The sequence below is a fragment of the Streptomyces geranii genome, assembly GCF_002954775.1.
Classification (GTDB): Bacteria; Actinomycetota; Actinomycetes; order Streptomycetales; family Streptomycetaceae; genus Streptomyces; species Streptomyces geranii.
Window position 1 is genome coordinate 115,344 of record NZ_PJME01000003.1, and the last position, 57,671, is coordinate 173,014.

Sequence of the window (57,671 nt, forward strand, 5' to 3'; positions counted from 1 at the left end):
GTTGATCCGTATGACGCGCTCCCACTCCGCGTCGCTCACGTCGCCTGCGGCCGACATGCTGTCCATGATCCCCGCGTTGTTCACCAGCACGTCCACCCCGCCGAAACGTTCCTGCGCGGTGGTGACCACCTGGTCGACGACGGCCTGCTCGCTCAGGTCGCCGACGACGGCCACGGCCGCGCCGCCCGCCGCCCCGATCTCCTTGACGGTCGTGGCGGCGCCGTCGGCGTTGAGATCGGCGACCACGACACGGGCGCCCTCCGTCGCGAAGGCCAGCGCGGCGGCCTTGCCGATGCCTGAGCCGGCGCCGGTGACGATGACGGTGCGGCCGTTGAGTCCAGTGGTCATGACGTGCTCCAGGGGTGGTCGTACGTGGTCGTACGTGGTCGTACGTGGTGGGACGGGCTGTTGCGAGGTGTAACCAGGTGCGACGAGGTGTCGCGTGCCCACGGTACGACTTAATGTCACTGAAAGACACAAAGTCCAGGCGTCTTCTTGGGCGCCTTCTCGCGATCACTAGACTGGACCGGGCCTTCACCGACGACCGCAACCAAGGAGTCGCTCGTGCCGGACGGCAGGGAACCCGAAGCCCCCGGCGGTGGGACCGGCCGGACGGGCCGGCCGCGACTGACCGAGCGGCGCAAGGCGGAGATCCGGCTGGAGATCGCCCGCGCCGCGGTGGAACTGTTCGCCGCACAGGGCGTGACGGCCACGACGGGGGAGCAGATCGGGCGGGCGGTGGGCGTCTCCTCGCGGACGGTGTGGCGGTACTTCCCCAGCAAGGAGAGCTGCGTCACCCCGCTCCTCACGGCAGGCATCGACAAGATCGCCGCCTGCCTACGGGACTGGCCCCCGGGCACATCCCTGGCGGAGGCCCTGTCACCGGCCCTGTCACCGGCCCTGTCGCCGGCCCTGGAATCCGACGGCCGCTCAGACCTGCCCGGCATCCCGGAGTCCCGCGAACTGGTGCGCCTGACCCGCACCGAACCGGGCCTGCGAGCAGTCTGGCTCCAGTCCCACGACCAGGCAGAACCGGCCTTCGCCACGGCCCTGGCGACCAGGGCGGGCCTCCCGCCGGACGACCTGCGCCCGGCGATCCAGGCAGCGATGCTGAACGCGGCGCTTCGGGCGGCGGCGGAGCGGGACGCTTGGCAGGGGGATGCGGGGGCGGGATCGGGGGCCGGGTGCGGGTTGTCGGCGAGTCTCCGGTCGGCGCTCGCTGTGGTGGAGGAGGGGTTGGCGTAGGGCTTGGCGTTGCGCTTTCGCCGTCCGCACCGGCTCCTCGCCCCTCACTCCCTACCCCGCACCCGCCCCACAAGCTCCACCGCTGCCCCCGTCCACTCCCCGTGCTCGAAAGCGAAGCCCGCGTCGAGGAGGCGTCCAGGGACCACCCGGCGGCTCTTCAGCAGGAGTTCCGTGTCCGAGCGGAGTGCGAAGGCGCCCAGTTCCGCCATCCAGCGTGTCGCGGGGAGGCCCAGCGGGACGCCCCACGCCCCTCGTAGTGCTCGCATGAACTCGCGCTGCGGGACCGGGTCCGGAGACGCCAGGTTCACCGGGCCGGTCAGGTTCTCCCGGGTGGTCAGGAAGTCGATCGCGCGTACGAAGTCCTGGTCGTGGATCCAGGACACGTACTGCGCGCCGCCCGCGACCGGGCCGCCCAGGCCCAGGCGGGCCAGGCGCAGCAGGACGTCCAGGACTCCGCCGCGGTCCGGGCTCATCACCATCGCGGTTCGCAGGGCCACCTTGCGGGTCGCGGGCGTCGAGGCCTGCTCCTGGGCCCGTTCCCAGGCCTTGGCGATCTCCACGCTGTACGCCCAGTAGTCCGGTACGCCCGGCTCGGCGCCGCCGACGACGCCGGTCGCCTCGTCGTTGGGGGCGTCGAAGCGGTGGGCGTAGACGGTCGCCGTGCTCATCTGCAGCCAGAGGCGCGGAGGCCGCGCGGCGCCCGCGATCGCCTCGCCGACGACCCTGGCGGAGTGCACCCGCGAGTCCATCATCGCCCGCAGGTTGGCCGGGGTGTAGCGGCAGCTGACGCTGCGGCCCGCCAGGTTGATCACGACGTCGCTGCCGTCGATCTCCTTCACCCAGTCGCCCAGGGTCTCGCCGTCCCAGCCGACCTCGCCCGCGCGCGCGGGGCGCCGGGTCAGGACGGTGACCTCGTGACCGGCGCCGGTCAGCGCGCGGTTCAGGATCGCGCCCACCTGGCCGGTTCCGCCGGGTATGACTACCTTCATGGCTCCCCCCTGGGGTTCGGGACGCGGGTCCCCTCCGGGTCCGTACCGTGAGCCTAGCGCAAGTATTTGAACGCGTTCAAAATGCTCGGGCTACTTCAGCCGCCCGGCGATCCTCGTCGCGTCCCCCATCAGCCGCTCCAGCGGGCCCCGCCCGAAGAACCGCGACCAGACCACGGCGAAGACCGTCACCGCCGCGATGAAGGCGAACAGCACGGGCAGCGGGGAGCCGGGGAGTTCCTCGATGCCGAGGGCCCGGACGCCGGCCACGTGGAGGACGTACGCCGTCAGGGACATCGTGCCGACCGCGACCACCGGACCCGCCAGGCGCCGGAAGCGGGGCAGCGTGTCGACGGCGATCATGCAGGCGGCGAGCACCGCCATCGCGACCCCGGTGCTGCCCACGACGGACAGCGTCGTCTCGCTGTGCGGCGAGGCCACCCACAGCCAGGCCGCCGAGTCCCCGGTCGGGTAGCCGGCGGTGTCCGACCACCAGGCCGACATGACCGAACCTGAGCCGTACTCCTCGCCGCCCGCCGCGAGGGCACCGGCGACCCCGGGGACGAAGTGCAGGGCCAGCCAGGAGCCGCCGTAACCGAGCACGGCGAGCGCGCAGCCGGTGGCGGCGAGGCGGCGGCGTACGGCCGGTGCGGCGAGGTCCAGGCGGGCCACCGCCATGCCCGCCAGGACGAACGGGACCCAGGTCAGGGCCGGGTAGCTGCCGGTGAACAGCAGTTCCAGGAAGCCGCCGCCGTCGCTGATCCGCGCGAGCGGGTCGTGGCGCGTGAACGTCTCCGCCCAGCCGCCGCCGTTGCCGCCGTCGCCGTCGTCGATCGACCGCTGGATCACGTAGAGGAGTTGGGGCAGGAGCAGTGCCGTACCGGCCGCCACGGCTGCCAGTCGGCCGGCGCGCAGGCGGTGGAAGGGCAGGACCAGGACGAAGCAGAGGCCGTAGAAGGCGAGGATGACCTCCACCGGGGTGCCGGTCGACGTCAGCCAGGTGCCCAGGGCGAGCAGCAGTACCGCCCGGATCAGGACCTTGGCCACCGCCTGACGGCCCTCGCGGCCCGTCTTCGGGGTCCGGCGGCCGGTCATCAGGATGATCGAGAAGCCCGCGAGGAAGGCGAAGAGCGCGGAGGAACGGCCGTGGAAGAGTTCCATGACATGGCCGGTCGGACCGCCCGCGGCGGGGTCCGGGCCGACGTGCGCGGCGTACATCCCGAAGACGGCCAGGCCGCGTGCGAGGTCCACGCCGACCAGCCGGACGGCCGGTGCGGGGCCCGTACCGGCGGGGCTGACAGGAACTGTGGGTTCGATCTGAGTACTGGGGGCGAAATCCGGCGGAGAAGCGTTCTGCGACATGCCTCCAGCCTGGAAACCCGCTGGTCGGCGAGGTATCCGCCGAACGTCCCGCGGACCCCCGCCGAATGGCCGGGGCTACCCCGCCGAACGGTTGATCAGTAATTTACGTACCCACCACTGACGGGCGAGTGCCGGATGGGAGGATGAGCGCCGTCATGACTGCCGACTTGGGTGTACGCACGCTGCGGGCCGCGGTGTTCGCGGCCGTGTGCGTGCTGCTCGCCGCCCTCGGTCACGTGCTCATGTCCGGCTCCTCCGTCGACTGGCGGACACTGCTCGCGGGGACCGTGGTCACGGGCGGCGCGGGCTGGTGCCTGGCCGGTCGCGAACGCGGACTCCCGCTCGTCGTGGGCGTCGTGGTCGTCACCCAGGGCGCGCTCCACTCGGCGTTCTCGCTGACGCGCGGCGCCACCGGTTCGGCCGGCACGGCGACGGACTCCATGGACATGGCCCACGCCGGCACGGACACCGGCATGAGCATGGCCGCGACCATGGGGCACATGGCCCACGGCGGCCACGACACGGAGTTCCTGTCCTCCTCGTTCCTGTCCACCTCGTACGGCATGCTCGCCGCCCACACGCTCGCCGCACTGCTGTGCGGACTGTGGCTGGCGTACGGCGAACGGGCCGCGTTCCGCATCCTGCGGTCGGTGGCCGGCCGACTGGTCGCGCCACTGCGCCTCGCACTCGCCCGCCCCGCGACCCCGGACCGGCCCCGCCTCCGACCCCGACGCGGCCACTCTGACCGGGCACCGCGCCTTCTCCCGCTCGTCCACGTCATCACCTCCCGGGGCCCGCCGACTCGGATCGCTGTCGCCTGAGACAGCTGGTTCCCCGAGCCGCCCCCGGTAGCGCCGACGCACTGCATGTCGGCCCCGCGCGCGGGTGCTTCGGGCCCCGGTCGTACCCGTTCACGCGTACGGCCGTCCTCCCTCTGCCGGTACCGGCGTGCCCGCACGTCCCGCGTACCGCACGGCTTCCCGTGCGATGGCGCGGTTCGCGGGGGCGTCGCCCTGCCGGACTCCGGATGATCCGAGAAGGACACCAGGTGATCACTCCTGTACTGCCCGCCCCCACCCTCCCGACCGCGTCGGCCCGTCCGCTGGACGAGTCGATAACCGCCTGGGCGCTGGACGCCCGTGGCGGCGACCCGGTGGCCGTCGAGCGTTTCGTCGGCGCCCTGCACCGCGACGTGGTGCGGTACGTCGCCCATCTCTCCGCCGATCCGCAGGCCGCCGACGACCTCGCCCAGGACACCTTCCTGCGGGCGCTCGGCAGTCTGCACCGCTTCGAGGGGCGCTCCTCGGCCCGCTCCTGGCTGATGGCCATCGCGCGCCGCGCGGTGATCGACAGCTTCCGGCACGCCGCCGCCCGGCCCCGGCTGAGCGACACCGAGGACTGGCGGCTCACCGCCGAACTGGCCCAGCCGCGCGGGCTGCCCGGCTTCGACGACGGGGTCGCGCTCCTCGACCTGCTGGCCGCGCTGCCCGACGAGCGGCGCGAGGCGTTCGTCCTCACCCAGCTGATGGGGCTGCCCTACGCGGAGGCCGCCGAGGTCAGCGACTGCCCCATCGGGACCGTGCGTTCGCGCGTGGCCCGGGCCAGGGCGACCCTCGTCGACCTGCTCAACGAGGCCGAGACCGGGGCCGATGCCGGTCCCCGTGCCGATGCGGAAGCGGAAGTGGAAGCGGCAATGGCGGCGGTGCTGAAGCCGGGCGCGGTGTCGCGGGCCGGGTCGGACCCCGAGCCGGCGGTTCTCGCCGCCTGACGGTGCGGGCGCGGCGGGCGGCTCACGCCTTCTCCTCGCCCGCCACCTCCGGCAGCAGCCCGCACATCACCTCGCGCTCCTCGGGGCGGATCCCCGCGAGCCCCGAGGTCACCGACTCGACCAGGGCCGGCGAGGCCTCCACGAACGCCCGGCGGCCCTTCTCGGTGAGGGCCACCTCCACCCCCCGCTTGTCGCCGCAGACCGCGCGCCGGGTGACGAGCCCGGCGTGCTGGAGACAGGCGATCTGGTACGTGAGCCTGGTCTTGGGGCGGCCCAGCAGCTCCGCGATCCTCGTCATCCGCAGCCCGCCGTCGGGCCGGTTGGCCAGCAGGCTCAGGACGAGGAACTCGTCGTGCGAGACCCCGAGCGTCTCCTTGAGGACGGGCCCGAGCCGCTGCTCGATGCCCCCGGTGGTGGCCAGCAGGACCATCCAGGCGCGTAGCTCGGCCGGGAGCAGCCCGTTCTCGCTCGCGGCGGGACATTGGGGCAGGTCGGGGGCGTGCTCAGCGGGGTCGGCCATGGTCTCGATCCTACCGGTTGTCCAATTTTGCACGAGGGGTTGTTCAGATTTGGATTACGGGCTAGCGTGACATCACACGTCATCCAAATTTGGATGACCGGCCGTCGGCCACCAGCACGCCCTCTCACCCCCTTCGCACGTGGAGACACTCATGACCGTTGCCGTGGAAACCGGCCTGTGGCAGCTCGACAAGACCGCGACCAGCGTCGCCGTCAGTCACAAGACGATGTGGGGCCTGGTCACCGTGAAGGGCACCTTCGCCGTCACCGACGGCGGTGGCGAGGTCCTGCCCGACGGCTCCGCCACCGGCACTGTGAGCCTGGACGCCGCCTCCCTGGACACCAAGCACGCCAAGCGGGACAAGCACCTGCACGGCGCCGACTTCTTCGACGCCGAGAACCACCCCGAGATCACCTTCGCGGTGCGCGGCGCCGAACTCCGCGACGGCGAGACCGTCCACGTCAACGGCCAGCTGACCGTGCGCGGCATCAGCCGCCCGGTCACCCTCACGGCCCGCCTCACCAAGGCGAACGCCGACGCCGTCGCCCTGGACACGGAGTTCACCGTGGACCGCGAGCAGTTCGGCATGGGCTGGAACCAGCTGGGCATGATGAAGGGCCTCGCGACGGTCAGCGCGACACTCGCGTTCGTCCGTACGAAGACGGCCTGAGTGTCGACCTGACCGTACGGGGACGGCTTGAGCGCTAACCCGACGCCCGCTCGCCCGGCAGCCGGACGTCCATGCTCGACAGGGTGTCCGGCGCCGCCGTGAAGACCCGCAGCCGGATCCGGGTCCCCGGGCGGCCCGGCACATGGAACACCGGCCCCGGCGGCCGGAGCCGGTAGACGACGGTCGTGTGTCCGGCGACCGTGGCGGGCCCCCGGACCACCTTCCACCAGCGGCTCATGCCCTGCCCGGTGGTGAGCGTGAAGTGGGGCGAGAGGGCACCGCCGTCCGAGTTCGTCACCCTGACGTCCAGCTCCGACACGGCGGCCGGCCCGGCCGTACGCACCCCCGTCACCCGCATCCGCAACGGCGCCGACCCCGTCGCCGCCACGGCCGCACTGGCCAGCGCCGGTACGAGGAGCAGCGCGGCCGTCGCGACCAGCGCGGGGCGCCTGCGCGGGCCCGACAGGAAGCGCGGCCGGGGCTGCCAGGCCCCGGCGAAGGACGCGGCGGGCGTCGTGATCGCCGCCGCCAGCCACAACGGCGTCATCAGCAGGTAGTAGCCGTCCTGCGAACGCGTCGCCAGGAAGAAGGCGCACCACGGCAGCACCGTCGCCGCCGGACCCAGCCGCCGCACGAACAGGACGAGCAGCCCCAGCAGCGCCCCGGTCAGCAGCACGCTCGCGTGCGAGTACCAGGCCAGCCGGTCACTGCCGTCGGTGTAGTAGAGGGCCAGCCCCACCAGCCCCTGCCCGTGGATCGTCGCGTTCTGCGTCAGCGGCAGCGCGACCCCGGCCGCCCAGGTGCGCGGCTCGCTCACCGCGAAGTACGTGTTGATCAGCAGCCATACGGTGACCGCTGTGCCCGCGACGCGCAGCACCACCCCGGCGGCGGCCCTGCCGCCCAGCTCGCCCCGGCGCACGGCGTAGATCCCGGCCAGCAGGAACGGCACCAGGAACCACGGCAGTTGCTGCGCCGCGCAGGCCGCGCCCAGACAGGCCGCCCGCGCGAGCCCGCCCCACCCGAGCCGTCCGCCCGCGCCGATCCGGGGCCAGTTCACCACCACCGGGACGAGCAGCACGAGCCCGAGGATCGCCGGGTAGCCGAGCCGCGCGTAGCTCGGCAGGAAGCCGAAGCCCAGGCACGCCATGGTCGCCGCCGACCGCCACGGCACCGGCAGCAGCCGCCACAGGGTCACCGCGCCGACCAGCAGTGCCCCGGTCGTCACCGCCGTCGCGGCCAGCGCGCCGTGCCCGAGCCACAGCAGCGGCGCGGTCAGCAGCAGGGCGAGGGGCGGGTAGCCGTACGTGAGGTCGTAGCCGCCGTTCATCGTGGGGGTGAGGGCGACGTCGGGGTTGTGCTGGAAGAGCCACGGCCAGGGCTGCCCGTACACCGGGTGCCCGGCGACCAGTTCCCGGGCGGCCTGCGCGGTGAGGACGCCCTCGTCGCCGCCTGCGTGGTTCAGGGCGAAGGTGCACAGGGTCAGCGTCATGGCCGTGACCAGGACGCACAGGTCGAGCCGGGCGAGCGAACGCGTCCTGCGCACGGTCAGCGCCAGCACCCCGCTGACCAGGATCGACAGATAGCAGAGCGAGATGACGGCGGCGACGGGCAGCCGGTGACTGGCGGCCTGCGTCCACACCGCGCGCGTACCGATGAACAGACTGACGGCCGCGAGCAGCGTCAGCACACGATGCCACTGCGCCGGGACGTCGGCCTCCGGCACGGCCACCCAGGACGGGCGGGGGACGCTCTTCGCCGTGTTCTTCGCCGTGGTGTCAGGCGCTGTTTCTGCCAAGTGCACGACAGTGGAACGTAATCGTGCCCGGTGTGCCGCGTGCGGGTGGAGGTGAAGGGTCCGGTGTGAGGCCGGTAAGAATGTCTGACAGCGGCCAATTATGGTGATTGGTCGCCTATCGGTACGGCTCGCGGCTCGGGTGGTTCAGTAGACATCGCGTACGTAGCGCTTCGCCGCCGCCAGCTGCTTCACGTACACCCCCGCCTCGTCCTCGCCCAGCCCGCCGTGCGCCACCGCGATGTCCCGCAGCGCCCGGTCCACGTCCTTGGCCATCCGGGAGGCGTCGCCGCAGACGTAGAAGTGGGCGCCCTCCTGGAGCCAGTGCCACAGCTCGGGCCCGTGCTCGCGCATCCGGTCCTGGACGTACACCTTGTTGCGCTGGTCGCGGGAGAACGCGGTGTCCAGACGGGAGAGCGTGCCCTCGGCCACCAACTCGGCCAGCTCGTCGGCGTAGTAGAAGTCGGTGGCGCGGTGCTGCTCGCCGAAGAACAGCCAGTTCGGCGCCGGGTGCCCGAGCGCCCGCCGCTCCTCCAGGAACCCGACGAACGGCGCCACCCCGGTCCCCGGTCCGATCATCACCATCGGCGTCGAGGCGTCCGCCGGGGGCCGGAAGTGCGGGGAGCGCTGCACGAAGACGGGCACCGCCGTGTCCGGCCCGGCGTCGGCGAGGAAGGGCGAGCAGACTCCGCCGCGCGGTACGCCGTGCAGATTCTCGTACCGCACCACGGACACCGTCAGCGAGACCCGCGCCGGGTCGACGAGCGGGCTCGACGATATGGAGTACAGGCGTGGCTGGAGCCGCCGCAGCACACTCACCCACTCCTGCGCGGACGCCCGCACCCCGTACTCGGCGACCACGTCGACGGCCTGCCGACCCCAGGACCAGCGGGCCAGCCCGTCCTTGTTGTCGGACCGCATCAGCTTCTTCAACTCCCGGTTGTCCCGGGCCCGTTCGGAGACGAAGCGGAGCAGGTCGGGGGTGATGCGGGTGATGTCGAGCTGCCCGTGCAGCGCGTCGGAGAGCGGGAAGTCGCCGACTCCGTCCACGGTCACGCCGGTTGACGCATCCAGTCCGGTCACGGCGAGCCATTCGTCAACCAGGGAAGCGGAGTTGACCGGCCGCACCCCGAGCGCGTCACCGGCTTCGTACGCCAGTCCCGTACCGCTCGTGTCGAAGGTGAACCGGCGGACCTCCTTGGTCGCACCGGCGAGACTGAGCAGCCGGTTGCCGACGAGCCGGGCGGGGGAGGGGGCGGGCTTGGCGGACCGGATGACGGGAGCCGGAGCCGGAGCGGGGGCGGGCGCTGGGGCGGGCGCTTGGGTCGCCGTGCCGCCCGTACCGTCCGTCTTCGTGTCCTGTGTGCCCCGCGTGCCCTCGGGGTCCCCGTTGTCAACGGCGTCCTCGCTGTCCAGCCCGTCGAGCACCTGGTCGAGCCAGGCGTCGGCCGACGGCTCGAAGTCGGGCTCGCAGTCGGTGCGGGGCGCGATCCGTACCGCCCCCAACTCGTCGAGCCGCGCGTCCAGTCGGCGTCCGTGCCCGCAGAAGTCGTCGTACGAGGAGTCGCCCAGGGCGAGGACGGCGTACCGCACGCCGTCCAGCCGTGGCGCCTGCTCGCCGGAGAGCGTGTCCCAGAGGCCGGAGCCGTTGTCGGGGGCGTCGCCGTCGCCGAACGTGCTGGTGATGAAGAGGAGATCGGCGTCGCGCGCGAGGGCGGCCACGTCGGCCTCGTCCATCCCGACGAGCCTCGCCCGGTGGCCGCCGGCGTTGAGCCGCTCGGCGGTCGCGCCCGCCAGTTCCTCGGCGTTGCCGGTCTGGGAGGCCCACAGCACGACGACCTCGCGCCCTGCCAACTCGACGGCGACACCCGTCTGTTGCTGTGGAGGCGCTTCCACGGCCCGGGAGTACATGCCGGCGAGCATCCCGTTCACCCAGTCGGCGTGCTCGGCGCTGAAGGGAGCGGAGGCGGGCAGCACCGGAATGCCCACGGCGCCGGAGGGCAGCCCGGCCAGGAAGCCCGACAGATACTGGCGTTCCTGGGCGCTGAGGACGGGCGGGGGAGCGGGTGTGAACGCCAACTCCGGTACCGTGACCGGAACTTGGACGTGCACTTGGGGTTGGTCGTGCGGTTGGGAACGGGCTTGCGGGCTTACCGGCTCGGGGACTTCGGGGTGGCGTACCCCGGCCTCGGGGCGGTGCACCTTGACCAGGGACACCGCGCAGACCTTGAACTCCGGCTGCAGGGACAGCGGATCGACGGCGTCGCTCGTCACCGCGTTGATGCTCAGGTACTCACCGAAGAGGTCGTTCCAGTGGAAGGGCGCGAACACGCAGCCCGGCCGCACCCGGTCCGTGACGACCGCGGGCAGCACGGCCCGTCCGCGCCGCGAGGCGACCTCGACCGAGTCGCCGTCCACGACCCCCAACTCCCGCGCGTCGTCGGGGTGGACCTCGACGAACGGCCCGGAGTTCAGCTTGTTGAGCTTGGCGACCCGGCCCGTCTTGGTCAGGGTGTGCCACTGGTGCTGCACACGCCCGGTGTTGAGGACGAACGGGAAGTCGTCGTCGGGGAGTTCGGCGGCGGGCAGATGCGGCCGGGGATAGAAGATCCCGCGTCCACTGGCGGTGGGGAACCGCAGCTCGCCGTCGCCGGCTCCCTTGTAGCGGATGGGATTACGGGCGGGCCCGTCCACCGAGGCGGCCGGCCACTGCACGGGAGTCTCCCGCAACCGCTCGTAGGTGACCCCCCGGAGATCCCACCCCGTCTTCGGGTTCCAGGCCCGCTTCAGCTCCTCGAAGACGTCCTCGGCGCTCTCGTAGTCGAACCCCTCGAACCCCATCGCGCGGGCGACGGCCGCGATGATCCGCCAGTCGGCCATGGCGTCGCCGGGCGGGTCGACGGCGGCCTGGGCGAGGGTGAGGCTGCGCTCGCTGTTGACGAGGACGCCCTCGGCCTCGGTCCACATCGCGCCGGGCAGGACGACATCGGCGTACGCGTTGGTCTCGGTCTCGGCGAACACGTCCTGGGTGACGACGAACTCGGCGGCCTCCAGGCCCTCGATGACGGTACGGCGGTTGGCGACCGAGGCGACCGGGTTGGTGCAGATGATCCAGCAGGCCTTGATGTGGCCGTCGGCCATCCGCCGGAACATCTCGATCGTGCCGTGCCCGGCGCCGTCCTTGCGGAGCGTGCCGGCGGGCAGCTCCCACAGCTCCTCGACGAACGCCCGCTCCTCGTCCACCAGCACCGACCGCTGCCCCGGCAGCCCCGGCCCCATGTACCCCATCTCACGCCCGCCCATGGCGTTGGGCTGCCCGGTGAGGGAGAAGGGCCCGCTGCCGGGCCGGCAGATCGCGCCGGTGGCGAGATGCAGGTTGACCAGGGCGTTCGTGTTCCAGGTGCCGTGGGTGGACTGGTTGAGCCCCATGGTCCAGCAGCTCATCCACTCGCCGGACGCACTGGCTTCCCCGAGGATGCGGGCCGCCTCCCGGATGTCGTCCTCGGGAATGCCGGTGATGGCGGAGACGGCGTCCGGCGGATAGTCGGCGAGGAAGCCGGGCATGGCCTCCCAGCCCTCGGTGTGGGCGTCGATGAACTCCTGGTCGGTGTGCCCGCTCGCGTGCAGCAGGTGGAGCAGACCGTTGAGGAAGGCGAGATCGGTCCCGGGCTTGATCTGCAGGAAGAGATCGGCCTTCGCGGCGGTGGCGGTGCGCCGCGGATCGACGACGATGAGCTTGGCCCCCGCCTTCACCCGGTCCATCATCCGCAGATACAGGATCGGATGGCAGTCGGCCATGTTCGACCCGATGACGAGGAAGGCGTCGGCGCGGTCGAAGTCGTCGTACGAACCGGGCGGCCCGTCGGCGCCGAGCGACAGCTTGTAGCCGGTGCCCGCGCTGGCCATGCACAGCCGCGAGTTGGACTCGATCTGGTTGGTCCCCACGAAGCCCTTGGCGAGTTTGTTCGCCAGGTACTGGGCCTCAAGCCCCATCTGTCCGGAGACATAGAAGGCGACGGCGTCCGGCCCGTGCTCGTCGACGATCGCGCGCAGCCGCCGCGCGGTCTCCGCGATGGCGTCCGCGACGGGCGCGGGCACCAGCTCCTCGCCCCGGTCGTCGGAGCCGTCCCGGACCAGCGCGGTGGTCAGCCGGCCGGGCGCGCTGAGCATGTCGGCGGTGGTGGCGCCCTTGGTGCACAGCCGCCCGCCGTTCGCGGGGTGCGCCTTGTCGCCGGACGCCTTGAAGACCGTACGCCGGCCGTCGGGCCCGAGCCCGACGTCCAGCACGATTCCGCAGCCCACCCCGCAGTACGAGCACACGGTCCGCACCTGCGTCGTCGTGGGGGTCGTGGTCACGTGCTGCCTTTCGCCGCCTTGCGGTGTTCCCTCGCCATGCCGGGCCTGTCACTCAGGAGCGTACGAATTGCCCGTTACGTCGATGTCACACGATCCGATCATGAGCGGTTACGCCCGCTGCACAGCCGGACTGTCAGTGCTGTGAGGTACGTATGGGTGTTCGGATTCTTCTCACTAAGGGGGTCGCTGAGTGTGTCGTATTGGGCCGATCGGGTGACCATGCGTAAGAATTGGCTGATGCAGACAGCCAGTGCGAGCCAGGGCGGAGTGGATCGATGAACGGCCACGATGTCACCGACGAACAGTGGGAGGGGCTCGCCCAGGTCGTACCGCTGAGAGGCCGGGACGCCTGGCCGTCCGCGGTCGGCCACCGGTCGATACCCGAGGCGGAGACCGAGGCCAGGCGCCGTTTCGTCGTCCTGCGAGTGAACGTCTTCGCGGACGCGAGAGAAGTGGCGGAGACCCTGATGGCCGGCATCCCGGTCCTCCTGGACCTGACCGGCGCGGAGACGGACACCGCCAAACGGGTCCTCGATTTCAGCACGGGCGTCGTCTTCGGCCTGGCGAGCGGAATGCACCGCGTCGACCGGAACGTGTTCCTTCTCACGCCGCCCGGCACGGAGGTCGGGGGGCTCATGGGGGGTGCGGGGGTGCCCGGACACTGAGACGGGTCTCACGTCGGGTCCGGCCGGTACCCCGTTCGTGGGAAGGCGCGCCGGGCGGAACGGTTCGTCCGCCAGGCGGAGCCCTACGGTCCGGATATGAGACTGCGACTGGATCAACTGGATCGACTGGATCGACTGGATCGACTGGACCAAACGGGCTCGGCGGGGATGGGGCCTGCGGGCGACTCGGGTGCCGGGCTTGTTGCCGGCGCTGGGCCTGGCGGGGGCTCGCCGGGTGCAGAGGGCTCTGCAGGCTCACTGGCCTCCGCGGGCTCCGGGCCCTCCGTGCCTTCTGCGGGCTCCGAGGGCACTGCGGGCTCCGAGGGCTCCGGTGGCTTCACGGACGCTCCGGCCTCCGTGCCCTCCCAGGCCACCGTGCCCTCCCAGGGCTCTCGGGGCTCCGTGCCTTCATCGGCTTCCGAGACTTCCGCAGGCTCCCCGGACTCCGTGCCTTCCCCGCGCTCCGCGCCCTCCACGGGCGCCAGGGGCTCCGTGTCGGCTGCGCGCTCCGCAGGCTCCCCGGTTGCTCCGGCGCAGGCGGCGGTGCGTCCTCGGCGGGCGAGTCTTGTCGAGTTGCGGTTGTCGGCCTATGCCGGGCATCGGCGGGTCGCGTTACCCCTTGGGCGGTTCACGCTTCTGGCCGGGCCCAGTGGTAGCGGCAAGACGAGCGTGCTTCGGGCGTACGAGTCGCTCGCCCGGCTCGGCTCCGGCGTCCCCGTCGGTGAGGCGTTTCCGGATCCGGGTGCCTGTGTTCCGGAACGTGCCCGGCCCGATGCCCAGCGGCGGCGCGGGTTTCGAATCGGTTGTACGGCGGACGGTCCCGAGGGGCCCGTGCGGCTCGACGTCGCCGTTCAGGCCGAGCCCGAACTGTGCGTCGTGGGCGAGCGGTTGAGTGCCGGCGGGCAGGTTCTGCTGGAGACGGCGTTGCGTGATCCCCGTCGCCCCTTCGTCCAGGCCGCCTGGTACACCGGCGGAACGGAGTCGGTCACCCGTGCCTCGATGCCGCACGACCGGCTCGGTACGGCGCTGCTGCCGCTGCGCGTGGCAGGCCGGACGGACGGAGAGCGGCGGGTCATCGCCGCCGCCGAGCAGATGGTCGTCGCGCTGCGGTCGGTGTTCGCCTGCGACCCGCGGCCCGACCGGATGCGCGCCGCCGTGCCGGTGAACAGCGGGCGTCTGCTGCCCGGTTGCGACAACCTCGCCGAGGTCCTCTGGCGCACCGGCGCCGAATGCGCCATCCGCCACGGGCTGTTGACCGCCGCCGTCCGCGAGGGCTGCGCGGGCCCGGTCACGGACGTACGCGCCGATCGGATCGCCGACGGCCGCCTCAGGGCCGTACTCGACCGGGGTGACGGCCTGCTCACCCACTTCGGCAGGCTGGGCGACGGCGAGTTGAGGTATGCGGGCCTGGCGCTGGTGCTGCTGACCGGTCCCGGGGTCCTGACCGTCGACCGGCCCGGCGAGGTGCCCGACGCCCTCCAGACGCTCACGGTCCTGGCCGACGGTTTCGACCGCGCCCTGGACCCCGCACAGCGCGCGCGGCTCCTGGAGTTGGCGGTACGCATGTGCGAGCGCGGGCACATCCGGCTGCTCGGGGCGGTGAGCGACGCGTCCTGGGCGGAAGGGGCGGCCGGGGTGACGGTGGTACACCTGAAGCCGTGACTGATCAGGAACAACCCGAGCGGCAGCAGCAGCGGGATCTGGACGTGGCGCAACTCCAGCACAGGCTGGCCGAGTTCGCGGCGGCACGGAACTGGCAGCCCTTCCACACCCCCAAGAACCTCGCCACCGCGCTCAGCGTGGAGGCGTCCGAACTGGTCGAGATCTTCCAGTGGTTGACGCCCGAGCAGTCGGCGCGCGTGATGGACGACCCGGACACCGCCCACCGCGTGACGGACGAGGTCGCCGACGTATTCGCCTACCTTCTCCAGCTGTGTGAGGTGCTCGGCATCGACCCGCTCACCGCCCTCGACGCGAAGATCGATCGCAACGAACGGAGGTTCCCGGCAAAATAGTTACTCTCCGCAGTCAAAATATGCTCTGTTCTCAATTTGTTGTCCGCAGATTTCCGCCTTCCTCTGGCTTTTCGTCCCACGGCACTTCACTCTGGGTAGTGGCTGATGGTGGTGTTTCGGGAAGACGGGGGCAGCGCATGGACGCGGTGCGGCTCATCCTGACGAGCAGACGTGCCCTCGCGGGCAGCGAGGGTGTGCCGGAGACCCTGACGGAGGTGTGGCAGGCCCAGGCCCTCGCCCAGGCGATAGGCAGCCGCCTCGCGGTCACCGGACCACCCGAACTGCGGGGCGAGGCGCTGGGGTTGACGGAACTGGCGGGCCGGGGCTGCGGCGTACTGGACGAACCACGCCTGGCCGACGGCGAGTTGCGCGCGGCCCAGCTGACCGAACTGGGCGACGCCCGCCAGGCACTCCTCTGCCTCGGCAACCTCCTCGGCGAGGCGGGCATAGCCCTCGTCGGCATCGCGAGCGCGGCCCGCGAGGAGACGACGTACTGGCAGTGCATGGAGTCGATCGACGCGGCCGACGAGTCCCGGGACAGGGTGCTGGAGATGCTCCGGAAGCTGGCCGCGCGGGAGGCGGCGGGGGGAGGGGCGGAGCGGGTCGCCGGGTAGGGGCGGGGAGGGCGACGTACGAGGCCGGAGGCCGGGCAAGGGGGCCGAGCCTTTCAGCTCGGCCCGGGCGTCTCAGGCCGTCCGGCGGTCGAGGACGAGGCCGTTCGGACCGAAGCGGAGGTCCAGGGGCGGCAGCCCCCGGCAGAGGCCCGCCTCAGCCGACCTCAGCCGGCTTCACCCTCCTCGGCAGGCGCCGTAGAAGCCCCCGCCGACTGAAGATCGGCGTCCAGCGCGGACAAGTCCGCGTTCAACGCCGCCATCAGCTCCTCCATCTGCTGCAGCAGCCCCTTCGGCTGTGCGGGCCCCGCCTGCTGCGGCACGACTTCTTCGGACAATGACGGCCTCCTCGGCCCCTGGCCCCCGAAGGGGCCGACGCGGGTGCGCCCCGGAAACGGGCGAGCCGACAATCGAACCGGCTGCCCGGCAGCTACCGGCGCGGGCGCCGGTCGGGCCGGCACCGACCGAGCCAACGATCATCGCCGGAGCGGGTCACTGGTACGGAGCCGCACCTCACACACGGTTGACGGTTTTTCACCCGACCGGGGAGGTGTGGGGCGGGGCACACCGGTGAGGTTGACCGGTGGGGTTGACCGGTGTTCGACCGTGCAGGATGGAACCATGGATCTTCGCATCTTCACCGAACCCCAGCAGGGCGCGACCTACGACACCCTCCTCGCCGTGGCGAAGGCCACCGAGGATCTCGGCTTCGACGCCTTCTTCCGCTCGGACCACTACCTCCACATGGGCGACGTGGACGGCCTCCCCGGCCCCACCGACGCCTGGATCACGCTGGCCGGGCTCGCCCGTGAGACCAAGCGCATCCGCCTCGGCACCCTGATGACCGCCGCCACCTTCCGCCTCCCCGGCGTCCTCGCGATCCAGGTCGCGCAGGTCGACCAGATGTCCGGCGGCCGGGTCGAACTCGGCCTGGGCGCGGGCTGGTTCGAGCAGGAGCACAAGGCGTACGGCATCCCCTTCCCGAAGGAGAAGTTCGGCCGCCTCGAAGAGCAGCTGGCGATCGTCACCGGCCTGTGGGGCACCAAGCCAGGCGAGACCTTCAGCCACCACGGCACGCACTACGACCTCACCGACTCGCCGGCCCTCCCCAAGCCCGCGCAGGACAAGATCCCTGTACTCATCGGCGGCCACGGCGCGACCCGTACCCCGCGGCTGACCGCGCAGTACGCCGACGAGTTCAACATGCCGTTCGCCTCGATCGAGGACAGCGAGCGCCAGTTCGGCCGGGTGCGCGCGGCGGCCGAGCAGGCGGGCCGCAAGGCCGACGACCTCACGTACTCGAACGCGCTCGTGGCCTGCGTCGGCAAGGACGACCAGGAACTGGCCCGCCGCGCCGCAGCGATCGGCCGCGAGGTCGACGAACTGAAGGCCAACGGCCTGGCGGGCTCCCCGGCCGAGGTCGTCGACCGGATCGGCCGTTTCGCGGAGATCGGCTCCCAGCGGATCTACCTCCAGATCCTCGACCTCGACGACCTGGACCACCTGGAGCTGATCTCCTCCCAGGTGCAGACACAGCTGACCTGACCTGACCTGACCTGACCTGGCTGGGCTGGGCCGAGCCGGGCTGGCCTGGCTGGACCGGACGGGGGACCGGTACTCCCGTACACCTGCGGACCCGTACACCTGTACGCCCGCACATCCGCGGGTGTCGGCGGCGGATGCCCGGTGCGCCGGTGTCGGGCTACGGACCGGTCACCACCGGCAGCCCCGGCCCCGCGCACCGCACATCCGTCGCCGGCACCCGCCCGTCGACCAGGTAGGCGGCGGCCGTCGAGTCCACGCACGCGTTGCCCCGGCTCGCGAACACGCCGTGGGAGTAGTCGTCGTCGAGGGTGACCAGGCGGGAGCCGGGCAGCAGTCGGCGCAGCTCGCGGGCGCCCTCGATCGGGGTCACCGGGTCGTGGGCCGAGGCGATCAGCAGGACGGGCGGGGCGGCGGGGCTGCCCAGGGGCGTGCGACGGGCGGGCCGGTGGTGCCAGAAGGCGCACGCCGACGCCTCCATGCCGGTCAGCACCGGCTGGGGGTCCAGGCGGCGCGTGCGGCGGAGGTCGGCCAGGACTCGTGCGGGCGTCGGGCCGGGCCCGTCGGCGCACTTCACGGTGCGGTTCGCGGCCTCGAAGGTGCGTGAGTCCGGCGCGTCGAGGGGAGTCGCGGGGCGCAGCGTGCCCGGCGTGCCGTCCCGCAGATACGTACGCAGTCCGTCGGCCAGGCCCGCCCAGCGTTCGGTGCGGCCGAGGGCGCGGTAGACGGCCCGGTCGAAGCCCGCCGCGCCGAACCCGTCCACGGGCCGCTCGCGAAGCCCGTCCCGCACCCGCAGATACGCCTCGCGTACGGCCGCTGCGTCGCCGCCGAGGCCGAAGCGGTCCGGGTGCCGTGCCGTCCAGTCGAAGAAGGTGTCGCGCTGGCGCAGCAGCGCCCGGCTCTGGACGACGTCGAAGTCGTACCAGTCCCACGGCCCGACGACACTGTCCAGCACCATCTTCCCTACCCGGTGAGGGAATTGGGCCGCGTAGGCGGCGCCCAGATAACTCCCGTACGAGACACCGAGAAAGCTCGTCCGGCGCTCGCCGAGGGCGGCACGGATCGCGTCCATGTCCCGCGCCGTCTGCTCCGTCGACATGTACGGCAGCGCCTCGCCGCCGACGCCCGCCGCGCAGTCGTCGGCGAGGGCGCGCAGCGAGCGGAGGTACGTCAACTCGGCCCGGGGGCCCGCCGGTACGGGGTCCGCGCCCGGCCGGTCACCGTCGAACAGGCCGCCCATAGGACCGCAGCCGACGGGTGAACTCAGGCCGGTGCCACGGGGATCGAAGCCGATCACGTCGTACGCCCGCCGCACGCTCTCGGGCAGCTTGGCCCGCTTAGTGACGGCGTACGGCAGCCCGGAGCCGCCCGGCCCGCCCGGGTTCACCAGCAGGATGCCGCGCCGCTCGGCGGCCGTTCCGGAGGCCCGGACCCGGGAGACGGCCAGCCGCAGGCGTGGGCTGTCCGCCGCCGGATCGTCCCAGTTCAGCGGTACGTCGAGCCGGCCGCACTCGACTGTCTCTGGCGCCGTCGGTCTCGGTACGGAGTCGGGGCAGGCGCCGAAGCGGATGGTGGTGGGAGTGGCCGTCGCCTGGGCTGTGGGGGTGGGGAGGAAGGTCGCGGCGCTGGTCAGGAGGGCGCACAGCAGGGCCGTACGGCGTGTGCGTCGTGGGGGATGGGTCACGGGTCTCGCAATCTCAGCAGCGGCAGCGGCAGCGGCAGCGGCAGAAGCGGTAGCTCGGCAACGGCAACGATCGGGTCATCGGATGACAATGAAAACGATTATCGATAACGTGTCCACGGTCAAGTCCGGAGCCCTCCCCGACGGGGGTGCCTTCGCGCTGCCCCGACGGCCTCAACCGCCGGGTTGGAAAGGGGAGTTGTGGCTCATTTGCTGGTGGTCGAGAGCTGGGTCGGATCGATGAGCAGGCTGCTGCCACGGGCGATCCGGGAGAGCGGGCACGAGTTCACCTTCCTCACCCGAGACCTGCACCACTACCTGCGCGGCGCACCCGAGGGAGCCGCGCACCCACTGCTCGGCGCCCGCAACGTGCTCACCGCCGACACCAACGACCTCGACGAACTCCTGCCGTACGTCGAGCGGTTGCACGGCGTGCTCGGCTTCGACGGGGTCGTCACCTCATGCGACTACTACCTCCCCACGGTCGCCCGCATCGCCGGGCACCTCGGGCTGCCGGGCTCCGGCCCCGAGGCCGTGGAGAACGCCTGCCGCAAGGACGCCACCCGGCGCGTACTGGCGGACGCCGGAGTCCCCGGGCCGCGCTTCGCCGTGTGCGAGGAGTGGGCCGACATCGTGCGCGAGGCGGCGGACATCGGCTATCCGCTTGTCGTCAAGCCGGTCGACCTGTGCGCCGGGATGTACGTCCGCCGCGTCGACGACGAGACCCAACTCGCCGAGGCCTGCCGGGCGTTGAACGCGTTCCCGGTGAACGCGCGCGGACAGCGGCGGCCACCCGTCGTACTCCTCGAAGAGCTGCTAGACGGGCCCGAGGTGAGCGTCGAGACGGTGTCGTACGCGGGTGCGGTCCAGGTGGTCGGGGTGACCGACAAGAGCATCGGCGGAGCGCCCGCCTTCATCGAGACCGGCCACATGTTCCCGGCGGCCCTCTCCGCCGCCGACACCGAGGCCGCCGAACAGACCGCGCTGGCCGCCCTGAAGGCCCTCGGCCTGGTGGACGGAGTCGTGGCGCACACGGAGATCAAGCTGACCTCCGCCGGGCCGCGGGTCGTCGAGGTGAACCCCCGTCCGGCCGGCAACCGCATCACCGAACTCGTCCGCCATGTCACCGGAATCGACCTCGCCGCCGCCTTCGTGGACGTCTCCCTCGGCAACGCACCCGACCTGCGGCGCACGGACACCGGTCTGCGCAGCGCGGCCATCGGCTTCCTCGTCCCGGAGGCCGAAGGCACCTTGGAGACACTGGAGTCGCTGCCCGACACCGACCAACTCCGCTCGCAGGAAGGCGTGTTGGAGGTGCAGCTCGCCGAGCCGGGAACCACCGTCAAGGCGGCGGGCAGCAACAACGAATATCTGGGCCATGTCATGGCGGCCGACCCGGACGGCCTCGGCGCGCGCGACCGCACGGCCGCTCTGCTGGACGAGCTGCGGGCCGGACTGGTGATCCGGTGATGAAGGCAGGACTGCGTACGCCCGCGCCGACCCACGAGTCGGCCCACGAGTCGGCCCACGAGGCGGCCCACGAGTCGGCCCGCGAGGTGGACTACGAGGAACTCGCCGCCCGCGCCCTCGCTGGTGAACTCGGCCCCGATCCACGCACGGAACGCATCGCCGTGGCCTTCTCGACCCGGCAGGCGGTCCGGCACGACGGGCGGGGCAGCGGCTACCGCAACGAGGTGCTCAGCCTGCGACTGGGCGCGGCCGTCGGGTCGTGCGCCGTTGAACCCGGGGAGCTGCCGGACGGCGCCATCGACGACTGCGTCGGGGCCGGCATCGCCGACCTCCTCCAACACCCCCTGCTCGCCGTGCGCGTGGCCGCCCTCGACGCCTACCTCATGCACCTCACCCCGCACACCCCGGAGCACGGCGCCCGGACGGTACGGCTCCCGGCGGGCTCCTCGCTGGCGAAGTCACAGGCCCGGGCGAGGACCGTCGTGGAACTGCTCGACCTGCCGGCCGGGGCCACGGTACTGGTCGTCGGAGTCGTCAACTCCCTCCTGGAGGCGCTGCGTTCACGCGGACTCCGATACGTGCCGTGCGATCTCAAGGGCGGTACGACGGAGTGGGGCGAGCCGGTGGCGACGGACGCCCTCGCCGAGGTGGAGAGCGGACGCTGCGACGCCGTACTCGCCTCCGGGATGACCCTCGGCAACGGGACCTTCGAGCCGCTGCGACGCCATGCGCTCACGCACGAACGGCAGTTGGTGATGTTCGCCCAGACCGGCAGCGCCATCCTGCCCCGCTTCCTCGGGCACGGCGTGAGCGCGGTCTGCGCCGAGCCGTACCCCTTCTTCTGGCTCGACGGCGGTCCCGGCGCCATCCACTGCTACGGCGGCGCGCACGAGGGCGGCGCCCGATGACCGCGATCACCACCACGCCGACGGCACCCGCCGTACGGTCCGCCCCCACCGCCCGGCACGAGTTGCTGGCGCTGCTCGGCCGCACCCCGCTGGCCCGGATCACCGCCGAACTCCCGGGCCCGCACCCGGGGTTCTGGGCCAAGCTCGAAGGGCTCGGCGCGGGCGGCATGAAGGCACGTGCCGCCGTCTCCATGCTGCTCGGCGCCCGCGAACGGAACGAACTGCACCCGGGCGCACCGGTGGTGGAGTCCACCTCCGGCACCCTCGGCGTCGGCCTCGCCTTCGCCGGGCAGGCCCTCGGGCACCCTGTCGTCCTGGTTGGCGACAGCGAACTGGAGCCGTCCATGCGGCAGTTGCTGCGCTCGCACGGAGTACGGCTGGAGATAGTCGACCGGCCCGCAGCCCAGGGCGGCTGGCAGGCGGCCCGTCTCACCCGTCTCCGCGAACTCCTCGCAGCGCTGCCCGGCGCCTACTGGCCCGACCAGTACAACAACCCCGACAACATCGCCGGCTACGCCTCCCTGGCCGCCGAACTGACCGCACAGCTCGACCACTTGGACGTGCTCGTGTGCAGCGTCGGCACCGGCGGACACAGCGCCGGGATCACCGGACCCCTGCGCCGACGCTGGCCCGCCCTGCGGCTCATCGGGGTCGACGCGACCGGCTCCACCATCTTCGGTCAGCCCGCCCGGCCCCGGCTGATGCGCGGCCTCGGCAGCAGCATCCACCCGCGCAACGTCGCCTACTCCGCCTTCGACGAGGTCCACTGGGTCGGCCCCGCCGAGGCCGTGGACAGCTGCCGCAGGCTCGCCCGCGAGAGCTTCGTCAGCGGCGGCTGGAGCACCGGCGCCGTCGCCCGCGTCGCCGCCTGGGCGGCCCGCGTCCACCCCGGAGCCGTCGTCGCCACCGTCTTCCCCGACGGCCCGCACCGCTATCTCGGCACCGTCTACGACGACGACTTCGCCCTCGCCCACGGCCTCGACCCCGGCGCGGCGGCGACCCGCCCGGTCGAGATACCGCACCCCCGTGCCGCCGAGGCCACCGGCTGGGTGCGCTGCGCCCGCGTCACCGACCCGCTAGCCCCGCAGGAAAGGAACCAGTGAAGGCCAGCCTGCGCACCGTCCGCCTCGAACTCACCGAGCCATTGCGCATCTCCCGCTCCACCATGGCCGCCCGCGACGCCGTATGGCTCACCGTCGAGCACGAGGGCCTGCGCGGCCACGGCGAGGCGGTGACCAGCGTGTACTACGGCCTCGACGCCGCCACCCTCCAACGGCACTTCGGCGAGGTGCGGTTGAGCCGGTTCACCACCCCCGAACAGGCCCTGGAGGCCCTACGGGAAGGGAAGTCGGCGCCCGGCGACGACACGCCCGCCGCCGTCACCGCCGCCGTCGAGTCCGCGCTGCTCGACCTCGTGGGCAAGCGCGCCGGGGTGCCCGTGCACCGGCTGCTGGGGACGTCGGCCACGCCCGTCGCCGCGACCGCCCGGACGATCGGCATCACGTCGGCACACCAAGCCGCCGCCGAGGCCCGGCGGTTGGCGGCGCGCGGCTTCCGGATCGTCAAGGTCAAGGCGGGCACCCCGGACCCGGAGGACGACATCGAACGCGTGCGCGCCATCCGCGCCGCCGCTCCCGCCGTACGGCTGCTCCTCGACCCCAACGGGGCCTGGAGCACCGCCCAGGCAAGGGAGTTGCTGCCCCGGTTCGCCGAACTCGGCGTCGAGGCGGTGGAACAGCCCGTCGCCCCCGGCGATCCGGAGGCCTTCGGGAACCTGGCCGAGTGGTCGCCGGTGCCCCTCATCGCCGACGAGGACGCGGTCGATCTGGCGGACGCGCGCCGCCTCGCCGGACGCGTGCACGGCATCAACGTCAAGCTCGCCAAGTGCGGCGGCGTGCACGCGGCCCTGCGTATCGCCGGGCTACTCGCGGGCAGCGGCACGGAGTTGATGCTCGGCTGCCTCACCGCCAGCACCCTCGGCATCGCCCCCGCCGTCCACCTCGCGGACCGCGCCCGCTGGACCGACCTCGACGGCCACCTGCTGCTGGCCAGGGACCCGTGGTCCGGAATCGGCGGCGCGGACGGCGTCGTACGCACAAGTGGCAGGCCCGGTCTAGGCGTTGAGGAGCGGCGACGGCGATCGGAGGAGGTCGGGCATGAAGACGTGGCGTGAGATGCGACGCTTCCCGGTCGCCGTCCAACTGCTCCTCGTCAACCAACTCGGCGTCAACACCGGCTTCTACCTCCTCATCCCCTACCTCGCGACCCACCTCGGCGAGGACCTGGGCATGTCGGCGGCCGTCGTAGGCATCGTCCTGGGCGTGCGGAACCTCAGCCAGCAGGGCCTGTTCATCATCGGCGGCTCCGCCGCCGACCGGCTCGGCGCACGCGGGGTGATCATCGCCGGATGCGCGCTGCGGACGGTCGGGTTCGGCCTGTTCGCGCTCGGCGACGGACTGCCGGTACTGCTGGCCGCGTCGGTGTTGAGCGGGCTGGCCGGGGCGCTGTTCAACCCCGCCGTGCGCGCCTACCTCTCACAGGAGTCCGGGGACCGCAAGGCGGAGGCGTTCGCACTGTTCAACGTGTTCGCCACGACAGGGGCGTTGATCGGCCCGCTGCTCGGCAGCGCACTCCTCCTGGTCGACTTCCGGGCATCGGCGCTCACCGCCGCCGGCATCTTCGCGGTCCTCACGGTCGCCCAGGCCCTGGTCCTGCCGGCGCGCGAGGTCGAACCCGCGAAGAGCGGCGTCCTCGCGGACTGGCGTGAGGTGGTGGGCAACCGTGCCTTCGTGGCGTTCGCGCTGGCCATGGTCGGCATGTTCACCCTGGAGAACCAGCTCTACCTCCTCCTCCCCGACGGAGCCCGCCGCGCCACCGGCTGGGACGGAGCGGCCGGCCTCGTCTTCGTCGTCGGCACCCTGGCCAACCTCGCCCTCCAGCTCCGGATCACCCACTCCCTCAAGTCCCGTGGAGTGAGGGCACGTTGGATCTCGGCGGGACTGGCACTGATGGGCCTGGCATTCGTCCCACCGATGCTGGTGGCGGGGGCGGGCGGCACCTCGTGGCCGGCGGTCGTGCCCGTCCTGCTGGGCGCGCTGATCCTCTACCTCGGCGTGATGATCGCCTCGCCGTTCGTGATGGAACTGATCCCCGGCTTCGGCCGCCCCGAACTGACGGGCACCTACTTCGGCATCTTCTACGTCGTCTCCGGCATCGCCGCCGCCGTCGGCAACACGGTCGTCGGCTGGGCCATGGACACCGGCGATCGGTCCGGCACCGAGTGGCTCCCGTGGGCATGCTGCGCGGTCTTCGGCCTCGCATCGGCGGCCGGAGTCGCCTGGCTGCACCGGCTGGGGGCGCTGCCGGGGAGCGCGGTCCCGGTGGGGGAGAGGAGCGCGGTGTGAACACCCGTCCCGGGGAAGCCCCTGTGAACCCTCGTCCCGGGGAAGCCCCTGTGAACCCCCGTCCCGAGGAAACCTCTGTGAACAGCCAAGCCGGAATCGTGCCTGTGAACAGCCGCAACCTGCTCACCGACAACCCCGAGCTGTACGAGGCCCGCTTCCCCGACCCCGATCGGCTCGCCGGGCGCTGGGCCGAGGACTGTCTGCGCCGGTACGGCAGCGGGCCGCGGGTGCTCGACATCGGGTGCGGTACTGGGCGTGACGCCGAGTTTCTGCAGCGGTCCGGGCGGGTCGTCACCGGGGCCGATCTCTCCGAGGCGATGCTCGGGTACGCCCGCGTGACGCATCCGGGGCCCGAGTACGTGGGTGCCGATCTCACCGGGTTCGAGCTGGGCGCCGGTGTCTTCGATGCCGTCGTCTGTCTCGACAGCGCGCTGCTCTACTGCCACACCAACGACCAGCTCGACGGGTTCCTCGGCTCCTGCCGACGCGCCCTCGCCCCCGGTGGGCTCCTCGTCGCCGAGATGCGCAACGGGGGCTACTTCCTCGGCCGTACCGATCTGCTCGACACCCCGGTCGTCGGAGGGTTCACCTGGCAGGGCACCGCCTATCGGTCCGTCACCACCCTCACCGTCGACCGGACCGCCCAACTCCTGCGCCGGGTAAGGAACTGGACCGCCGACGACGGCTCCCCGCCCCTCCAACAGCGTTCCGCCTGGCGGCTGTTGTTCCCGCAGGAGCTTCGGTACCTCCTCGCCGCGCACGGCTTCGAAGTACTCGAACTGCACGACGGTCCGGGACCGCGTACCGAACCCCCCTGGCGGGAGGGCGAGTTGCCCGGCGCTGGCGCGGGCGCCGACGCGGATCGGCTGCACCTCGTCGCCCGCCGACGGAACTGACACCCACCACTGCTTCTCTCCTCACACCCCGAAGGACTCCCATGTACGACTTCCCTGCCCTGCGCCGACGCGGCTTCCTCACCGCCGTCGGTGGTGCCGCCGCCCTCGGTGTGCTCGGTCTCGCGGGCTGCGGTGACGGCTCCACGGACGACAGCTCCGACGACAGCGGCTCCGGCGGCGGTACGCCCAGACGGGGTGGGCGGCTGCGGGCCGCCTTCGCCGGTGGGGGCGCCAGTGAGACCCTCGACCCGCATCTGGCCAGCCTGTTCGCCGACGCGGCCCGTGCCAAGGCGCTCTACGACAAGCTCGCCGACTACGGCCCCGACCTCTCCGCGCAGCCCCGGCTCGCCGAGAAGTGGGAGGCCAACAAGAGCCTGGACCGTTGGCAGGTCACCCTTCGCTCGGCCACCTTCCATGACGGCAAGGCGGTCACCGCCGCCGACGTGCTGTACAGCTACCGGCGCATCGCCGACCCCGACCAGGCGTTCCGGGCGAAGGCATCACTGGAGCCCATCGACCTCGACGCCAGCCGGGCCACCGGCACGCACGGGATCGAGTTCGTGCTGAAGCGGCCGACGGCCGAATTCCCCAACATCCTGGCCGCGTTCGGCGCGTACATCGTGCCCGACGGCGCTACCGGAACCGACTTCGACACCAAGCCTGTCGGCTCCGGGCCCTTCCGGTTCGTGTCGTTCGCGCCCGGCCGTTCCGCCCTCTTCCGCCGCTACGACGACTACTGGGAGGGCGCCCCACACCTCGACGAGATCGAGTTCGTCGTCGCCAACGAGGAGTCCGCGCGCGTCAACGCACTGCTCGGCGGGCAGGTCGAGTACGCCCACGAACTCAATCCGACCACCGCTCGGGCCCACGAGGGCAAGGGGCAGATCGAGATCGTGCGGCTGCGCAACAGCGCCATGCAGGGCTTCGCGATGAAGACCGACCGTGCGCCCTTCGACGACAAGCGCGTCCGCGAGGCCTTCTTCCTCATCGCCGACCGGCAGGAACTCGTCGACGGCGCGCTGTCCGGCGCGGGCGTCGTCGGGAACGACCTGTTCGGGAAGGGATACGAGTACTACGCCGCCGACCTCCCGCAGCGCAGCCAGGATCTCGACCGGGCCAAGGCCCTGCTGAAGCAGGCCGGAGCCGAGAACCTCAAGGTCACGCTCGACACCTCCGCCGTCGCCGCCGGTTTCACCGAGGCCGCCGGGATCTTCCGCGACCAGGCGGCGAAGGCGGGCGTCACGATCGACGTCAGGATGGGCAGCAAGGACTCGTACTGGAGCGACATCCTCGACTCCGGCACGATCTGCTGCTACCGCTCCGGCGCCATGCCCATCGAGGCCCACATCTCGCAGCGGCTGCTCACCGACTCCACCACCAACGCCACCAAATGGCACCACAAGGACTTCGACGCGCTGTACCAGCAGGCCCAGTCGACGAAGGACAAGACCGAACGGACCGCCGTGTACGAGCGGATGCAGCGCAGGCTGTACGCCGAGGGCGGGTTCCTGGTGTGGGGGTTCGCCGACTGGATTCTCGGAACCGCCAAGAACGTGAAGGGGGTTGAGGCCAAGGCGCCCGCCAACTCGCTCGACTGGGCGCGGTTCGACAAGGTCTGGCTGGCGTGAGCGGACCGCTCTCCTTCGTCGCCCGGCGGCTGCTCCTCGGCGGCGCGCAGACCGTGGCCGTCGTGCTGCTGGTCTTCGCGCTCACCGAGGCGCTGCCGGGCGACGCGGCCGTCGCACTCGCCGGGGACCAGCCCGACCCGGCGCGCATCGCGGCCATCCGCGAGGCCATGCACCTCGACCGGCCGGCGTACGAACGGCTGTTGGACTGGGCGGCGGGCCTCGCACACGGGGACTTCGGGACCTCGCTGACCTCTGGGCGGCCGGTCAGTACGTACATCGAGGACGGGTTCGGGCCCACCCTGCTGCTCGCGATGATCACAGTAACGCTCCTGGTTCCCCTGGGAGTTGGGCTCGGCGTGCTCGCCGCCCGGCACGAGGGGCGGCCCGTGGACCGGATCGTCAGCTCCGTCACCCTCGGCGTGTACGCCGTACCGGAGTTCGCCCTCGGGGTGCTGCTGGTGACCGTGTTCGCCCTGCGGCTGGGCTGGTTGCCGCCCACCGCCGTCGGCTACGGCACCGATCTGCTCGGGCACCCCGCCGCACTGGTCCTGCCCGTCCTGGTCCTGCTGTCCCGGCCGGTGTGCTCCCTCGCCCGGCTCGTCCGCGCGGGCATGGTCGACGCGCTCGACTCGCCGTACGTCGCCCAGGCCCGCCGGTACGGCATCCCGGGCGCCCGCGTCCGGTACGCCCACGCCCTGCCCAACGCCGTCGCCCCGGCGGCGCAGCAACTCGCCCGTACCGTCGACTGGTTGCTGTGCGGGGTCATCGTCGTGGAGGCGCTCTTCGTGATCCCGGGACTGGGCACCGTGCTGTTGAACGCCGTCGCCGAACGCGATGTGCCGGTCGTGCAGGGGCTGGCGGTGGTGTTCGGCGTGCTCACCGTCCTCCTCAACCTGGGCGCCGACCTCGTCGCCCACCGGTTCGCGCCGAGGGCGGGGGTGGCCGCGTGAAGGGCCGCTCGCGGTTCGCCCTCGGGGCCGCCGTCATCGGCGTACCCCTTGTACTCGCCCTGCTGGGACCGCTGTTCGCGGGTGAACCCGGGCCACGGGCCGTCTCGTTCACGCTCGGGGACGGGCACTGGCTCGGCACCGACTTCGTGGGCCGGGACGTGTGGCAGCAGGTGCTGCACGGTGGCCGACCGGTGGTGCTGACCGCCCTTGCCGCGACCGTCCTCGCCTACCTCGTGGCGCTGCCGCTCGGCCTCATCAGCGCGCTCACGCACCGGAGTTGGCTGGAGGAGCTGCTGATGCGGCCCTTGGACGTCCTGCTCGCCGTGCCCTCGCTCCTCCTCATCCTGCTCGTGGCCTCGGTGTTCGAGCCGGGCGCGGTCGGGCTCGCGCTGCTCGTCGCGCTGGCCAACATCCCCGACGCGGCCCGGATCGTCCGCGCGGCGGCAGCGGAGGCCGCCGCCCGTCCGGCCGTCGAGGCGCTACGGATGCAGGGCGAGACCTGGTGGCGCATGGCCGTCGGCTATGTCGGCCGCGCCATGCTCCGCACCCTCGCCGCCGACGCGGGCATCCGGCTCACCGGCGTGCTGTACCTGGTGGCCACGGCCGCCTTCCTCGGCGTCGGGGTCGCACCCGACGCCGCCGACTGGGCCGTCATGGTCGACCGCAACCGCACCGGACTGTTCGTCCAGCCCTGGGCCGTGGTCGTGCCCGCGCTGCTGATCGTCGCGCTGACGACGGGCAGCAACCTGCTCTTCGACGCGGCACTGGACCGGCGTACCGCTGAGAAGGGACGGCAGCCGTGAACACCCCCCTCAACACTCCCCGCGACGCCTCCGTCGACGTTCCCGACGGGGCTGCCGTCGCCGAGATCTCGAACCTCCGCGTCGAGATCGACGGGCGGCCCCTCGTCGACGGAGTCGACCTCCGGCTCCTCCCCGGCCGGGTGACCGCCCTCGTCGGCGCGTCCGGCAGCGGCAAGACCACCACCGGCCTGGCTCTCCTCGGCGAACACCCGCCCGGCGCAAGGGTGTCGGGTGAGGTGCGCGTGCCCGGCGGTGGGCCGGTCGGATACGTTCCCCAGCACCCCGCCGCCGTCCTCAACCCCGCCCGCCGCGTGGGCGCTCTCCTCTACGACATCGCCCGCGAACGGGTACGGGACCTGCCCCGGGCGGCACGCCGAACCGAGGCCCGTGCGCGTGTGCTGTGCGCCCTGGCGGACGCCCAACTACCGCAGGGGCAAGCCCTGTTGCGCCGCTACCCCCACCAGCTCTCCGGCGGTCAGCAGCAGCGGGTGGTCCTGGCCCAGGCACTCCTGCTGGGCGCCCGGGTCGTCGTCGCGGACGAACCCACCACGGGACAGGACGCGTTGACCAAGAGCCGCATCGTCGAGGAGTTGACGGCGGTCGCCGCGCAGGGCATCGCCGTGCTCCTGCTCAGCCACGACCTCGACGTCGTCCGTGCCCTGGCCGACGAGGTGCTGGTGATGAAGGAGGGCCGGGTCGTCGAGTCGGGCCCGACCGAACGCGTGTGGCTCACGCCCCGCCATGAGTGGACACGTGAACTCCTGTCCCGGCAGCCACAGTTCAGTGGCGGGGAGGAGCCTGGTGGCGCCCCGACCGGTGCCCCCGTCCTGCACCTCCAAGACCTCACCGCCCGCCACCACCGAACCCAGGTCCTCCACATCCGCCAACTCGCCCTGCACGCGGGTGAATGCCTGGCCGTCGTCGGCCGCTCGGGCAGCGGCAAGACCACCCTCGCCCGCTGCCTGGCCGGACTGCACCGGAACCACGACGGCCGGGTGACTCTCGACGGCAGCTCCGCCCTTCCGCGCAGCCTGCGCGACCGGGACCGGGGGCAACTGGCCGCCGTGCAGTACGTGTTCCAGGACGCGAGGGCGGCCTTCGACGAGTACCGGCCCGTCGTCGAGCAGGTCGCGCGTACGGCCGTACGGCTGCGCGGTGCCGAAGCTCCGGCGGCCACGGCGGAGGCGCTCGCGGTCCTTGCCGAGCTGGGGCTCACCGAGGAGCAGGCCCACCGCCTCCCGGGGCGGCTCTCCGGCGGCGAACTCCAACGCGCCGCACTCGCCAGGGCGTTGCTGGCCCGGCCCCGCGTTCTCATCTGCGACGAGATCACCTCGGGGCTGGACACGGTCACCCGGCGTGCTCTCCTCGACGTCCTCGCCGGGCTCCGGCGTGAGCGCGGCGAGCTGGCCGTCGTACTCATCACGCACGACCTGGACACGGCGTCGCTCGCCGACCGGATCGCCGTGCTCGACGCGGGCGAGATGGTCGAACAGGGCACGGCGGCAAGGGTGTTGAGCGCGCCCTCGCACCCGTTCACGAGGCGGCTGCTGGCGGCGACGACGAGATAGGGACGGGGACAGGGAGGTGAGGTGCGCGGTCGGCCGTCCTGGCCTCAGCGGATGCGGTGCCGCTTCCAGAAGGGGGTCAGGTCCTTGGCCGTCACGGACTGGGCGGCCTTCTTGAAGTCGGCGGTGGTGGAGACGCCGTACCAGTGGTCGTGGGCGTACCGCTTGAGGAGCCGTGCCATGGTGCCGGCTCCGAGGGTGCGTTCCAGGTCCGCCAGGGCGCAGGGGCCGGCCGTGTACACGAGGTGGTACTCGCCGGGGTGGGCGGCCCAGTAGGCCATCGAGTTGGTGAGCGCGGCTCGGTCGCTGGGCCAGTCGTCCTCCGACCAGCAGTCGCGGGTGTCCCAGCCGTAGAAGCGCGCGTTGGCGTACTGCGCGAAGCTCTCGTCCAGCCACGGTGAGGCGTACTCGTCGTTGCCCACGATGCCGTACCACCACTGGTGGGCGATCTCGTGGACGACCGCGCTGCCCTCCTCGGTGGTGCCGAGGAACACCAGGCCCGGGTACTCCCTGCCGCCGCCGAACCCGCTGGTCATCACGAGGTCGATCTCGCCGTACGGATAGCGGCCGAACTCCTTGCCGAACCGGTCGACGGCGGCGACCCCGTCCCGGCGGTTGAGGCGCACGCCCCCGGCCGAAGTGCCCGGCGACCAGTACGACTTGACGCGCACGCCTCCGGGTGAGGTCTCCGTCGCGGTGCGGAACGGGCCCGCCGCCCACGCGAAGTCCCGTACCCGGTGGGCGACACTGCGGGTGATCGTGCGGCCATGCCCGCCCGGGCGGGTCCAAGTGCGGCCGGTGGCGGGGACCTTGAGGGCCGACGGGTGGTCGAGGCGCACCCGGAACTCGCTCGCCAGGGAGTAGAAGCTCTCGCCGGTCGAGACGTACGGGTCGAGATGCCAGCCCTTGGCGTCGTGCACGGCGAGGACCGGCAGCGCGTTGCCGAGGAAGCGGAACGCGCCCTCGCGGCCGAAGCGGTTGTTCCGTGCGGGCACGGTGACGGACACGTCGAAGGCGACGGCCGTCCGCGCACCGCGTGCGAGCGGCTTGGGCAGACCGATGCGCAGCGCCGTGCAGTTGACGGTGAGGCCGCCCGCGGTGCCGCCGCCGACCTTGGACACCCTGATCGGGGACGGCTTGCCGGGCGTGCCGCAGCCGTCCTCGCCGTTGCCCCACAGGCGCACGTACACCTCGCGCAGGGGCCGGTCGGAGGCGTTGCGGAAGGACACCCGCTGCCTGCCCGTCCAGCGGGAGCCGTCGGCGTCGGCGCGCAGACTCACGTCGTAGCGGAGCCGGTCGGGTGTCGCGACGGGGGCACTCGCCTTCGCGCCGGGCACGGTGGCGGCCTCGGCCGCGGTGGAACTCGCGCCGAGGAGCAGTGCGAGCAGGAGCGCCGGCAGACGGCGACCGGTTCTTGACGACCACGCGGGCAGCGACGACATGGCAGCGGATCCTGTCACATCGGACGCACAGAGAAAATGCCCGAGTGCGCCGGGGGCGTTCCCTGTACGTTGACGCACAGAACGTATCCGCAGCTCACACCCTTCGCTAAGGCCTACCCACCGTGTTCCTGACGATCAGCACCACCGGCACCGCCGAACGCCCCGCGACCGACCTCGGCTACCTGCTGCACAAGCATCCCGACAACGCGCAGACGTTCTCCACGTCCTACGGCACCGCGCACGTCCTCTACCCCGAGGCGTCCGCCGAGCGCTGCACGGCCGCGCTGCTGCTGGAGGTCGACGCGGTGGCGCTGGTCCGGCGCGGCAAGGGCAAGGGGCGCGGCGGGGCACCGGACGCGGCACTCGCGCAGTACGTCAACGACCGCCCGTACGCGGCCTCTTCGCTGCTCGCCGTCGCGCTGAGCGCCGTCTTCAGCACCGCGATGAAGGGCCAGTGCCGGGCGAAGCCCGAACTCCCGGGCGAGACCCGCCCGTTGCGCGTCGAGGTACCCGCAGTACCGGCCCGGGGCGGCGCGGACCTCGTACGACAGCTCTTCGCGCCGCTCGGCTGGACGGTGACCGCCGAACCGGTCGTGCTGGACCCGGAGTTCCCGGAGTGGGGCGACTCGCGGTATGTGCGTCTCGTCCTCGAATCGGAGTCGCTGACCCTCGCCGAGGCGCTGCGCCATCTGTACGTCCTGCTGCCCGTCCTCGACGACGCCAAGCACTACTGGGTCGCGCCCGACGAGGTCGACAAGCTGCTGCGGGCCGGTGAGGGCTGGCTGGCCGAGCACCCCGAGCAGAAACTGATCACCAGCCGCTATCTGTCCCGCCGTTGGTCGCTGACCCGCGAGGCGATGGAACGGCTGGAACTGGTCCGGCTCGCCGAGACCGACGACAGCGAGGTCGAGGAGATCGACAACGCCGTCGAGGAGGAGACGGAGACGGAGGAGCGGCCCACCCCGCTCGCCGTGCAGCGCCGGGACGCGATCCTCGCCGCGCTGCGCGCGTCCGGTGCCGCCCGTGTCCTCGATCTCGGCTGCGGACAGGGCCAGTTGGTGCAGGCGCTGCTCAAGGACCCGGCGTTCACCGAGATCGTCGGCGTCGATGTGTCGATGCGCGCGCTCACCATCGCCTCGCGGCGGCTGAAGCTGGACCGGATGGGGGAGCGGCAGGCGGCGCGAGTCCAACTGCTGCAGGGCTCGCTCGCCTACACCGACAAGCGGCTCAAGGGGTACGACGCCGCCGTGCTGTGCGAGGTCGTCGAGCACCTCGACCTCCCGCGGCTGCCCGCCCTGGAGTACGCGGTGTTCGGCGCCGCCCGCCCCCGCACGGTCCTCGTGACGACACCGAACGTCGAGTACAACGTCCGCTGGGAGACCCTCCCGGCCGGGCACAGCCGGCACAGCGACCACCGGTTCGAGTGGACGCGGGAGGAGTTCCGCGCCTGGGCGACCACGGTGGCCGAACGGCACGGCTACGAGGCGGAGTTCGTGCCGGTCGGCCCGGACGACCCCGAGGTCGGCCCGCCGACCCAGATGGCCGTTTTCACGCTGAGGACCGGATCCGAGACCGTCACCGGGACCACGACCGAGAAGAAGGAGGCGAAGGCCGCATGAGCGACGTCGAGAACACCGAGACCACCGAGAGCGCTGAGGGTATGGAGAGCAAGGGACGCGTCCTGCCCGTCACCGACCTCTCCCTCGTCGTCCTGATCGGGGCGTCCGGCTCGGGCAAGTCCACTTTCGCCCGGCGGCACTTCAAGCCCACCGAGGTCATCTCTTCCGACTTCTGCCGGGGCCTGGTCGCCGACGACGAGAACGACCAGAGCGCCAGCGGGGACGCCTTCGACGTCCTGCACTACATCGCGGGCAAGCGACTCGCCTCCGGCCGCCGTACGGTCGTCGACGCGACCAACGTGCAGGAGGGCAGCCGCAAGCCACTGATCGAACTGGCCCGGCAGTACGACGTCCTGCCGATCGCCGTCGTCCTCGACGTGCCCGACGACGTCTGCGCCGAACGCAACGCCTCCCGCACCGACCGGGCCGACATGCCCCGCCGGGTCATCCACCGCCACATCCGCGAACTCCGCCGCTCCCTGCGCCACTTGGAGCGCGAGGGCTTCCGCAAGGTGCACGTCCTGCGGGGCGTGGCGGAGATCGAGGCGGCCGAGGTCCGCACCGAGAAGCGCTTCAACGACCTGACCCACCTCACCGGCCCCTTCGACATCATCGGCGACATCCACGGCTGCGCCTCCGAACTGGACACCCTGCTCGGCAAGTTGGGCTACGAGGACGGCGTGCACCCGGCCGGCCGTACGGCGGTCTTCGTCGGCGACCTCGTCGACCGGGGCCCGGACAGCCCGGGCGTACTGCGCCGCGTGATGTCCATGGTCGGGTCGGGCAACGCGCTGTGCGTGCCCGGCAACCACGAGAACAAGTACGGCCGCCACCTCAAGGGCCGCAAGGTCCAGCACACCCACGGCCTCGCCGAGACCATCGGGCAGATGGAGGGGGAGAGCGACGAATTCCGTGCCCAGGTCCGGGAGTTCATCGACGGACTGGTCAGCCACTACGTCCTGGACGGCGGACGCCTTGTGGTCTGCCACGCCGGTCTGCCCGAGAAGTACCACGGCCGCACGTCCGGCCGGGTGCGCTCGCACGCGCTGTACGGCGAGACGACCGGGGAGACCGACGAGTTCGGCCTGCCGGTGCGCTACCCGTGGGCGGAGGACTACCGGGGCCGGGCGGCCGTGGTCTACGGCCACACGCCCGTCCCCGAGGCGAGCTGGCTCAACAACACCATCTGCCTGGACACCGGTGCGGTCTTCGGCGGCAAGCTGACCGCGCTGCGCTGGCCGGAGCGGGAGCTGGTCGACGTACCCGCCGAGCGGGTCTGGTACGAGCCGGTCAGGCCGCTGCGTTCGGAGGCACCGGGCGGGCACGACGGCCGGCCGCTGGACCTGGCGGACGTCCACGGCCGCCGGGTGGTGGAGACGCGGTACGCGGGCCGGATCACGGTCCGCGAGGAGAACGCGGCGGCTGCACTGGAGGTCATGAGCCGTTTCGCGGTGGACCCGCGCCTGCTGCCGTACCTCCCGCCGACGATGGCACCGACGGCGACCTCGCAGGTGGAGGGGTATCTGGAGCACCCGGCGGAGGCGTTCGAGCAGTACCGGACCGACGGGGTCGAGCGGGTCGTGTGCGAGGAGAAGCACATGGGGTCGCGGGCGGTCGTGCTGGTGTGCCGTGACGCGGAGGTGGCCGGGAAGCGGTTCGGTGTGGACCCCGACGGTGGTGTGAGCGGGGCGCTGTACACGCGTACCGGGCGGCCGTTCCTCGACGACCCGGCCGTGACCGAGGAGATCCTCGGCCGGGTGCGGGCGGCGGCGGACGGGGCCGGTCTGTGGGACGAGCTGGGCACCGACTGGCTGCTCCTGGACGCCGAGTTGATGCCGTGGTCGCTGAAGGCGTCCGGGCTGCTCCGGTCCCAGTACGCCGCGGTGGGCGCCGCGTCCGGGGCGGTGTTCCCGGGGGCGCTGGCCGCGCTGGAGGGCGCTGCGGCGCGGGGCGTCGAGGTGGGCGACCTGCTGGCCCGCCAGCGTGAACGGGCCTCCGACGCCTCGGCGTTCACGGAGGCGTACCGGCGCTACTGCTGGCCGACGGAGGGTCTGGACGGGGTCCGGCTGGCCCCCTTCCAGCTCCTGGCGACCGAGGGACGCAGCCTGGCCGGGTTGCCGCACGACGAGCAACTGGCCCTGCTGGACCGGCTGGTGGAGCACGACGGCTCCGGGTTGCTGCAGACGACTCGACGCCTGTACGTCGACACGGGTGACGTCGAGTCGGTGCGGGCGGGCGTGGAGTGGTGGCTGGAGATGACCGGGCGGGGTGGTGAGGGCATGGTCGTGAAGCCGCTCGGGGGTGTGGTGCGGGACGACAAGGGGCGGCTCGTGCAGCCCGGCATCAAGTGCCGGGGGCGGGAGTATCTGCGGATCATCTACGGGCCGGAGTACACGCGCCCGGAGAACCTCGCCCGGCTGCGGGGGCGGTTCCTGAACCACAAGCGGTCGCTTGCGGTCAGGGAGTACGCGTTGGGGTTGGAGGGGCTGGACCGGCTGGCGGAGGGGGAGCCGTTGTGGCGGGTGCATGAGGCTGTGTTCGGGGTGCTGGCGCTGGAGTCGGAGCCGGTGGACCCACGGTTGTAGGGGTCTTTCCTCGCCCCCGCCGCCTCTACCCGTTCCCATCCCTGGGGGCTGCGCCCCCAGACCCCCCTCTTGTCCTCAAACGCCGGACGGGCTGAATACCTAGGGGCGGCGGGGGCGACGGAAAATCAGTCGACCAACCGCAGCCTCTCCCCACCCACCCCCACCCGAACCCGCTGCCCCCAGGTCAACTCCACCGCATCGCTCTCGATCCCGTCCCCGAAAGCGATCAACCGCTCGGACTCCACCGTGAGAGTCAGCCCACCCCCTGCCCCCAACTCCCCCGCGACCAACGACGTCCCGGTCGCCGGGGACGGCCAGGCCTCGCGGACGAACCACACCAGGCGGTTCTCCGTCGGGGCCGGCAGGCGTGGGCCCGTGCCGCCGCGGTCCTGCCAGACCGAGCGGAGCCAGCCGCTCGCCCCGGTCCCTGTCCCCACCAGCACCCCGGACGATGCCTGGGCCTCGACGGCACCCCTGTCGTCGTCGAGGCTCAGGCGGTATCGGGCGGTCTGGTGACCGGCGGCGCCGAGGTAGATCTCGTTGAGGGCCAGCAGGCGTTGGGTGTCGTCGGCTACCGCCTCGACCATGGTGAGTTCGGTGACGCCCGTCGCCGTCGCGAGTACCGACGGGAGGAGCGTCCGCGCGTCCGCCGGGCGGTGGCGTACCAGGACGCCCGGATTGCGGCCGGGGTCCGTGTCGATGCCCACCACCGGCTGCCCGGACAGGTACTTGGCGACGTTCGCCACCAGCCCGTCCTGCCCGACCACGACGACCACGTCCTCGGGTGCGAAGAGGAAACGGTCCAAGTCCGTTCGCTCCAGCCGGGTCTGACGCCAGGTCAGCGGGATCGCCGCCGTCACCTCCGTCAGCGCTCGGCGCGTGCGGTGGTGGCGTTCCGCCACCTCCTCGATGTCCCGGCCGCGGGAGCGGAGGAAGAAGGCGGCCTGGCCGTGCGTGCCGTGCCGGGCCACCAACTCCTCGTACTCCGTGGTGCGATGGACCAGTACGGCCCGTGGCGCGAGGCTCACTCCCGCGCTCCGCCGCCCAGCCTGGCGAGCAGGCCGGTCAGGACGTCCGGCGACACCGTCACGCTGTCGATCCGGGGCAGGTTCTCGGCGAGCCGGGTGCCCGTCAGGGCGTGCAGCAGTGCCACGTCCGCGTCGGCGTGGGCGCGCAGCCACGCCGCCTGGGCCTCGGCCCGCGCCTCGCCCACGCCCCGCACGCTCTCGGCCTCCGCCTCCGCGAGCCGCACCACGCGCGCCGCCTCCGCCTCGGCCCGTACCGCGTCGGCAGCCGCGTACTCCTCGGCCTCGCGGCGGGCGTTCGTACCCCGCTGGTCGACCAACTGCTCCTCGCGCCGGGCGAGTTCGATCTGGCTGGCCAGCTCGTTCTCGGCGATGGCCCGCTCGCGTTCCACGGCCACCGCACGGCGTTCGTACGTCGCCCGGTCGGCCTCCTGCTGGATCTGCTCGCGGGCGGGGGTGCGCAGCGCCCGCTCGACCTCGGGTTCCGGCCGCAGGGCCACCACGCGTACGGCGACGACCTCGATGCCCGTGGCCGGCAGGCGCGGCTCGGCGGCCAGTCCCGCCGCGACCCGCTCCCGTACCGACGCCACCCCGTCGACCAGCGCGGACGACAGGGGCGTACGGGCGAGGACGTCCAGGGCGTGCTGCTGGGCCGTCTCCGTCAGCAGCGTCGCCAGCTGCTCCAGGGGTGCGCCGCGCCAGACGCCGGTGTCCGGGTCGACGGAGAAGTCGAGGCGGGCGGCGGCGAGGGCGGGGTCGCTGACGCGGTAGGTGACGGTCGCCTGGACCGCGACGTCCTGGAAGTCGGACGTACGGGCATGGAAGGTCATCGCCAACTCGCGGTCGTCGACCGGGACTTCGGAGAGCGTTGCGGTCAGCGCGCGGAACCAGAAGCTGAGTCCGGGGCCGTCGTGCGTCAACTGGCCCGAGCGGTGGTGGCGGATGTGGGCCGTGGGCGTGCCCCGCAGATGGCGCCAGCCGAGGCGCCGGGTGATGTCGGCCATGTGTCTGTCGTCCCTCCGCAGCACTTTTCGTCAAGTGGACGATATTCGGTCCATCCGCTTATCGTCAAGGGGACGAGATGCGGGAGTGGCGGGGGAGCGGTGTGGTGAGGGTTATCCCCCACATCCGCCGGCCGGCGGGTGAACGCGGTGCGGAGTGGTCAGGATGGAGGTATGGGATTCCATGTCGACTCCGAGGCCGGGCGGCTGCGCCGCGTCATCCTGCACCGGCCGGACCTAGAGCTCAAAAGGCTCACCCCCAGCAACAAGGACGCCCTCCTCTTCGACGACCTGCTGTGGGTACGCCGGGCGCGCGCCGAGCACGACGGTTTCGCCGACGTGCTGCGCGACCGGGGCGTCGCCGTCCACCTCTTCGGCGACCTGCTCACCGAGGCCCTGGCGATCCCGGTGGCCCGGACCCTCGTACTGGACCGGGTCTTCGACGAGAAGGAGTACGGTCCGCTCGCCACCGACCACCTCAGAGCCGCCTTCGAGAACCTGCCCGCCGCCGAACTGGCCGAACTGCTCATCGGCGGCATCACCAAGCGCGAGTTCCTCGCCGCGCACGCCGAACCGACCTCGGTCCGCTTCCACGTCATGGAGCTGGACGACTTCCTCCTCGGCCCCCTCCCCAACCACCTCTTCACCCGCGACACCTCCGCCTGGATCTACGACGGCGTCTCCATCAACGCGATGCGCTGGCCGGCCAGGCAGCGGGAGACCGTGCACTTCGAGGCGATCTACCGGCACCACCCCCTCTTCAGCGAGGCGTTCCATGACGAAACCTTCCGCCTCTGGTCGCAGGGGCAGGCGGACTACCCCTCCACCATCGAGGGTGGCGACGTCCTCGTCATCGGCAACGGCGCCGTACTCATCGGCATGAGCGAGCGCACCACGCCCCAGGCGGTCGAGATGCTCGCGCACAAGCTGTTCGCCGCCGGGTCGGCCGAGACGATCGTGGCGCTCGACATGCCCAAACGGCGCGCGTTCATGCACCTCGACACGGTGATGACGATGGTCGACGGGGACACCTTCACCCAGTACGCCGGACTCGGCATGCTCCGCTCGTACACCATCGAACCGGGCGTCGGTGACAAGGAGTTGAAGGTCACCGACCATCCGCCGGAGCACATGCACCGGGCGATCGCCGCCGCGCTGGGCCTCAGCGAGATCCGCGTCCTCACGGCCACCCAGGACGTGCACGCGGCCGAGCGCGAGCAGTGGGACGACGGCTGCAACGTCCTCGCGGTCGAGCCGGGTGTGGTCGTCGCGTACGAGCGCAACGCGACCACGAACACGCATCTGCGCAAGCAGGGCATCGAGGTGATCGAGATCCCGGGGAGCGAGCTGGGGCGGGGGCGGGGCGGGCCGCGGTGCATGAGCTGTCCGGTGGAGCGGGACGCGGTGACCTAGACGACCTGGATGACTTGGACGATCTGGATGACCTGGAAGACCTAGGAAACCTAGGAGAAATCCGGCCGTATATAAATGTGAGGAGTCGTATAGACTTCCACGCGTCTGTGTCATGTACGTACTGCCGGATCACTTGGAGCGCCCCCATGGCGACTGTCCCGACCGCCCTCGCCGGCCGCCACTTCCTCAAGGAGCTGGACTTCACCGAGGAGGAGTTCCGCGGGCTGCTCGATCTCGCCGCGGAGCTGAAGGCGGCGAAGAAGGCCGGGACCGAGACGCGGTATCTGGTGGGCAGGAACATCGCGCTGATCTTCGAGAAGACCTCGACGCGTACGCGCTGCGCGTTCGAGGTCGCGGCGGCGGACCAGGGGGCCTCGACGACGTACCTCGATCCGTCGGGTTCGCAGATGGGGCACAAGGAGTCGGTCAAGGACACCGCGCGGGTGCTCGGACGGATGTACGACGGGATCGAGTTCCGGGGTGACAGCCAGGAGGCGGTCGAGGAGCTGGCGGCGCACGCGGGCGTGCCCGTCTTCAACGGCCTGACCGACGCCTGGCACCCGACCCAGATGCTGGCCGACGTACTGACGATGGTCGAGCACGGCGGCGGCAGGCCGCTGCGGGAGATCGCCTTCGCCTACCTCGGCGACGCGCGCTTCAACATGGGGAACTCGTATCTGGTCACCGGCGCGCTGCTCGGCATGGACGTACGGATCGTCGCGCCGAGGGCGTACTGGCCCGCCGAGGCGGTCGTCGCCGACGCGCGGAAGCTGGCGGAGGCGAGCGGGGCGCGGGTGACGCTGACGGAGTCGGTGGCGGAGGGGGTGCTGGGGGTCGACTTCGTCGCCACCGACGTGTGGGTGTCGATGGGGGAGCCGAAGGAGATCTGGGCGGAGCGGATCGCTGCGCTGGCCGGGTATGCGGTGACGATGGATGTGCTGCGGGCGACGGGGAACTCGGGGGTGAAGTTCCTGCACTGTCTGCCGGCGTTCCATGATCTGGGGACGAAGGTCGGGCGGGAGATATACGAGACGTACGGGCTGGAGTCGCTGGAGGTGACGGACGAGGTGTTCGAGTCGGGGCACTCGGTCGTGTTCGACGAGGCGGAGAATCGGTTGCATACGATCAAGGCTGTGCTGGTCGCTGCGCTGGGCTGAGGCGACTTTTTCCTCGCCCCCGCCGCCCCTACCCGTTCCCATCCCTGGGGGCTGCGCCCCCAGACCCCCCTTTGTCCTCAAACGCCGGACGGGCTGACATACCCAGCCCCTCCGGCGTTTGAGGAGCGGGGGTTCGGGGGCGGAGCCCCCGAAGGATGGGACGGGTAGGGGCGGCGGGGGCGAGGAAAAGCCCTACGCCCGACGCCACTGTGCCGGCACCACGGGCACCCTGAACCACACCGCCTTGCCCGACGCAGTCGTCCGGTGGCCGCAGGACGAGCTGAGGGTGCGGATCAGGAGCAGGCCCCGTCCGTGCTCCTGCCAGGGATCCGGCTCCTCCGACACCGGTCGCGTCAGATTCCCCGGCGGTGCCGGGTCCGGATCGTGGACCTCGACCTGGCAGCTGGTCGGCAGCAGCTCCACCACCAGCTCTATCGGCGCGTCCCCGGCCGTGTGCTCCACGGCGTTCGCCACCAGCTCCGCAGTGAGCAGCTCCGCGGTGTCGCAGTCCGCCGCCGCATGCTCCAGCTCGGCCAAGGCGGTACGGACCAGCGCACGGGCGACGGGCACCGCCGCGGCGGTGTGCGGCAGGGCGATACGCCAGGAGGCGGGGGCGGAGGCGGGGGGTTCTTGCAAGGCGGTTCCGTTCATGGAGCAGGCTGTCCTGCTTTCAACAATAGGAATGGTACGGCGAGGCCCGGCAGAGGCATTTGTCGGGCGCCGCACGGGACCTTCGGCAGTCCCGCTCACCGTTCGGCTTACCCAGACCAACGGCCCGTCTCCCGCAACCCCTCCCACTGTTACCGCGTTATTGACACCTCGTGACGCGACCGCATCACCGAAACAGACCGCGTGAGCGCCCCCTCCTCCCCATTCCTCTATCGCGCTCTCATGACGACAGTCACATATCGGTGATAATTTTGAACCATGAGTCCCTTCACCGGCTCGACCCCCCGCACCTCCACCTGGCACCACCTCCGCCTGGACCTCACTCCCACCGGCGTCGCCACCGTCACCCTCGCCCGCCCGGAGAAGCTCAACGCCCTCACCTTCGGCGCCTACGCCGACCTGCGCGACCTCCTCGCCGAGCTGTCCCGGGAACGGTCCGTACGGGCGCTGGTGCTGGCCGGCGAAGGCCGCGGCTTCTGCTCCGGCGGCGACGTCGACGAGATCATCGGCGCCACCCTGGGCATGGACACGGCCCAGCTGCTCGACTTCAACCGGATGACCGGGCAGGTCGTGCGGGCGGTACGGGAGTGCCCGTTCCCGGTGATCGCGGCGGTGCACGGAGTGGCGGCGGGCGCCGGGGCCGTCCTCGCGCTGGCCGCCGACTTCCGCGTCGCCGACCCCTCCGCCCGCTTCGCGTTCCTGTTCACCCGGGTCGGCCTCTCGGGCGGCGACATGGGCGCCGCCTACCTGCTGCCCCGCGTCGTCGGCCTCGGCCACGCCACCCGCCTCCTGATGCTCGGCGAGCCGGTACGCGCCCCCGAGGCCGAGCGCATCGGCCTGATCAGCGAACTGACCGACGAAGGCCGAGCCGACGAGGCCGCCCAGACCCTCGCCCACCGCCTCGCCGAGGGCCCGGCCCTGGCATACGCCCAGACCAAGGCCCTCCTCACCGCCGAACTGGACATGCCCCTGGCGGCGGCCGTGGAACTCGACGCCGCCACCCAGGCTCTGCTGATGACGGGCGAGGACTACAAGGAATTCCACGAGGCGTTCACGCAAAAACGCCCCCCGAAGTGGCGCGGCAAATGAAGCGGACTCCAGGGGCAGCCCCCTCAGGGGCGCGGGGAACTGCGCGCCCAGCCACAGCGGCGCCGCACCCGCCAACGACGACCAGCAACCCCCAACGCATCGCGATAATCGGCGGCGGCCCCGCAGGCCTATACGCCGCAGCCCTGCTGAAACGCCTCCGCCCCGACCGCGAAATCACCCTCTGGGAACGCAACGCCCCAAACGACACCTTCGGCTTCGGAGTCGTCCTCTCCGACGAAACCCTCGGCGGCATAGAACACGCCGACCCCGCCGTCTACGAAGCCCTGCAACACCACTTCACCCGCTGGGACGACATAGACATCGTCCACCGCAACACCCGCCACACCTCCGGAGGCCACGGCTTCGCGGCCCTCGGCAGACAGCAACTCCTCGAAATCCTGCACACCCGCTGCCGCGAACTCGGCGTAGAGCTGCGCTTCCGTACGGAGGCGCCGTACCCGGCCTGGCTGGCGGAGACGCACGACCTGGTCATCGCGGCCGACGGAGTCCACAGCACCACCCGCGAGGCCTACGCCCAGGAGTTCCGCCCCCGACTGACCACCCACCGCTGCCGCTACCTCTGGCTCGCCGCCGACTTCGCCTTCGACGCCTTCCGCTTCGAGATCGCGGAGACGGAACACGGCGTGATGCAGCTGCACGGCTACCCGTACGCCCCCGACGCCTCAACCGTGATCGTCGAGATGCGCGAGGAGGTATGGCGGGCGGCGGGCTTCAACGAAAACGAACCGGACACAGCCTCTTCCGTTTCCGTCGACCGCTGCGCGAAAATCTTCGCCGACGCCCTCGGCGGACGCCCCCTGCGCGCCAACAACTCCACCTGGACCACCTTCCGTACGGTCGTCAACGACCGCTGGTCCCACGGCAACGTCGTCCTCCTGGGCGACGCCGCCCACACCGCCCACTTCTCCATCGGCTCCGGCACCAAGCTCGCCGTCGAGGACGCCCTCGCGCTCGCCGCCTGTCTGGAGGAGCGGCCGACGCTCGCCGAGGCGCTGACGGCGTACGAGGAGGAGCGGCGGCCTGTTGTCGAGTCCACACAACGGGCGGCCCGCGCCAGCCTGGAGTGGTTCGAGAACCTGCCGCTCTATCTCGACCAGCAGCCCCGCCAGTTCGCGTTCAACCTCCTCACCCGCAGCCGCCGCGTCACCCACGACAACCTGCGCCTGCGCGACCCGCACTTCACGGCCGCCGTGGAACGGGAGTTCGGCTGCCCGCCCGCCACCCCGCCCATGTTCACGCCCTTCCGACTGCGCGAACTGACCCTCCGCAACCGCGTCGTCGTGTCCCCCATGGACATGTACTCGGCCACCGACGGCGTCCCCGGTGACTTCCACCTCGTCCACCTGGGCGCCCGCGCGCTGGGCGGCGCCGGGCTGGTGATGACCGAGATGGTGTGCGTGAGCCCCGAGGGCCGCATCACCCCGGGCTGCGCCGGCCTCTACACCGACCAACAGGCCGAGGCCTGGCAGCGCATCGCCGCCTTCGTGCACGCGCATGCCCCCGGTACCGCACTCGGCCTCCAGCTCGGCCACTCAGGCCGCAAGGGTTCGACGAAGCTGATGTGGGAGGGCATGGACGAGCCCCTGGCCGACGGCGACAGCAACTGGCCCCTGCTGGCCGCCTCCCCGCTCCCGTACCGCCCCGGCAGCCAGACCCCGCACGAACTCACCCACACTCAACTTGCCACCATTCGCGAGCAGTTCACCGCAGCCGCCCGCCGGGCCGCCGACGCGTCCTTCGATCTCCTCGAACTCCACTGCGCCCACGGCTACTTGCTCTCCGGCTTCCTCTCCCCGCTCACCAACCACCGCACGGACGCGTACGGCGGCCCGCTCACCGCGCGGCTCCGCTTCCCCCTCGAAGTCTTTGACGCCGTACGGGAGGTGTGGCCGGGGGAGCGGCCCATGACCGTCCGTATCTCGGCCACCGACTGGGCCGACGGCGGTACGACGGCCGAGGACGCCGTCGCCATCGCACGCGCCTTCGTCGCCCACGGCGCCGACGCGATCGACGTCTCGACCGGGCAGGTCGTGGCCGACGAGCGCCCGGAGTACGGCCGTTCGTACCAGACCCCGTTCGCCGACCGCATCCGCCACGAGACCGGCGCCCCGGTGATCGCCGTCGGCGCGATCTCCTCCTGGGACGACGTCAACTCCCTGATCCTGGCGGGCCGTACAGACCTCTGCGCGCTCGCCCGCCCCCACCTCTACGACCCGAACTGGACCCTGCACGCGGCGGCCGAGCAGGGGTACGAGGGTCCGGGCGCCGTCTGGCCGACGCCGTACCGCGCGGGCAGCCGACGCCCCCGCAGCGGACGCACGGACGCCCCCAAACCCCGGCTCACACTGGGGAGTTGACCTCGGCCATGCCCGCCGTCAGCGTCGAGCCGTCCGCCGGGTCGACCAGCAGGAACGCGCCCGTGCGGCGGGACACCGCGTAGTCGTCGAGGGCGAGTGGCTCGGCGGTGCGCAGGGTGATGCGGCCCAGGTCGTTCGCCGCCAACTCGGCAGCCCCGCCGAGGTCCTTGACCACGGCCTTGACCGTACGGGTCGTGTGCTTCACCAGGACCCGGTCGCCGACGCGCAACGGGCGGTCGGTGAGATGGCAGACGGAGGCGTGGACGTCCTGCGTGAGCGCGGGCGCGTCCGCACCGGCGGTGAGCATGTCCCCGCGTGAGAAGTCCCGTTGGTCGGCCAGACTGACGCTGATCGACTGCGGCGCGTACGCGACCCGGGCCGCCGTGCCCAGCACATCGATACCGGTGATCTCGGAGGTCTCCCCGGACGGCTGAACGGTCACCCGGTCGCCCACCCGCAGCGAGCCCGACACCAACTGCCCGGCGTAGTGCCGGACTTCGCCGTGCCGGATCACGTACTGCACGGGGAAGCGGGCGGGCGCGTCGGCGGAGTCGCCGCCCACCGCCACCGACACGTTCTCCAGGTGATCGAGGAGCACCGGCCCGCCGTACCAGTCCATGTGCGTGGACGGGTCTACGACGTTGTCCCCGACGAGCGCCGAGACAGGGACCGGCGTGAAGCCGGCCACCCCGGACCCACCATCCACCCCACCGCCCGACCCGCCACTCGACCCACTACCCAAGCCACAGCCCAACCCGCCGCCCAACTCCTCGGCGTACGCGGCGAATTCGGCGACGATCCGGTCGAACCGCTCCTCCTCGTACCCGACCAGGTCCATCTTGTTGACCGCGAGCACGACGTGCGGCACCCGCAGCAGCGCCGCGACAGCCGCGTGCCGTCGGGTCTGCTCGACCACGCCGTTGCGGGCGTCCACGAGGACGATCGCCAGGTCGGCCGTGGAGGCACCCGTCACCATGTTGCGGGTGTACTGCACGTGACCTGGTGTGTCGGCGAGGATGAACCGGCGCTTGGGGGTGGCGAAGTAGCGGTATGCCACGTCGATCGTGATGCCCTGCTCGCGCTCGGCCCGCAGCCCGTCCGTCAGCAGTGCCAGGTCGGGAGTGTCCTGGCCCCGGCTCGCCGAAACCCGTTCCACGGCCTCCAGTTGGTCGGTGAGGATCGACTTGGAGTCGTGCAGCAGCCGCCCCACGAGGGTGGACTTGCCGTCGTCGACCGAACCGGCCGTCGCGAACCGCAGGGTGTCGATGGTGACGGCCGTGTCGATGGTGCTGGTCATGGCTAGAAGTACCCCTCGCGCTTACGGTCTTCCATCGCGGCCTCGGACATCCTGTCGTCGGCACGGGTGGCCCCCCGCTCGGTGAGCCGGGACGCGGCGATCTGCGCGATCACGGCGTCGAGCGTGCCCGCGTCCGAGTCGACGGCACCCGTGCAGGACATGTCGCCGACGGTCCGGTACCGCACCCGGCGCTTCTCGACGGCCTCGTCCGCCCGCGGCCCGCCCCACTCACCGGCGGTCAACCACATTCCGCCCCGCCGGAACACCTCGCGGTAGTGCGCGAAGTAGATCTCGGGCAACTCGATGCCCTCGCGGGAGATGTACTGCCAGACGTCCAGCTCCGTCCAGTTGGAGAGCGGGAACACGCGGACGTGCTCGCCGGGCGCGTGCCGCCCGTTGTACAGATTCCACAACTCCGGCCGCTGCCTGCGCGGATCCCACTGCGAGAACTCGTCCCGCAGACTGAACACCCGCTCCTTCGCCCGCGCCTTCTCCTCGTCCCGCCGCCCGCCCCCGAACACGGCGTCGAACCGTTCCGCCTGGATCCGCTCCGTCAACGGCACGGTCTGGAGCGGATTCCGCGTCCCGTCCGGCCGCTCCCGCAGCGCACCCCGGTCGATGTACTCCTGCACGGAGGCCACATGCAGCCGCAGCCCATGGGCAGCCACCACCCGGTCCCGGTACTCAAGGACCTCGGGGAAGTTGTGCCCGGTGTCAACATGCAGGAGGGAGAAGGGAATCGCGGTCGGCGTGAACGCCTTGAGCGCCAGATGCAGCATGACGATCGAGTCCTTGCCGCCGGAGAAGAGAATCACCGGCCGCTCGAACTCCCCCGCCACCTCACGGAAGATGTGAACCGCCTCGGACTCCAGGGCATCCAGATGCGACAGCACGAAGCCACTCGCCTGAGCCCTACTCACCTGGGCCCCACTCACACGAGCCCCCGCTCCGCCAGCAACGCGTACACCGCGTCCGCCGACTCCGCAGGCGTCTGCTCCTGCGTCCGCAGGGTCAACGCCGGGTCCACCGGCGGCTCGTACGGGTCGTCGACGCCGGTCAGGCCGGTCAGTCGGCCCGCCGCCTGCCGGGCGTACAGGCCCTTCACGTCCCGTTCGCTGCACACCTCGACCGGGGTCGCGACATGCACCTCGATGTACGGGGTCCCGCTCGCGTCGTGCCGTTTGTGAACGGCCTCGCGGCTGTCGGCGTAGGGGGCGATCACCGGGACGACGGACAGGACGCCGTTGCGGGCGAGCACCTCGGAGACGAGGCCGATGCGCTGGACGTTGGTGTTGCGGTCCTCGCGGGAGAAGCCGAGGCCGGCGGAGAGGAAGCGGCGGATCTCGTCGCCGTCGAGGACCTCCACCCGGCGTCCCTCGGTGCGCAGCCGGTCGCCGAGCAGTTGGGCGATCGTCGTCTTACCCGCGCTCGGCAGCCCGGTGAGCCAGACAGTGGCTCCCCGAGCCCTGGTCCCGGTCGGTCCCGTGGGCCTGGCCGTGGTGGTCATACGCAACAGTCCTCGTCTCTCTCCCGGCGTGCGGCCCCACGGACGCTAGGTAAGAAACTTGAGAAGAGGCGAAGAGGAACCTGAGGGTTGCGTTAGTGACAGCTGATGTGGCTGAGGTCACACGCGAGTGCACGTGTCACCGGCGTCTCACCCGCGTCTCACCGGAATCGGACACGTGTCACAGCCCCACGAACCCCGCCCCCGCGTCCCGCAGCCGCCCGTGCAGCCCCTGGAACACCGCCGCCGAGCGGACGCCCGGCCAGTCCGCCGGGAGGAGGTGCGCGGGCAGGCCGGGGTCGGCGTACGGCAGATGGCGCCAGGAGTCCAGGGCCAGCAGATAGTCGCGGTACGCCTCCTCGGGCGGGGTGTCCGCGCGTTTCTCCCAGTCGTGCAGCACGCGCGCGTGCCGGTCGAGGAAGGCCTCGTGCTCCTTGGCGATCGCGGCCAGGTCCCACCAGCGGGACACCGCCTCGACCGTCGCCGCGAAGCCCAGGTGCTCACCTCGGAAGAAGTCGACGTACGGGTCCAGGCGCAGCCGTTCCAGGGTGTGCCGGGTCTCCTCGTAGAGGCGCGCGGGGGCGATCCAGACGCCCGGGGTCGCCGTGCCGAAGCCGAGTCCGGCCAGGCGGGAGCGGAGGACATGGCGCTTCTGGCGCTCCGACTCGGGGACGGAGAACACCGCGAGCACCCAGCCCTCGTCGTGCGGGGGAGGCTCGGCGGCGTACACACGCCGGTCGCCGTCGTCGAGCAACTGGCGGGCGTCCGGCGAGAGTTCGTACCCGGCCGCACCCTGCGCCGTACGGGCGGGCAGGAGCAGACCGCGCCGCTTCAGCCGGGACACGGACGAGCGGACGGAGGGCGCGTCGACGCCGACCGCGGCGAGGAGCCGGATCAGCTCGGCGACGGGTACGGGGCCGGGCATGAAACGGCCGTACGCGCCGTAGAGCGTGACGATGAGGGACCGAGGGGCGTGCAGTTCGGACACGTTGATCATTTTAGGCCGCCGGAATCACTGGTTGTCGCCATTTCCGCTGGTCAACTACCTCCGGTGCATGAATTTCGGTCAAGATCACTTCATGAGGGGGACTGTGCCGGGTCGGCCGCTCGCAGCCGGAAGCGCTGGAGCTTTCCGGTCGCCGTCCGGGGCAGCGCGTCCAGGAAGACGAACTCGCGCGGACACTTGTACGGTGCCAGCTCCGCCCTGACGAACGCGCGCAACGCCTCCGCGTCCTGCCGTACGCCCTCCTTGAGCACGGCGTACGCCACCACGACCTGCCCGCGTGCCTCGTCGTCCCGCCCCACCACGGCCGTCTCCACGACGTCCGGATGGCGCAGCAGCGCCTCCTCGACCTCGGGGCCCGCGATGTTGTACCCGGCCGAGATGATCATGTCGTCCGCCCTGGCCACGTACCGGAAGTACCCGTCGGCCTCGCGGACATACGTGTCCCCGGTGATGTTCCACCCGTCCCGCACATATGTGCCCTGTCGGGGATCGGCGAGATACCGGCACCCGACGGGACCGCGTACCGCGAGCAGCCCGGGCGTCCCGTCCGGCACCGGCTCACCGTTCTCGTCCTGCACGCGCGCGTGCCACCCCGGCACCGGCACCCCGGTCGTCCCGGGCCTGATGTCCTCGTCGGCCGCCGATACGAAGATGTGCAGCAGCTCGGTCGCGCCGATGCCGTTGATCAGCCGCAGCCCGGTCCGCTCGTACCAGGCCTGCCAGGTGGCCGCGGGCAGGTTCTCGCCCGCCGAGACACAGCGCCGCAGCGAGCCGGTGTCGTGCGAGTCCAGCCCGTCGAGCATCGCCCGGTACGCCGTCGGCGCGGTGAACAGCACCGACACACCGTGCTCGGCGATGGCCGGCAACAGCTGTTTGGGGCCCGCCTGTTCGAGCAGGAGCGCACTCGCCCCGACCCGCATCGGGAAGACCACCAGACCGCCGAGCCCGAAGGTGAAACCGAGCGGCGGACTGCCCGCGAACACGTCGTCCGCGCGCGGCTTCAGCACATGCCGCGAGAAGGTGTCCGCGATGGCGAGAACGTCCCGGTGGAAGTGCATGCACCCTTTCGGGCGACCGGTGGTGCCGGACGTGAAAGCGATCAGCGCCACGTCGTCGGCTGCCGTGTCCACGGCCGGGTACGGGGTCCCGGGCACCGGACGGTTCAGCAGGTCGTCGAGGCCGTCACCGCCGTACGGCATGATCCGCAGCCCCGGTATCCCGGCCCTGGCGAGGTCGTCCAGGGCCCGGCTGTCGCACAGGGCGTGCCGTATCCCGGCGATCTCGCACATCGTGCTCAGCTCGTGCGGACGCTGCTGCGCCAGCACGGTGACCGCGACGGCCCCCGCCTTCAGCACCGCCAGCCAGCAGGCCGCGAGCCAGGGCGTGGTGGGGCCGCGCAGGAGCACCCGGTTGCCGGGTACGACCCCGAGGTCCCGGGTGAGCACGTGCGCGACCCTGTCCACCCGGGTGCGCAGCTCGCCGTACGTCCATGTCTCACCGGCGGCGGTACGGAACACCGGGCGCCCGGGGGCGGAGCCGGCGCCGTCCAGCAGCTCGGCCGCGCAGTTGAGCCGTTCGGGGTAGTGCAGCTCGGGCAGGTCGAAGCTGAGGTCCGGCCACTGGTCCGGGGGCGGGAGGTGGTCGCGCGCGAAGGTGTCGACGTGGGCCGAGGGGACCCGGCGCGCGGGAGCCACGGGGTCGGCGCGGTCCTCGGGAGCCCTGCCGTACCCGGGCGGCCGGGGATGCGTGGGGTGCATGGGATCCATGGCGGGGCGCCCCCTTGCCGTGGTCGGCGTAGTGGTGGGCCGGGGTCCGGGCCCGTCCTGCGGTCTGGGCCCGTCCTGCACAAGGAGCGTATCGTCTTGGTGACGGCAGTCAACGGTGCGCGATAACGTCGGGGAGGGGTCGCGGACGACGGCCCCGGAGGTGAGGACCGGCGATGCCCGTATTCTCGCTCGAACCGGCCCAGGCCGCCTGGTGTGCCGAGCTGCGCACGCTGGCCGCCGACCGGCTGCGCCCGCTCGCCGAGAAGGGCGAACCGGGCCGCGTGAACCGCCCCCTCGTCGCCGAACTCGGCCAACTCGGCCTGCTGTCAAGGCTGTTCACCTCGGGCGCGCTGGATCTCTGTCTGATGCGGGAGTCCCTCGCGCACTCCTGCACCGAGGCGGAGACCGCCCTCGCGCTCCAGGGCCTCGGCGCCCACCCGGTCCACGCCCACGGCACCCCGGCCCAGCGCGAACACTGGCTGCCCCGGGTGAGCGACGGCAGCGCGGTGGCCGCCTTCGCACTGAGCGAGCCCGGCGCGGGTTCGGATGCGGCGGCCCTGTCGCTCGCAGCCGACCCCGACGGCCCCTCCGGCTGGCGCCTCACCGGGGAGAAGTGCTGGATCTCCAACGCCCCCGAGGCCGACTTCTACACCGTCTTCGCCCGTACGACAGCGGGCGCCGGGGCCCGTGGAGTCACCGCCTTCCTGCTCCCCGCCGACCGGCCCGGCCTCACCGGCAGCGCCCTCGACATGCTCTCCCCGCACCCGATCGGCGCCCTCGCCCTGGACGCCGTACCGGTGACCGAGGACGACGTCATCGGTGAACCCGACCACGGATTCCGGGTCGCCATGGGCACGTTGAACCTGTTCCGGCCGAGCGTCGGCGCCTTCGCGGTCGGCATGGCCCAGGCCGCCCTGGACGCGACCCTCGCTCACACCAGCCAACGGGACGCGTTCGGCGGCAAGTTGAAGGACCTCCAGGCCGTGGCCCACCAGGTCGCCGAGATGGCCCTGCGCACGGAGGCGGCCCGGCTGATGGTCTACGCGGCGGCGTCCGCGTACGACGAAGGCGCCCAAGGCGTGCCCGGGCGGGCCGCGATGGCGAAGCTGCTGGCCACCGAGACCGCGCAGTACGTCGTCGACGCGGCCGTCCAACTGCACGGCGCGCGGGCGCTGCGGCGCGGCCATCTCCTCGAACACCTCTACCGGGAGGTACGGGCGCCGCGTATCTACGAAGGGGCCAGCGAGGTCCAACGGACGGTCATCGCCAAGGAGTTGTACAAGGGGGCGCAGATGACGGGGGAGATCCTGTGACCGCCGAGCGCGTCAACCCGCCGGGCCTGTCGCCGCCCGCGGGCTTCTCGCACGCCGTCGTCGCCACCGGCTCCCGGCTGGTGTTCCTCGCGGGCCAGACCGCGCTCGACGCCGACGGGAAGGTCGTAGGAGACACCCTGCCCGAGCAGTTCGAGCGGGCCCTCGGGAATCTGCTCGCCGCGCTGCACGCGGCCGGCGGTACGGCCGGGGACCTGGCCCGGGTGACGGTGTACGCCACGGACGTCGCCGACTATCGCGCCCAGGCCCCGCAACTCGGCCGGATCTGGCGGAGGTTGGCGGGGCGCGACTATCCGGCCATGGCGGTCGTCGGGATCGTACGGCTCTGGGACGAGGCGGCCCTGGTGGAGCTGGACGGCTTCGCGGTGCTGCCGTAGGGAGTGGTCGTCAGGGTTTTTCAGGCCGCGGTCGTCAGCCGGTGCGGGGAGACCACACTGCCGTCGGGCAGCAGCTCGCCGGTGTCGTCGAAGACGATCGCGCCGTTGCAGAGGAGGTTCCAGCCCTGCTCGGGGTGGAAGGCGACGATGTGCGCGGCGTCCCGGTCGGGGCGGTCGGCCGAGGGGCACGCGGGCTGGTGTGAACACATGGTGTGCCTCCGCATCTGTGAATCTCTGATCTGCTGCCACTTCTGACGATGCCCGTGCCGGGGGCCCGGCGCCAAGTCGTGGCGGGGAAGCGTGACAGCACGCGGACGTGCTGTGACACCACCCTGACAATCCGCCGTTCCGAGAAGATCACGGACGAGATCACGGACGAGATCACGGATGAGATCCCCGAGAAGATCCGAAAAGCGGGGCAGTCGGCGTGCGCGACTCGCCGACGAAGGGGTGACGGTCACGCGCGCGGGCGCGCGGGGCCAGTACCTGTGGAGCCCCCCAATGGAGGTTTCCCATGTCTGTTTCCGTCCGGTCCCTCTCCCGTGCCGCCGCCCTCGCCGCCGGTGCCGTGCTGCTGACCGTCTCCCAGGCCGCGACCCCCGCAGCCGCCGTCGACGGCTTCGACCAGGTCACCGTCGAGTCCGGCAGCATCACCCCCGACGGTGAACTCACCCTCACCGGCAGCTACCGCTGCCTCAGCACCGGCGGTTCCGTGCGGGTCGCGGCGGCCATCGAGCGCGGCGAGAACGTCTGGCACGGCCTGGACAGCCTCCCCGCGAGCTGCGACGGCTCCTGGCACGGGTGGAGCAGCACCAAGGCCACCGAGCCGGGCGCGTATGAGCCCGGCCCGGCGCGGGTGAAGACCAGCCTGGTCGAGTTCCGCCGCTCGGGCTTCATCCCGCTGCCCACGGTCACCTCGGAGCAGATCCAGGAGGTCGTCCTCACGGAGGCCTGAGCGGCCCGCCGTGACAGGTGCTGACGGGGCCGACCGGTGCTACGCGCCGGTCAGGCCCCGCATCCATGCCTCGACCTCGTCGGACGTACGGGGCAGCCCGGCCGACAGGTTCTCGTGGCCGTCCGCCGTCACCAGGATGTCGTCCTCGATCCGGACCCCGATGCCCCGGTACTCCGGCGGCACGGTCAGGTCGTCCGGCTGGAAGTACAGGCCCGGCTCGACCGTGAGGACCATGCCCGGTTCGAGGGTGCCGTCGACGTACAGCTCGGTGCGCGCCTTGGCGCAGTCGTGCACGTCCAGGCCGAGCATGTGACCGGTGCCCGCCATGGTGAAGCGGCGCTGGAGCGCCAGCTCGTACACGTCGTCCGGGTCGCCCTCCAGCAGGCCCCACTCGACGAGCTTCCCGGCCAGGTACCGCTGGGCGGTGACATGGAAGTCCCGGTAGGCGGCACCGGGCTTGACCGTGCGGATGCCGGCCTCCTGCGCCTCGTACACCGCGTCGTAGATCCTGCGCTGGAGCGGGGTGAAGGTGCCGCTGATCGGGAGGGTGCGGGTGACGTCGGCGGTGTAGAGGGAGTTCGTCTCCACGCCCGCGTCGAGCAACAGGAGTTCGCCCGGGCGGACTTCGCCGTCGTTGCGCTGCCAGTGCATGATCGTGGCGTGCTCGCCGGCGGCGCAGATCGAGCCGTAGCCGATGTCGTTGCCCTCAAGTCGGGCCCGGCGGAAGAAGGTTCCCTCGATCCAGCGTTCCGAGGTGGCGATCGCGGTCGCCAACTCCCGTACGACGTCCACGAATCCGCGTACGGTCGAGTCGACCGCCTTGCGCATCTCGCCGATCTCCCACTCGTCCTTCACCAGGCGGAGTTCGGACAGGACGGTCCTCAGCTCGGTGTCCCGCTCCTCGTCCGTCGCCACGGCCGCCTCGACCTCGGCGTCGTGGCCGCGCACGATCCGGGTGGGGACGGCGGGGGCCGCGCGCAGTTCGGCGACGGCCTCGCGGACGTCACGGCAGGGCAGGCCGAGGACCTGTTCGGCCTCGGCGAGGGAGTGCCGGCGGCCCACCCACAGCTCGCCCTTGGCGGCGCCCTGCCAGAACTCGCCGCTCTCCCGGTCGGAGCGGGGGAGGAGATAAGCGGTGGCGTCGTGGCCCTCGGCGTCCGCGCGGGGTTCGAGGACCAGGAGGGCGTCCACGGTCTGGTCGCCCGTGAGGTGGACGTACTCGGTGGCCGGGCGGAACGGGTAGTGCGTGTCGTTGGCACGGACCTTGAGGTTCCCGGCCGGGACGATCAGACGCTCGCCGGGGAAACGCGCGGAGAGGGCGGCACGGCGTTCGGCGGCGTACGGGGCCTGCTCGATGGGGCGCAGATCCTGGAGTTCGGTGTCGGCCCAGCCCGTCGTCATCAGCTCGGCCAGCTGGGGGGAGACGGAGGGGTAGAGGCGGTTCTTGCGGTCCTTGGTCTCGGCGGTTTCCTCGCTGTGGGCGGTTCCAGCGGTCTCGGCGGAATCCTTGGACACCTGTGGGCACCTTCTTCGTGTCGACTCGGTCAGCATTGCTGGCTGGCTGGCTGGTGGCTGGTGGTGGCGAGTCGAGCCTAGGCGCCCTTGGCGTCGATGGGAACATGTGACATTGTACTGGCGTGAGCAAGCGACTGACCTGCGACGTTGTGGTCATCGGTGCCGGAATGGTGGGTGCCGCATGCGCCCTGTACCTCGCCCGGGCGGGCCTGGCGACCCTCGTTCTCGACCGGGGGCCGGTGGCCGGTGGCACCACCGGTGCCGGTGAGGGCAATCTGCTCGTCTCCGACAAGGAACCGGGGCCGGAGCTGGACCTCGCGCTGCTCTCCACCCGCCTCTGGTACGACCTCGCCGCCGAGCCCGGCATGGGCGGCTCCGTCGAGTTCGAGGCGAAGGGCGGGATCGTCGTCGCCTCCGACGCGGCCGGCATGGCCGCGCTGACCGCGTTCGCCGCCGGGCAGCGGGCGGCCGGTGTCGAGGCCGAGGTCGTCGACGCCGGTCGACTCGCCGAACTCGAACCGCACTTGACCCCCGGCCTCGCGGGCGGCGTCCGGTACCCGCAGGACTGCCAGGTGATGCCCTCCCTCGCCGCCGCCCAGGTCGTACGGGCGGCCAGGCGGGCCGGGGCCGAACTGCGCACCGGCACCGCCGTCACCGACATCCTGTGCGCGCCCGACGGTTCGGTGCGCGGCGTCCGGACGGCGGGGCACGGCGACATCCACGCGCCGGCCGTCGTCAACGCGGCCGGCACCTGGGGCGCCGAGGTCGCCGCGCTGGCCGGGGTGACCCTGCCCGTGCTGCCCCGGCGCGGCTTCGTCCTGGTCACCGAACCGCTGCCGCCCGGCACCGTCCGGCACAAGGTGTACGCGGCCGACTATGTCGCCGACGTGGCCAGCGGCGACGCCGGGCTCCAGTCCTCGGCGGTCGTCGAGAGCACGGCGGCGGGGCCGGTGCTGATCGGGGCCAGCCGCGAACGGGTCGGCTTCGACCGGACGTTCTCCCTGCCCGTCGTACGGCGACTGGCCGCCCAGGCCACCGCGCTCTTCCCGATGCTCGCAGGGGTGCACGCGATGCGCGGCTATCTCGGGTTCCGGCCGTACATGCCGGACCATCTCCCGGCCGTCGGGGCCGACCCCCGGGCGCCCGGGCTCTACCACGCGTGCGGGCACGAGGGCGCGGGGATCGGGCTGGCGGTCGGTACGGGGCACCTGATCGCCCAGTCGTTGACGGGCAGACGGCCCGAGCTGGATCTCGCGCCGTTCCGCCCGGACCGCTTCGAGGAGGACGGCCAGTGAGACAGAGGACTCCGCTGGAGCTGGCCGGGGCCCACCCCGGGCCGCCCTTCACCGTCACCGTCGACGGACACGAGACCGCCGCGCTGCCCGGTCAGACCGTCGCCGCCGTGCTCTGGTCGGCGGGCATCACCTCCTGGCGGAGCACCCGGGGCAGCGGGGCGCCGCGCGGCGTCTTCTGTGGCATCGGGGTCTGCTTCGACTGCCTCGTCACCGTCAACGACCGGCCCAACCAGCGGGCTTGCCTGGTACAGGTCGCCTCCGGCGATGCCATCCGGACGCAGGAAGGGGTCGGCCATGACGGACTCGGCTGAGGGCCGTGCGGGTGATGTGGTTCGTCGGCTGCGGGCCGGTGGGGGCTGGTCGCGCCCCGCGGCGAAGCCGCCGACAGATACAGCCCCGCGCCCCCATCGGGGCGCCGTAGCCTCGCTCGCGGTCGTCGGTGCCGGGCCCGCCGGGCTCGCCGCCGCGTTGACCGCCGCCGACCAGGGGGTACGGGTCCTGCTGCTCGACTCCGATGCCCAGGCCGGCGGCCAGTTCTACCGGCAGCCCGCTGCCCCGCTCAGGGCACGCCGGCCGCAGGCCCTGCACCATGCCTGGGGTACCTGGACGAAGCTGCGGGACCGGCTGGCCGCACATGTCGAGGCCGGTCGGATCAGTCATCTGGCGGACCGTCATGTGTGGTTCGTGGAGTGGGAGTTCGGCGGAGGCGGCCTCTTCGGGGTGCATGCCCTGCTCGGTCCCGCGCAGACCGGGTCGGAGACCGTCACCGCCGACGCCGTCCTCCTCGCCACCGGCGGCTACGAGAAGGTGCTGCCCTTCCCCGGCTGGAACCTCCCCGGTGTCCTCACCGCCGGTGGCGCCCAGGCGATGCTCAAGGGCGGGCTCGTCCTGCCGGGCCGTACGGCTGTCGTCGCCGGGACCGGGCCACTGCTGATGCCGGTCGCCGCCGGGCTCGCCGCAGCGGGCGCCGACGTCGCCGCGTACGTCGAGTCCACGCACCCCGCCGACTTCGTACGGCACGCCGCCACACTCGCCGCAAACCCTGCGAAGGTCGCCGAGGCCGCCCGGTACGCGGCCCAACTGCTGCGCCACAAGGTCCCGGTGACGGTACGTCACACCGTCGTCGCGGCCCACGGCACCGACCACGTCGAGGCCGTCACCGTCGCCGCCCTGGACACGCACGGTCGGGTACGGCCGGGCACCGAGCGGCGGATCGCCTGCGACACCCTGGCCGTTGGACACGGCATGCTAGCGCACACCGACCTCGCGGAGAGCCTCGGGTGCGCGATCGACGCGGACGGCGACGCCTTCGTCGTCACGGACGCCGAGCAGCGCACCGATGTCGACGGTGTCTGGGCGGCGGGGGAGGCCACCGGCATCGGGGGCGCGGTGCTGGCACTCGCCGAGGGG

50 protein-coding genes (2 of these 50 cut by a window edge) are annotated in these 57,671 nt (G+C 71.9%); 31 read left to right on the top strand and 19 right to left on the bottom strand.

The window, feature by feature from the left end; translation table 11 throughout:
• On the bottom strand, positions 1-348 hold the beginning of the coding sequence (locus CW359_RS05560; RefSeq protein WP_105968624.1) for an SDR family NAD(P)-dependent oxidoreductase. It extends 414 nt beyond the left edge of the window; 348 of the gene's 762 nt are visible here — the first part of the coding sequence; the start codon lies at positions 346-348; its stop codon lies beyond the left edge, outside the window.
• Positions 349-564: 216 nt separating this feature from the next.
• Between CW359_RS05560 and CW359_RS05565 the strand changes: the two genes are divergently transcribed.
• On the top strand, positions 565-1,245 hold the full coding sequence (locus tag CW359_RS05565) for a TetR/AcrR family transcriptional regulator (RefSeq protein WP_105968625.1): 681 nt from the start codon (positions 565-567) through the stop codon (positions 1,243-1,245).
• Positions 1,246-1,289: 44 nt separating this feature from the next.
• On the opposite strand, the gene CW359_RS05570 is transcribed toward CW359_RS05565, so the two are convergent.
• On the bottom strand, positions 1,290-2,234 hold the full coding sequence (locus tag CW359_RS05570; protein WP_105968626.1) for a TIGR01777 family oxidoreductase: 945 nt from the start codon (positions 2,232-2,234) through the stop codon (positions 1,290-1,292).
• A gap of 90 nt (positions 2,235-2,324) precedes the next feature.
• Entirely contained in the window at positions 2,325-3,593 is a 1,269-nt protein-coding gene (locus CW359_RS05575) for a DUF418 domain-containing protein (RefSeq protein ID WP_105968627.1), read from the bottom strand.
• 155 nt (positions 3,594-3,748) lie between these two features.
• On the opposite strand from CW359_RS05575, the gene CW359_RS05580 reads away from it, so the two are divergent.
• Positions 3,749-4,414, top strand: a complete 666-nt coding sequence (locus CW359_RS05580) for a hypothetical protein (protein WP_105968628.1) — start codon at positions 3,749-3,751, stop codon at positions 4,412-4,414.
• A 227-nt stretch (positions 4,415-4,641) separates the two neighbouring features.
• A complete protein-coding gene (locus CW359_RS05585) occupies positions 4,642-5,361 on the top strand; it encodes a sigma-70 family RNA polymerase sigma factor (protein ID WP_408647454.1) in 720 nt (239 codons plus the stop codon).
• A gap of 22 nt (positions 5,362-5,383) precedes the next feature.
• Here the strand turns inward: CW359_RS05585 and CW359_RS05590 are convergent, their stop codons facing one another.
• On the bottom strand, positions 5,384-5,881 hold the full coding sequence (locus CW359_RS05590; protein WP_105968629.1) for a MarR family winged helix-turn-helix transcriptional regulator: 498 nt from the start codon (positions 5,879-5,881) through the stop codon (positions 5,384-5,386).
• Positions 5,882-6,032: 151 nt separating this feature from the next.
• Here CW359_RS05590 and CW359_RS05595 point away from each other — a divergent pair, with 151 nt between their 5' ends.
• Positions 6,033-6,551 (top strand): YceI family protein, encoded by a 519-nt coding sequence (locus CW359_RS05595; RefSeq protein ID WP_105968630.1) that lies wholly within the window; start codon positions 6,033-6,035, stop codon positions 6,549-6,551.
• Between the two features lie 34 nt (positions 6,552-6,585).
• Here the strand turns inward: CW359_RS05595 and CW359_RS05600 are convergent, their stop codons facing one another.
• A complete protein-coding gene (locus CW359_RS05600) occupies positions 6,586-8,280 on the bottom strand; it encodes a hypothetical protein (protein ID WP_105968631.1) in 1,695 nt (564 codons plus the stop codon).
• 210 nt (positions 8,281-8,490) lie between these two features.
• A complete protein-coding gene (locus tag CW359_RS05605; RefSeq protein WP_105968632.1) occupies positions 8,491-12,699 on the bottom strand; it encodes a bifunctional nitrate reductase/sulfite reductase flavoprotein subunit alpha in 4,209 nt (1,402 codons plus the stop codon).
• Between the two features lie 275 nt (positions 12,700-12,974).
• Between CW359_RS05605 and CW359_RS05610 the strand changes: the two genes are divergently transcribed.
• From CW359_RS05610 to CW359_RS05625, 4 genes are all read left to right on the top strand, one after another.
• Positions 12,975-13,364 (top strand): cell division protein SepF, encoded by a 390-nt coding sequence (locus CW359_RS05610; RefSeq protein ID WP_105968633.1) that lies wholly within the window; start codon positions 12,975-12,977, stop codon positions 13,362-13,364.
• A 543-nt stretch (positions 13,365-13,907) separates the two neighbouring features.
• Positions 13,908-15,026, top strand: coding sequence for a biotin transporter BioY (locus tag CW359_RS05615; protein ID WP_105968634.1), 1,119 nt, complete (start codon positions 13,908-13,910; stop codon positions 15,024-15,026).
• Positions 15,023-15,379 (top strand): nucleotide pyrophosphohydrolase, encoded by a 357-nt coding sequence (locus tag CW359_RS05620; protein WP_198655099.1) that lies wholly within the window; start codon positions 15,023-15,025, stop codon positions 15,377-15,379. The genes CW359_RS05615 and CW359_RS05620 overlap by 4 nt, the downstream gene beginning before the upstream one ends.
• Before the next feature lie 137 nt (positions 15,380-15,516).
• The gene (locus CW359_RS05625) at positions 15,517-15,993 is read left to right on the top strand and encodes a DUF6099 family protein (protein ID WP_105968635.1); all 477 of its coding nucleotides are present in this window, start codon (positions 15,517-15,519) and stop codon (positions 15,991-15,993) included.
• A gap of 164 nt (positions 15,994-16,157) precedes the next feature.
• Here CW359_RS05625 and CW359_RS45775 read toward each other — a convergent pair whose 3' ends face one another.
• Positions 16,158-16,328 carry a hypothetical protein gene (locus CW359_RS45775; protein WP_198655100.1) on the bottom strand — a complete coding sequence of 57 codons (171 nt, stop codon included), beginning with the start codon at positions 16,326-16,328 and terminating at the stop codon, positions 16,158-16,160.
• 283 nt (positions 16,329-16,611) lie between these two features.
• On the opposite strand from CW359_RS45775, the gene CW359_RS05630 reads away from it, so the two are divergent.
• The gene (locus CW359_RS05630) at positions 16,612-17,535 is read left to right on the top strand and encodes an LLM class F420-dependent oxidoreductase (protein WP_105968636.1); all 924 of its coding nucleotides are present in this window, start codon (positions 16,612-16,614) and stop codon (positions 17,533-17,535) included.
• A 157-nt stretch (positions 17,536-17,692) separates the two neighbouring features.
• Here CW359_RS05630 and CW359_RS05635 read toward each other — a convergent pair whose 3' ends face one another.
• Entirely contained in the window at positions 17,693-19,216 is a 1,524-nt protein-coding gene (locus CW359_RS05635) for an alpha/beta hydrolase (protein WP_105968637.1), read from the bottom strand.
• Between the two features lie 198 nt (positions 19,217-19,414).
• Here CW359_RS05635 and CW359_RS05640 point away from each other — a divergent pair, with 198 nt between their 5' ends.
• The 10 genes from CW359_RS05640 (at position 19,415) to CW359_RS05685 (ending at position 30,840) form a co-directional block, all read left to right on the top strand.
• Positions 19,415-20,683, top strand: a complete 1,269-nt coding sequence (locus CW359_RS05640; RefSeq protein ID WP_198655101.1) for an ATP-grasp domain-containing protein — start codon at positions 19,415-19,417, stop codon at positions 20,681-20,683.
• Between the two features lie 86 nt (positions 20,684-20,769).
• Positions 20,770-21,591 carry a Rossmann-like domain-containing protein gene (locus CW359_RS05645; protein WP_232838259.1) on the top strand — a complete coding sequence of 274 codons (822 nt, stop codon included), beginning with the start codon at positions 20,770-20,772 and terminating at the stop codon, positions 21,589-21,591.
• Positions 21,588-22,694, top strand: coding sequence for a PLP-dependent cysteine synthase family protein (locus CW359_RS05650; protein ID WP_105968639.1), 1,107 nt, complete (start codon positions 21,588-21,590; stop codon positions 22,692-22,694). Before CW359_RS05645 ends, CW359_RS05650 begins: the two co-directional genes overlap by 4 nt.
• Positions 22,691-23,764 (top strand): dipeptide epimerase, encoded by a 1,074-nt coding sequence (locus CW359_RS05655; protein ID WP_105968640.1) that lies wholly within the window; start codon positions 22,691-22,693, stop codon positions 23,762-23,764. Before CW359_RS05650 ends, CW359_RS05655 begins: the two co-directional genes overlap by 4 nt.
• Complete coding sequence (locus CW359_RS05660) at positions 23,748-24,995, top strand: MFS transporter (RefSeq protein ID WP_105968641.1); 1,248 nt, start codon at positions 23,748-23,750, stop codon at positions 24,993-24,995. Before CW359_RS05655 ends, CW359_RS05660 begins: the two co-directional genes overlap by 17 nt.
• Before the next feature lie 104 nt (positions 24,996-25,099).
• Positions 25,100-25,891, top strand: a complete 792-nt coding sequence (locus CW359_RS05665) for a class I SAM-dependent DNA methyltransferase (RefSeq protein WP_105968642.1) — start codon at positions 25,100-25,102, stop codon at positions 25,889-25,891.
• A gap of 41 nt (positions 25,892-25,932) precedes the next feature.
• On the top strand, positions 25,933-27,519 hold the full coding sequence (locus tag CW359_RS05670) for an ABC transporter substrate-binding protein (protein WP_105968643.1): 1,587 nt from the start codon (positions 25,933-25,935) through the stop codon (positions 27,517-27,519).
• Positions 27,516-28,469: an ABC transporter permease gene (locus tag CW359_RS05675; RefSeq protein ID WP_105968644.1), complete on the top strand. Its 954-nt coding sequence runs from the start codon at positions 27,516-27,518 to the stop codon at positions 28,467-28,469. The genes CW359_RS05670 and CW359_RS05675 overlap by 4 nt, the downstream gene beginning before the upstream one ends.
• On the top strand, positions 28,466-29,272 hold the full coding sequence (locus CW359_RS05680) for an ABC transporter permease (protein WP_105968645.1): 807 nt from the start codon (positions 28,466-28,468) through the stop codon (positions 29,270-29,272). Before CW359_RS05675 ends, CW359_RS05680 begins: the two co-directional genes overlap by 4 nt.
• On the top strand, positions 29,269-30,840 hold the full coding sequence (locus tag CW359_RS05685) for an ABC transporter ATP-binding protein (RefSeq protein WP_105968646.1): 1,572 nt from the start codon (positions 29,269-29,271) through the stop codon (positions 30,838-30,840). Before CW359_RS05680 ends, CW359_RS05685 begins: the two co-directional genes overlap by 4 nt.
• 44 nt (positions 30,841-30,884) lie before the next feature.
• Here the strand turns inward: CW359_RS05685 and CW359_RS05690 are convergent, their stop codons facing one another.
• Complete coding sequence (locus tag CW359_RS05690) at positions 30,885-32,279, bottom strand: M1 family metallopeptidase (RefSeq protein WP_105968647.1); 1,395 nt, start codon at positions 32,277-32,279, stop codon at positions 30,885-30,887.
• A gap of 122 nt (positions 32,280-32,401) precedes the next feature.
• Here CW359_RS05690 and CW359_RS05695 point away from each other — a divergent pair, with 122 nt between their 5' ends.
• Together CW359_RS05695 and CW359_RS05700 are read left to right on the top strand one after the other, a co-directional pair.
• Positions 32,402-33,898 carry a 3' terminal RNA ribose 2'-O-methyltransferase Hen1 gene (locus CW359_RS05695; protein ID WP_105968648.1) on the top strand — a complete coding sequence of 499 codons (1,497 nt, stop codon included), beginning with the start codon at positions 32,402-32,404 and terminating at the stop codon, positions 33,896-33,898.
• A complete protein-coding gene (locus CW359_RS05700) occupies positions 33,895-36,483 on the top strand; it encodes a polynucleotide kinase-phosphatase (protein ID WP_408647455.1) in 2,589 nt (862 codons plus the stop codon). The genes CW359_RS05695 and CW359_RS05700 overlap by 4 nt, the downstream gene beginning before the upstream one ends.
• A 125-nt stretch (positions 36,484-36,608) precedes the next feature.
• Here CW359_RS05700 and CW359_RS05705 read toward each other — a convergent pair whose 3' ends face one another.
• Both CW359_RS05705 and CW359_RS05710 read right to left on the bottom strand, forming a co-directional pair.
• Positions 36,609-37,511 carry an NAD(+)/NADH kinase gene (locus CW359_RS05705; RefSeq protein ID WP_105968649.1) on the bottom strand — a complete coding sequence of 301 codons (903 nt, stop codon included), beginning with the start codon at positions 37,509-37,511 and terminating at the stop codon, positions 36,609-36,611.
• Entirely contained in the window at positions 37,508-38,512 is a 1,005-nt protein-coding gene (locus CW359_RS05710; RefSeq protein ID WP_105968650.1) for an SPFH domain-containing protein, read from the bottom strand. Before CW359_RS05710 ends, CW359_RS05705 begins: the two co-directional genes overlap by 4 nt.
• Positions 38,513-38,683: 171 nt before the next feature.
• Between CW359_RS05710 and CW359_RS05715 the strand changes: the two genes are divergently transcribed.
• A complete protein-coding gene (locus CW359_RS05715; protein WP_198655102.1) occupies positions 38,684-39,922 on the top strand; it encodes an arginine deiminase in 1,239 nt (412 codons plus the stop codon).
• Positions 39,923-40,068: 146 nt separating this feature from the next.
• Entirely contained in the window at positions 40,069-41,079 is a 1,011-nt protein-coding gene (gene argF / locus CW359_RS05720) for an ornithine carbamoyltransferase (protein WP_105968652.1), read from the top strand.
• A gap of 192 nt (positions 41,080-41,271) precedes the next feature.
• Here argF and CW359_RS05725 read toward each other — a convergent pair whose 3' ends face one another.
• Complete coding sequence (locus CW359_RS05725; protein WP_105968653.1) at positions 41,272-41,730, bottom strand: ATP-binding protein; 459 nt, start codon at positions 41,728-41,730, stop codon at positions 41,272-41,274.
• Positions 41,731-42,006: 276 nt separating this feature from the next.
• Between CW359_RS05725 and CW359_RS05730 the strand changes: the two genes are divergently transcribed.
• Positions 42,007-42,837 (top strand): enoyl-CoA hydratase family protein, encoded by an 831-nt coding sequence (locus CW359_RS05730; protein ID WP_105968654.1) that lies wholly within the window; start codon positions 42,007-42,009, stop codon positions 42,835-42,837.
• Positions 42,834-45,215 carry a bifunctional salicylyl-CoA 5-hydroxylase/oxidoreductase gene (locus tag CW359_RS05735; RefSeq protein ID WP_105968655.1) on the top strand — a complete coding sequence of 794 codons (2,382 nt, stop codon included), beginning with the start codon at positions 42,834-42,836 and terminating at the stop codon, positions 45,213-45,215. The genes CW359_RS05730 and CW359_RS05735 overlap by 4 nt, the downstream gene beginning before the upstream one ends.
• On the opposite strand, the gene CW359_RS05740 is transcribed toward CW359_RS05735, so the two are convergent.
• From CW359_RS05740 to CW359_RS05760, 5 genes are all read right to left on the bottom strand, one after another.
• Positions 45,199-46,512 carry a sulfate adenylyltransferase subunit 1 gene (locus CW359_RS05740; protein ID WP_105968656.1) on the bottom strand — a complete coding sequence of 438 codons (1,314 nt, stop codon included), beginning with the start codon at positions 46,510-46,512 and terminating at the stop codon, positions 45,199-45,201. The genes CW359_RS05735 and CW359_RS05740 overlap by 17 nt on opposite strands.
• Before the next feature lie 2 nt (positions 46,513-46,514).
• Positions 46,515-47,432, bottom strand: coding sequence for a sulfate adenylyltransferase subunit CysD (gene cysD, locus CW359_RS05745; RefSeq protein ID WP_232838239.1), 918 nt, complete (start codon positions 47,430-47,432; stop codon positions 46,515-46,517).
• Positions 47,433-47,443: 11 nt separating this feature from the next.
• Complete coding sequence (gene cysC / locus CW359_RS05750; protein ID WP_105968658.1) at positions 47,444-48,019, bottom strand: adenylyl-sulfate kinase; 576 nt, start codon at positions 48,017-48,019, stop codon at positions 47,444-47,446.
• Positions 48,020-48,197: 178 nt separating this feature from the next.
• Positions 48,198-49,013 (bottom strand): PaaX family transcriptional regulator, encoded by an 816-nt coding sequence (locus CW359_RS05755; protein WP_105968659.1) that lies wholly within the window; start codon positions 49,011-49,013, stop codon positions 48,198-48,200.
• Positions 49,014-49,093: 80 nt separating this feature from the next.
• Positions 49,094-50,788, bottom strand: coding sequence for an AMP-binding protein (locus tag CW359_RS05760; RefSeq protein WP_232838240.1), 1,695 nt, complete (start codon positions 50,786-50,788; stop codon positions 49,094-49,096).
• Between the two features lie 173 nt (positions 50,789-50,961).
• Between CW359_RS05760 and CW359_RS05770 the strand changes: the two genes are divergently transcribed.
• Together CW359_RS05770 and CW359_RS05775 are read left to right on the top strand one after the other, a co-directional pair.
• A complete protein-coding gene (locus CW359_RS05770) occupies positions 50,962-52,101 on the top strand; it encodes an acyl-CoA dehydrogenase family protein (RefSeq protein WP_105968661.1) in 1,140 nt (379 codons plus the stop codon).
• Positions 52,098-52,496, top strand: coding sequence for a RidA family protein (locus CW359_RS05775; protein WP_105968662.1), 399 nt, complete (start codon positions 52,098-52,100; stop codon positions 52,494-52,496). Before CW359_RS05770 ends, CW359_RS05775 begins: the two co-directional genes overlap by 4 nt.
• Positions 52,497-52,516: 20 nt before the next feature.
• On the opposite strand, the gene CW359_RS05780 is transcribed toward CW359_RS05775, so the two are convergent.
• Entirely contained in the window at positions 52,517-52,705 is a 189-nt protein-coding gene (locus tag CW359_RS05780; RefSeq protein ID WP_105968663.1) for a DUF5999 family protein, read from the bottom strand.
• 305 nt (positions 52,706-53,010) lie between these two features.
• Between CW359_RS05780 and CW359_RS05785 the strand changes: the two genes are divergently transcribed.
• The gene (locus CW359_RS05785) at positions 53,011-53,451 is read left to right on the top strand and encodes a DUF6299 family protein (protein WP_105968664.1); all 441 of its coding nucleotides are present in this window, start codon (positions 53,011-53,013) and stop codon (positions 53,449-53,451) included.
• A 39-nt stretch (positions 53,452-53,490) separates the two neighbouring features.
• On the opposite strand, the gene CW359_RS05790 is transcribed toward CW359_RS05785, so the two are convergent.
• Positions 53,491-55,002, bottom strand: a complete 1,512-nt coding sequence (locus tag CW359_RS05790) for an aminopeptidase P family protein (RefSeq protein WP_408647456.1) — start codon at positions 55,000-55,002, stop codon at positions 53,491-53,493.
• A gap of 86 nt (positions 55,003-55,088) precedes the next feature.
• Between CW359_RS05790 and CW359_RS05795 the strand changes: the two genes are divergently transcribed.
• The 3 genes in view from CW359_RS05795 to CW359_RS05805 are tightly spaced (each overlapping or abutting the next) and all read left to right on the top strand, a layout consistent with a single transcriptional unit that may run on beyond the window.
• Positions 55,089-56,261, top strand: coding sequence for an NAD(P)/FAD-dependent oxidoreductase (locus CW359_RS05795; RefSeq protein ID WP_105968665.1), 1,173 nt, complete (start codon positions 55,089-55,091; stop codon positions 56,259-56,261).
• On the top strand, positions 56,258-56,572 hold the full coding sequence (locus CW359_RS05800) for a (2Fe-2S)-binding protein (RefSeq protein WP_105968666.1): 315 nt from the start codon (positions 56,258-56,260) through the stop codon (positions 56,570-56,572). The genes CW359_RS05795 and CW359_RS05800 overlap by 4 nt, the downstream gene beginning before the upstream one ends.
• Positions 56,556-57,671, top strand: partial view of an FAD-dependent oxidoreductase gene (locus tag CW359_RS05805; protein ID WP_105968667.1) — the 5' portion only. Its footprint extends 405 nt past the window's final position; 1,116 of the gene's 1,521 nt are visible here — the first part of the coding sequence; its start codon is at positions 56,556-56,558; the stop codon falls past the right edge of the window. Before CW359_RS05800 ends, CW359_RS05805 begins: the two co-directional genes overlap by 17 nt.

Bases quoted from the DNA above. Each gene is read 5' to 3' on its own strand.
- CW359_RS05650 (WP_105968639.1), top strand. From the start codon at position 21,588: ATGACCGCGATCACCACCACGCCGACGGCACCCGCCGTACGGTCCGCC.
- CW359_RS05780 (WP_105968663.1), bottom strand. From the start codon at position 52,705: ATGTGTTCACACCAGCCCGCGTGCCCCTCGGCCGACCGCCCCGACCGG.
- CW359_RS05755 (WP_105968659.1), bottom strand. From the start codon at position 49,013: ATGATCAACGTGTCCGAACTGCACGCCCCTCGGTCCCTCATCGTCACG.
- CW359_RS05610 (WP_105968633.1), top strand. From the start codon at position 12,975: ATGAACGGCCACGATGTCACCGACGAACAGTGGGAGGGGCTCGCCCAG.
- CW359_RS05575 (WP_105968627.1), bottom strand. From the start codon at position 3,593: ATGTCGCAGAACGCTTCTCCGCCGGATTTCGCCCCCAGTACTCAGATC.
- CW359_RS05660 (WP_105968641.1), top strand. From the start codon at position 23,748: ATGAAGACGTGGCGTGAGATGCGACGCTTCCCGGTCGCCGTCCAACTG.
- CW359_RS05760 (WP_232838240.1), bottom strand. From the start codon at position 50,788: ATGGATCCCATGCACCCCACGCATCCCCGGCCGCCCGGGTACGGCAGG.
- CW359_RS05580 (WP_105968628.1), top strand. From the start codon at position 3,749: ATGACTGCCGACTTGGGTGTACGCACGCTGCGGGCCGCGGTGTTCGCG.
- CW359_RS05700 (WP_408647455.1), top strand. From the start codon at position 33,895: ATGAGCGACGTCGAGAACACCGAGACCACCGAGAGCGCTGAGGGTATG.
- argF (WP_105968652.1), top strand. From the start codon at position 40,069: ATGGCGACTGTCCCGACCGCCCTCGCCGGCCGCCACTTCCTCAAGGAG.
- cysC (WP_105968658.1), bottom strand. From the start codon at position 48,019: ATGACCACCACGGCCAGGCCCACGGGACCGACCGGGACCAGGGCTCGG.
- CW359_RS05740 (WP_105968656.1), bottom strand. From the start codon at position 46,512: ATGACCAGCACCATCGACACGGCCGTCACCATCGACACCCTGCGGTTC.
- CW359_RS05570 (WP_105968626.1), bottom strand. From the start codon at position 2,234: ATGAAGGTAGTCATACCCGGCGGAACCGGCCAGGTGGGCGCGATCCTG.
- CW359_RS05785 (WP_105968664.1), top strand. From the start codon at position 53,011: ATGTCTGTTTCCGTCCGGTCCCTCTCCCGTGCCGCCGCCCTCGCCGCC.
- CW359_RS05770 (WP_105968661.1), top strand. From the start codon at position 50,962: ATGCCCGTATTCTCGCTCGAACCGGCCCAGGCCGCCTGGTGTGCCGAG.
- CW359_RS05625 (WP_105968635.1), top strand. From the start codon at position 15,517: ATGGACGCGGTGCGGCTCATCCTGACGAGCAGACGTGCCCTCGCGGGC.
- CW359_RS05595 (WP_105968630.1), top strand. From the start codon at position 6,033: ATGACCGTTGCCGTGGAAACCGGCCTGTGGCAGCTCGACAAGACCGCG.
- CW359_RS05790 (WP_408647456.1), bottom strand. From the start codon at position 55,002: ATGCTGACCGAGTCGACACGAAGAAGGTGCCCACAGGTGTCCAAGGAT.
- CW359_RS05715 (WP_198655102.1), top strand. From the start codon at position 38,684: ATGGGATTCCATGTCGACTCCGAGGCCGGGCGGCTGCGCCGCGTCATC.
- CW359_RS05735 (WP_105968655.1), top strand. From the start codon at position 42,834: ATGAAGCGGACTCCAGGGGCAGCCCCCTCAGGGGCGCGGGGAACTGCG.
- CW359_RS05690 (WP_105968647.1), bottom strand. From the start codon at position 32,279: ATGTCGTCGCTGCCCGCGTGGTCGTCAAGAACCGGTCGCCGTCTGCCG.
- CW359_RS05630 (WP_105968636.1), top strand. From the start codon at position 16,612: ATGGATCTTCGCATCTTCACCGAACCCCAGCAGGGCGCGACCTACGAC.
- CW359_RS05710 (WP_105968650.1), bottom strand. From the start codon at position 38,512: ATGGCCGACATCACCCGGCGCCTCGGCTGGCGCCATCTGCGGGGCACG.
- CW359_RS05670 (WP_105968643.1), top strand. From the start codon at position 25,933: ATGTACGACTTCCCTGCCCTGCGCCGACGCGGCTTCCTCACCGCCGTC.
- CW359_RS05725 (WP_105968653.1), bottom strand. From the start codon at position 41,730: ATGAACGGAACCGCCTTGCAAGAACCCCCCGCCTCCGCCCCCGCCTCC.
- CW359_RS05590 (WP_105968629.1), bottom strand. From the start codon at position 5,881: ATGGCCGACCCCGCTGAGCACGCCCCCGACCTGCCCCAATGTCCCGCC.
- CW359_RS05730 (WP_105968654.1), top strand. From the start codon at position 42,007: ATGAGTCCCTTCACCGGCTCGACCCCCCGCACCTCCACCTGGCACCAC.